This is a genomic window from Chitinophaga sp. CB10 (assembly GCA_001870995.2).
In the GTDB taxonomy this organism is placed as follows: Bacteria; Bacteroidota; Bacteroidia; order Chitinophagales; family Chitinophagaceae; genus Chitinophaga.
Map to the genome: position 1 here is coordinate 1 of MLAV02000021.1, position 57,671 is coordinate 57,671.

Annotated in this window: 50 protein-coding genes; 32 read left to right on the plus strand and 18 right to left on the minus strand. The window is 49.5% G+C overall.

The window, feature by feature from the left end:
• The 7 genes from BOC67_RS22690 to BOC67_RS22720 all read left to right on the plus strand — a co-directional run.
• The coding region (locus tag BOC67_RS22690) for a hypothetical protein (RefSeq protein ID WP_291913982.1) at window positions 1-294 on the plus strand (294 nt) is incomplete at its 5' end.
• Window positions 285-758 carry an SMI1/KNR4 family protein gene (locus BOC67_RS22695; protein ID WP_291913985.1) on the plus strand — a complete coding sequence of 158 codons (474 nt, stop codon included), beginning with the start codon at window positions 285-287 and terminating at the stop codon, window positions 756-758. The genes BOC67_RS22690 and BOC67_RS22695, both read left to right, overlap by 10 nt.
• A gap of 240 nt (window positions 759-998) precedes the next feature.
• Window positions 999-1,415, plus strand: coding sequence for a hypothetical protein (locus BOC67_RS22700; protein WP_291913988.1), 417 nt, complete (start codon window positions 999-1,001; stop codon window positions 1,413-1,415).
• A gap of 126 nt (window positions 1,416-1,541) precedes the next feature.
• On the plus strand, window positions 1,542-1,835 hold the full coding sequence (locus BOC67_RS22705) for a transposase (protein WP_291913991.1): 294 nt from the start codon (window positions 1,542-1,544) through the stop codon (window positions 1,833-1,835).
• Entirely contained in the window at window positions 1,829-2,737 is a 909-nt protein-coding gene (locus tag BOC67_RS22710; protein WP_291913994.1) for an IS256 family transposase, read from the plus strand. The genes BOC67_RS22705 and BOC67_RS22710 overlap by 7 nt, the downstream gene beginning before the upstream one ends.
• A gap of 575 nt (window positions 2,738-3,312) precedes the next feature.
• Complete coding sequence (locus BOC67_RS22715; protein ID WP_291913996.1) at window positions 3,313-3,633, plus strand: hypothetical protein; 321 nt, start codon at window positions 3,313-3,315, stop codon at window positions 3,631-3,633.
• 150 nt (window positions 3,634-3,783) lie between these two features.
• Entirely contained in the window at window positions 3,784-4,065 is a 282-nt protein-coding gene (locus tag BOC67_RS22720) for a hypothetical protein (RefSeq protein ID WP_291913999.1), read from the plus strand.
• Window positions 4,066-4,258: 193 nt separating this feature from the next.
• Here BOC67_RS22720 and BOC67_RS22725 read toward each other — a convergent pair whose 3' ends face one another.
• A complete protein-coding gene (locus tag BOC67_RS22725) occupies window positions 4,259-5,134 on the minus strand; it encodes a hypothetical protein (protein ID WP_291914002.1) in 876 nt (291 codons plus the stop codon).
• A gap of 100 nt (window positions 5,135-5,234) precedes the next feature.
• Between BOC67_RS22725 and BOC67_RS22730 the strand changes: the two genes are divergently transcribed.
• Window positions 5,235-5,729 carry an Rrf2 family transcriptional regulator gene (locus BOC67_RS22730; protein ID WP_291914006.1) on the plus strand — a complete coding sequence of 165 codons (495 nt, stop codon included), beginning with the start codon at window positions 5,235-5,237 and terminating at the stop codon, window positions 5,727-5,729.
• 61 nt (window positions 5,730-5,790) lie between these two features.
• Window positions 5,791-6,990 (plus strand): NO-inducible flavohemoprotein, encoded by a 1,200-nt coding sequence (gene hmpA, locus BOC67_RS22735; protein WP_291914008.1) that lies wholly within the window; start codon window positions 5,791-5,793, stop codon window positions 6,988-6,990.
• 99 nt (window positions 6,991-7,089) lie between these two features.
• Here hmpA and BOC67_RS22740 read toward each other — a convergent pair whose 3' ends face one another.
• Window positions 7,090-7,821, minus strand: coding sequence for an FKBP-type peptidyl-prolyl cis-trans isomerase (locus BOC67_RS22740; protein ID WP_367115585.1), 732 nt, complete (start codon window positions 7,819-7,821; stop codon window positions 7,090-7,092).
• 104 nt (window positions 7,822-7,925) lie between these two features.
• Here BOC67_RS22740 and BOC67_RS22745 point away from each other — a divergent pair, with 104 nt between their 5' ends.
• Window positions 7,926-9,119, plus strand: coding sequence for an acyloxyacyl hydrolase (locus tag BOC67_RS22745; RefSeq protein WP_291914011.1), 1,194 nt, complete (start codon window positions 7,926-7,928; stop codon window positions 9,117-9,119).
• Window positions 9,120-9,343: 224 nt separating this feature from the next.
• Here the strand turns inward: BOC67_RS22745 and BOC67_RS22750 are convergent, their stop codons facing one another.
• The 4 genes from BOC67_RS22750 to BOC67_RS22765 all read right to left on the minus strand — a co-directional run bounded on the left by BOC67_RS22750 (window position 9,344) and on the right by BOC67_RS22765 (window position 13,178).
• Window positions 9,344-11,230 carry a CocE/NonD family hydrolase gene (locus BOC67_RS22750; RefSeq protein ID WP_291914013.1) on the minus strand — a complete coding sequence of 629 codons (1,887 nt, stop codon included), beginning with the start codon at window positions 11,228-11,230 and terminating at the stop codon, window positions 9,344-9,346.
• Window positions 11,231-11,317: 87 nt separating this feature from the next.
• The gene (locus BOC67_RS22755) at window positions 11,318-11,665 is read right to left on the minus strand and encodes an MmcQ/YjbR family DNA-binding protein (RefSeq protein WP_291914015.1); all 348 of its coding nucleotides are present in this window, start codon (window positions 11,663-11,665) and stop codon (window positions 11,318-11,320) included.
• A gap of 66 nt (window positions 11,666-11,731) precedes the next feature.
• Window positions 11,732-12,622, minus strand: coding sequence for a hypothetical protein (locus BOC67_RS22760; protein ID WP_291914017.1), 891 nt, complete (start codon window positions 12,620-12,622; stop codon window positions 11,732-11,734).
• Window positions 12,623-12,665: 43 nt separating this feature from the next.
• A complete protein-coding gene (locus tag BOC67_RS22765) occupies window positions 12,666-13,178 on the minus strand; it encodes a hypothetical protein (protein ID WP_291914019.1) in 513 nt (170 codons plus the stop codon).
• Window positions 13,179-13,372: 194 nt separating this feature from the next.
• Between BOC67_RS22765 and BOC67_RS22770 the strand changes: the two genes are divergently transcribed.
• A complete protein-coding gene (locus tag BOC67_RS22770; RefSeq protein WP_291914020.1) occupies window positions 13,373-14,626 on the plus strand; it encodes an ectonucleotide pyrophosphatase/phosphodiesterase in 1,254 nt (417 codons plus the stop codon).
• A 211-nt stretch (window positions 14,627-14,837) separates the two neighbouring features.
• Window positions 14,838-17,543 carry a hypothetical protein gene (locus tag BOC67_RS22775; protein ID WP_291914022.1) on the plus strand — a complete coding sequence of 902 codons (2,706 nt, stop codon included), beginning with the start codon at window positions 14,838-14,840 and terminating at the stop codon, window positions 17,541-17,543.
• Between the two features lie 141 nt (window positions 17,544-17,684).
• Here the strand turns inward: BOC67_RS22775 and gcvP are convergent, their stop codons facing one another.
• On the minus strand, window positions 17,685-20,546 hold the full coding sequence (gene gcvP / locus BOC67_RS22780) for an aminomethyl-transferring glycine dehydrogenase (protein ID WP_291914023.1): 2,862 nt from the start codon (window positions 20,544-20,546) through the stop codon (window positions 17,685-17,687).
• Between the two features lie 164 nt (window positions 20,547-20,710).
• On the opposite strand from gcvP, the gene BOC67_RS22785 reads away from it, so the two are divergent.
• On the plus strand, window positions 20,711-21,205 hold the full coding sequence (locus BOC67_RS22785) for a YkgJ family cysteine cluster protein (protein ID WP_291914025.1): 495 nt from the start codon (window positions 20,711-20,713) through the stop codon (window positions 21,203-21,205).
• Between the two features lie 7 nt (window positions 21,206-21,212).
• Here the strand turns inward: BOC67_RS22785 and BOC67_RS22790 are convergent, their stop codons facing one another.
• On the minus strand, window positions 21,213-22,466 hold the full coding sequence (locus BOC67_RS22790) for an MFS transporter (protein ID WP_291914027.1): 1,254 nt from the start codon (window positions 22,464-22,466) through the stop codon (window positions 21,213-21,215).
• A gap of 120 nt (window positions 22,467-22,586) precedes the next feature.
• Here BOC67_RS22790 and BOC67_RS22795 point away from each other — a divergent pair, with 120 nt between their 5' ends.
• Together BOC67_RS22795 and BOC67_RS22800 are read left to right on the plus strand one after the other, a co-directional pair.
• Entirely contained in the window at window positions 22,587-23,807 is a 1,221-nt protein-coding gene (locus BOC67_RS22795; RefSeq protein ID WP_291914029.1) for a PQQ-dependent sugar dehydrogenase, read from the plus strand.
• A 173-nt stretch (window positions 23,808-23,980) separates the two neighbouring features.
• Window positions 23,981-26,098, plus strand: coding sequence for a carboxy terminal-processing peptidase (locus BOC67_RS22800; protein WP_291914031.1), 2,118 nt, complete (start codon window positions 23,981-23,983; stop codon window positions 26,096-26,098).
• Between the two features lie 227 nt (window positions 26,099-26,325).
• Here the strand turns inward: BOC67_RS22800 and BOC67_RS22805 are convergent, their stop codons facing one another.
• Entirely contained in the window at window positions 26,326-27,930 is a 1,605-nt protein-coding gene (locus tag BOC67_RS22805; protein ID WP_291914034.1) for a S41 family peptidase, read from the minus strand.
• Between the two features lie 158 nt (window positions 27,931-28,088).
• On the opposite strand from BOC67_RS22805, the gene BOC67_RS22810 reads away from it, so the two are divergent.
• From BOC67_RS22810 to BOC67_RS22845, 8 genes are all read left to right on the plus strand, one after another.
• Window positions 28,089-28,937, plus strand: coding sequence for an N-acetylglucosamine kinase (locus tag BOC67_RS22810; RefSeq protein WP_291914035.1), 849 nt, complete (start codon window positions 28,089-28,091; stop codon window positions 28,935-28,937).
• A 20-nt stretch (window positions 28,938-28,957) separates the two neighbouring features.
• On the plus strand, window positions 28,958-29,779 hold the full coding sequence (murQ, locus tag BOC67_RS22815) for an N-acetylmuramic acid 6-phosphate etherase (protein ID WP_291914038.1): 822 nt from the start codon (window positions 28,958-28,960) through the stop codon (window positions 29,777-29,779).
• Window positions 29,780-29,805: 26 nt separating this feature from the next.
• A complete protein-coding gene (locus BOC67_RS22820) occupies window positions 29,806-30,369 on the plus strand; it encodes a hypothetical protein (protein WP_291914043.1) in 564 nt (187 codons plus the stop codon).
• A gap of 100 nt (window positions 30,370-30,469) precedes the next feature.
• Window positions 30,470-31,156, plus strand: a complete 687-nt coding sequence (locus BOC67_RS22825) for a succinate dehydrogenase cytochrome b subunit (RefSeq protein ID WP_291914045.1) — start codon at window positions 30,470-30,472, stop codon at window positions 31,154-31,156.
• A 19-nt stretch (window positions 31,157-31,175) separates the two neighbouring features.
• Entirely contained in the window at window positions 31,176-33,149 is a 1,974-nt protein-coding gene (locus BOC67_RS22830) for a fumarate reductase/succinate dehydrogenase flavoprotein subunit (protein WP_291914047.1), read from the plus strand.
• A 50-nt stretch (window positions 33,150-33,199) separates the two neighbouring features.
• Window positions 33,200-33,964: a succinate dehydrogenase/fumarate reductase iron-sulfur subunit gene (locus tag BOC67_RS22835; protein WP_291914049.1), complete on the plus strand. Its 765-nt coding sequence runs from the start codon at window positions 33,200-33,202 to the stop codon at window positions 33,962-33,964.
• A gap of 387 nt (window positions 33,965-34,351) precedes the next feature.
• Complete coding sequence (locus tag BOC67_RS22840; protein WP_291914051.1) at window positions 34,352-35,737, plus strand: Gfo/Idh/MocA family oxidoreductase; 1,386 nt, start codon at window positions 34,352-34,354, stop codon at window positions 35,735-35,737.
• 41 nt (window positions 35,738-35,778) lie between these two features.
• Window positions 35,779-37,833: a S9 family peptidase gene (locus BOC67_RS22845; protein WP_291914053.1), complete on the plus strand. Its 2,055-nt coding sequence runs from the start codon at window positions 35,779-35,781 to the stop codon at window positions 37,831-37,833.
• Window positions 37,834-37,951: 118 nt separating this feature from the next.
• On the opposite strand, the gene murI is transcribed toward BOC67_RS22845, so the two are convergent.
• Complete coding sequence (gene murI / locus BOC67_RS22850) at window positions 37,952-38,779, minus strand: glutamate racemase (protein WP_291914055.1); 828 nt, start codon at window positions 38,777-38,779, stop codon at window positions 37,952-37,954.
• 17 nt (window positions 38,780-38,796) lie between these two features.
• On the minus strand, window positions 38,797-39,453 hold the full coding sequence (locus BOC67_RS22855) for a carbonic anhydrase (RefSeq protein WP_291914057.1): 657 nt from the start codon (window positions 39,451-39,453) through the stop codon (window positions 38,797-38,799).
• A 308-nt stretch (window positions 39,454-39,761) separates the two neighbouring features.
• Here BOC67_RS22855 and BOC67_RS22860 point away from each other — a divergent pair, with 308 nt between their 5' ends.
• Window positions 39,762-41,405 (plus strand): ABC-F family ATP-binding cassette domain-containing protein, encoded by a 1,644-nt coding sequence (locus BOC67_RS22860; RefSeq protein WP_291914059.1) that lies wholly within the window; start codon window positions 39,762-39,764, stop codon window positions 41,403-41,405.
• A 77-nt stretch (window positions 41,406-41,482) separates the two neighbouring features.
• Here the strand turns inward: BOC67_RS22860 and BOC67_RS22865 are convergent, their stop codons facing one another.
• On the minus strand, window positions 41,483-41,878 hold the full coding sequence (locus BOC67_RS22865) for a response regulator (protein WP_291914062.1): 396 nt from the start codon (window positions 41,876-41,878) through the stop codon (window positions 41,483-41,485).
• 451 nt (window positions 41,879-42,329) lie between these two features.
• Window positions 42,330-43,292 carry a hypothetical protein gene (locus BOC67_RS22870; protein WP_291914063.1) on the minus strand — a complete coding sequence of 321 codons (963 nt, stop codon included), beginning with the start codon at window positions 43,290-43,292 and terminating at the stop codon, window positions 42,330-42,332.
• 102 nt (window positions 43,293-43,394) lie between these two features.
• Between BOC67_RS22870 and BOC67_RS22875 the strand changes: the two genes are divergently transcribed.
• Together BOC67_RS22875 and holA are read left to right on the plus strand one after the other, a co-directional pair.
• Window positions 43,395-44,120: a ribonuclease H-like domain-containing protein gene (locus BOC67_RS22875; protein ID WP_291914064.1), complete on the plus strand. Its 726-nt coding sequence runs from the start codon at window positions 43,395-43,397 to the stop codon at window positions 44,118-44,120.
• A 6-nt stretch (window positions 44,121-44,126) separates the two neighbouring features.
• Window positions 44,127-45,122 carry a DNA polymerase III subunit delta gene (gene holA, locus BOC67_RS22880; protein ID WP_291914065.1) on the plus strand — a complete coding sequence of 332 codons (996 nt, stop codon included), beginning with the start codon at window positions 44,127-44,129 and terminating at the stop codon, window positions 45,120-45,122.
• Between the two features lie 80 nt (window positions 45,123-45,202).
• On the opposite strand, the gene BOC67_RS22885 is transcribed toward holA, so the two are convergent.
• Complete coding sequence (locus BOC67_RS22885) at window positions 45,203-46,801, minus strand: hypothetical protein (protein ID WP_291914066.1); 1,599 nt, start codon at window positions 46,799-46,801, stop codon at window positions 45,203-45,205.
• A gap of 286 nt (window positions 46,802-47,087) precedes the next feature.
• Window positions 47,088-48,023 carry a bifunctional riboflavin kinase/FAD synthetase gene (locus BOC67_RS22890; protein ID WP_291914069.1) on the minus strand — a complete coding sequence of 312 codons (936 nt, stop codon included), beginning with the start codon at window positions 48,021-48,023 and terminating at the stop codon, window positions 47,088-47,090.
• 142 nt (window positions 48,024-48,165) lie between these two features.
• Between BOC67_RS22890 and BOC67_RS22895 the strand changes: the two genes are divergently transcribed.
• The gene (locus BOC67_RS22895) at window positions 48,166-49,344 is read left to right on the plus strand and encodes an AIR synthase related protein (protein WP_291914071.1); all 1,179 of its coding nucleotides are present in this window, start codon (window positions 48,166-48,168) and stop codon (window positions 49,342-49,344) included.
• Window positions 49,345-49,415: 71 nt separating this feature from the next.
• On the opposite strand, the gene BOC67_RS22900 is transcribed toward BOC67_RS22895, so the two are convergent.
• Together BOC67_RS22900 and BOC67_RS22905 are read right to left on the minus strand one after the other, a co-directional pair.
• Window positions 49,416-50,804, minus strand: a complete 1,389-nt coding sequence (locus BOC67_RS22900; RefSeq protein WP_291914073.1) for a M56 family metallopeptidase — start codon at window positions 50,802-50,804, stop codon at window positions 49,416-49,418.
• Window positions 50,801-51,172 carry a BlaI/MecI/CopY family transcriptional regulator gene (locus BOC67_RS22905; protein ID WP_291914074.1) on the minus strand — a complete coding sequence of 124 codons (372 nt, stop codon included), beginning with the start codon at window positions 51,170-51,172 and terminating at the stop codon, window positions 50,801-50,803. The genes BOC67_RS22900 and BOC67_RS22905 overlap by 4 nt, the downstream gene beginning before the upstream one ends.
• A gap of 255 nt (window positions 51,173-51,427) precedes the next feature.
• Between BOC67_RS22905 and BOC67_RS22910 the strand changes: the two genes are divergently transcribed.
• The 3 genes from BOC67_RS22910 (at window position 51,428) to BOC67_RS22920 (ending at window position 55,095) form a co-directional block, all read left to right on the plus strand.
• Entirely contained in the window at window positions 51,428-52,123 is a 696-nt protein-coding gene (locus BOC67_RS22910) for a cell division ATP-binding protein FtsE (RefSeq protein WP_291914075.1), read from the plus strand.
• A gap of 203 nt (window positions 52,124-52,326) precedes the next feature.
• Entirely contained in the window at window positions 52,327-52,599 is a 273-nt protein-coding gene (rpsO, locus tag BOC67_RS22915; protein WP_291914076.1) for a 30S ribosomal protein S15, read from the plus strand.
• 129 nt (window positions 52,600-52,728) lie between these two features.
• Window positions 52,729-55,095 carry a polyribonucleotide nucleotidyltransferase gene (locus BOC67_RS22920; RefSeq protein WP_291914079.1) on the plus strand — a complete coding sequence of 789 codons (2,367 nt, stop codon included), beginning with the start codon at window positions 52,729-52,731 and terminating at the stop codon, window positions 55,093-55,095.
• A 207-nt stretch (window positions 55,096-55,302) separates the two neighbouring features.
• Here BOC67_RS22920 and BOC67_RS22925 read toward each other — a convergent pair whose 3' ends face one another.
• A complete protein-coding gene (locus BOC67_RS22925) occupies window positions 55,303-55,902 on the minus strand; it encodes a hypothetical protein (RefSeq protein ID WP_291914081.1) in 600 nt (199 codons plus the stop codon).
• A 111-nt stretch (window positions 55,903-56,013) separates the two neighbouring features.
• Between BOC67_RS22925 and prmA the strand changes: the two genes are divergently transcribed.
• Complete coding sequence (gene prmA, locus BOC67_RS22930; protein ID WP_291914082.1) at window positions 56,014-56,832, plus strand: 50S ribosomal protein L11 methyltransferase; 819 nt, start codon at window positions 56,014-56,016, stop codon at window positions 56,830-56,832.
• Between the two features lie 130 nt (window positions 56,833-56,962).
• Window positions 56,963-57,604, plus strand: coding sequence for a glycerol-3-phosphate 1-O-acyltransferase PlsY (plsY, locus tag BOC67_RS22935; protein ID WP_083550901.1), 642 nt, complete (start codon window positions 56,963-56,965; stop codon window positions 57,602-57,604).
• The last annotated feature ends 67 nt before the right edge of the window (window positions 57,605-57,671 follow it).

A 57,671-nucleotide genomic window follows, 5' to 3' on the forward strand; every position in this document is an offset into this window, starting at 1 on the left:
TTTTCATGGTCAAGATTAAAGTTAATGAATCAATTCATAACTCTAATTCTTATGGCCGAAGTTCGGGGAAGTCTACAAGGACAACAGGCGGTACAGCAAACAATCAACGTTACAAAAAACCTTACAAAATCGCAGGTTAGAAGAATGGCCCGACAGGGATTGCTTAAGGAATGGGTAGAGGATCAGCTGGTGAAATATAGTCAATCAATAGCAAAAGGTGGAGATAAGCTTAAGAATACTCAACTTATGCATCGGAAAGAGCTAATGGAAAAAATACTTAGTTTATGGGATTAGAAACATTGAAATCAAATATTAACAGATTAATAGATTATTGGACAGAGCAAGGACTTGTGATCAACTCCAATTCGTTATATGATATTGATGCGTTTGAGTCTAGAAAACATATCCACTTACCTGATGACTTTAAAGAGTATTTTTCTAGGGTGAATGGGATGCCTTCTTACTATCCGAATAATATAGATAACGAGGGATTTTTATTTTATCCTTTGGAGAAGCTAGTGACTTTACAGGAAGAATTTGCTATGGAGAATGCGATTGAGTGTAATAGTTGTATTTTAATATTTGCTGAATATATGCATAAAAGTTGGTGGTATGGAGTGCAGTTGAATGATATAAGTGGAAATTATGAGATTGGTATTATTCCCGATAAAGAAAGGTTTAAGTCAATTACAGCATCATTGTCCACTTTTATTGATCTATATCTGCAGAATGCTTCCGTACTTTATCAGTATGAATAATCAATGAGGGTATATAATTAGAAAAGCCGCAGGTAGAATGCTTGCGGCTTTTTCGATTACCGTGAATATGCTTTTTTAGTGGGCTGGTTACGGGAAAGAGTCACCAATTTTAAAATCAGCTTATGGTGTCAGATCCAACTTCAAATATGGTGTCTTTTATAATTCCTTATTATAATTTAGGTGGAGTAAATGTAACCGCGCCAGACATTAAGTAAAAGGATTAAAAGTAAAAGGTATAATATGCGGAATATACTTGTAAGTGCAATTCTTCTTATTGTTTTGAATATTTTTTTCACTAAATCGGGCTATAGTCAATTTCAAAAGCCAGTTGTTGGTGCATTAATAGAGTATGAGGATTTTGCAACTAGTACTGTTGAGAATGTACCTTGTGATTTTTTCAAGGAAGCATTCGCAGGAACAATCAGGCGCGTGGATATAAAAGATAGGGTTGATCTTAAACGGTTAGCTGGTTATGCTAATGAATTTAAGATGGTTAAACCCAAGCCTATAGATGTTCGGGTATTATTAACCATTTGTTATAGCGAAACAAAAGAAGAATATTGTATGGATCGTTGGGGCCTTTTTGTGAACAAGTGGACTGCGAAGTATTACAGTAATAAGCGACTGGCAGATTATATTTTGAAAAGATGTCGATAGAGAAAGGTTGAACTAGAATATGCTTTTTTATTTTTGTTGTAGACACTATAACAAAAACTGTGTAAACATAGAAAATCGGGGCTCGTAAGAGCTCCGATTTTTTTACTTTTAAACTTTATACAGGCTATGAAAACCGAGGATTTTTTATCAGACGACCTTTTGAAGCAGTTTAAGACTGGGCAGCAACTCAACGATTTTCTGGGTCAGATTCAGAAACGAGCCATTGAGAAGATGCTGGAAGGCGAACTGGATGGGCATTTAGGCTATGAGAAGAATGAGCAAAGAGGCAGCAAAAATGCCCGCAAAGGGTATGGCAAGAAGAAGATCAAAACCCAATATGGGGAATCAGAAATCAAGGTCCCACGTGACCGGGATGCCAGCTTTAATCCCATGATCGTTCCAAGCGGGAAAGCATGGTAGAAGGTATTGAACAAGTGATAGTGTCCCTCTACGCTAAAGGCATGAGTGTAAGTGATATCGAGGAACAGATCAAGGATGTTTACAAATTTGAAGTATCTGCGACAACAATCAGCCGGATCACTTCGCGGGTAGCTGAGGACATTGTTGCGTGGCAGAACCGGCCTCTGGAACGAGTTTATCTAACCGTGTGGATGGATGGCATTGTGTTCAAGGTTAGGGAGAATAGCAAAGTGGTCAATAAAACGGTTTACATTGCCGTGGGCCTGCGTCAGGATGGTTTTAATGAGGTGTTGGGCATGTGGCTGGGCAAGAGTGAATCTGCAGCCTACTGGATGGCCGTGCTGACCGATATGAAGGCCCGGGGCATGGAAGACATCCTAATCACTGCTACTGATAACCTAAACGGCTTTACCCAAACCATCCGCACTGTGTTCCCGCAATCGGCTTCCCAGGTCTGTGTCGTCCACCAGATCCGCAATAGCTGCCGCTACGTAGTTTGGAAAGACAAACGTGAGTTCAGCCATGACATGAAGGATATCTACGCGGCGCCCACACGACAGGCTGCTCAGGCCGGTCTGCAAGACTTGGAAGCCAAATGGGGTAGGAAATATGGGTATGCTATCAAAAGCTGGAAGGACAACTGGGAAGAGCTGACCGTCTTTTTTGACTTTCCCATTGAAATCCGGCAGATCATCTACACCACCAACCTGATTGAAAACCTGAATGGCAAGATCAGGAAGTACACCAAGAACAAACTATCCTTCCCTACTGATGATGCAGTGCTCAAATCTGTGTACCTGTCCTTGAGAGAGGTAACAAAAAAATGGACAATGCCAATAAGAAACTGGGGCATTGTCCTAGATCAATTTTTGACTATTTTTGAAAATAGGATCAGAATATAAATCCTGCCACGAACCTCGTTTTTTAAAACTTACACAGTTAATGATATAGTCTCTTGTTATTAAAAATGGCTAAAGTAAATTTTTTTCATATTGTATTGTCTATTTTTTTAAAATACATTCTATACTACGTCATATTTATTGTAATGAATTACGATATAAGGAATGTTTCAACAACTGTTAACCTTGAAGGCATACTATATACTGTTTTAATATTATTACCCTTACCGCTAATAAACACTTTGCTCTTTTCCATCCCTTTGTATTATGCCTTTCGAATAAAGCTGGGTTATGCAGCCATTATTTGGTTAAGCGTTTTGGTAGCAGAGTACTATATATTTACGAGGTTGACTTCTCAGCGCTTAGTTGACAAGTATGGATTGTTGAATGCACTTATCTCCCTCGCGGTGCTTTTAATTGCTATTAATAAAGTTTTGCAAAGTCAGAGAGAGGAACTGTAGATATGCAGTCCGCCGTAGCCCGGTCCTTATAAGATGTTGGTAATGCAATGGAGGTCAACAGAAATTATTGTCAATGACAGGAAATTAATAACTTAGCATGTGATAAATTGGAGGTCTATGGGGGCATTTAACGTGTTGATCGCAGAGGTCTTATGTCCGGACTGCACCAAGAAACATGATGGCCGTATCCAATTTAAATTTGGTAATACCTGGCAGTTAATATATCAGGTTGGCGATATAATTAAATGGGGTGGTAACGATATAGGTAACTCCGATTTGAAAAAAGTTAAAGTGTATGGAATCATTGAATCTGGACTATGTCCTTATTGTAATAATTGTAATATTGTTGATGAGTATGACATTTTAATTAAGGATACCGCGGGTGCTAGGTGTAGCCCCCATCCGGAATATTCAAGATTATGTGGATGGGAATGGTAATTTTATAGTGATTGAATAGCTGTAACCTCTTTCCGTCTGTGATTCGTAGATCCACAGTTGTTGGGAATATTGCTTACACTTTATGCTTTATCCTTTTGAATCCTCAATTTTGCAACTCGTTAACCTTTCATGTAAAACCAATTAATCATCATGGAATTCATTTGGCTCTTTAATGGAGAAATGGGCCGCTTTGCATCAGGGGCCTTCAGAGAGAGAAAACTTGCAGAAGACTGGATAAGGACCCACCAGCTAACTGGCATACTTACGAAGTACCCAATTAATGTTGGTGTTTATGACTGGGCTGTTAAAGAGGGTATCTTTAATGTAAAGAAGGAAGAACACAGAACTTCATCTTTTATTGGTAGGTTCACATCAGCCGCACAGGAACATTATCATTATGTGAACGGTGAAATAGACGGATCTGACCAATAAAGTTGGACTATTTCCTACCTGGATTTTTCTGTGATACTTGGAGAGCTCTAAGACTTAATTATTGCCTAAGTTAAGCTATGATATGTAAGTAGAATGAGATCATGGGTTGAACACCAAATAAAACCTCCTTACATCCCACTTACCCTTACCCCATGACCATGGATAAAGATAAGTGAGATGCCGCCATTCTATCCTAATTCGCCTTCACCCACTTATACCCAATCACCATCTCGCTCGTTCCATCATTCACCTTCTGCTCCTTCAGCGTCCCATCCGCATTAAAAGTAGTAGTAAAGTTGTAAGTAACAGGGGTGGTGGCGCCATTCGCATTAAGCGTACCTTCAATTTTGCTGATGTTGTTGGTGCCACAGCTATGAATCAGGTCAGCGCCTTCATAGAAGTAATAATACATTACGGGATTAATGGTAAATAAAGGCTTTAAGGGATTTGGCTTCGCGTCATATGTATAATTCAGCGTGGTGGTATATACGGAATTGCGCGTGCTGCCATCAGGGCCTTTGTAAAAACTGCCATCCTTGTTGATGAACGTAGCCCAGTTGCCGTTGTTATAGATGAACTCCAGGTAGTTCAGGTAGCGGTATTCAGGGGATTTATCCTGCAGGGTGTCTTTGGAGCCTACCAGGGTTACCTGTTTGTTGGCATTTAGCTGGATGTACAGGGAGTCCGGTGCGGAGGGGATGCTGCCGTTGAAAGTGCGGACCCGCAGGATCTTATTATCCTGGTAAATCAGCGTGTCCGTTTCGCTGCCTTTGGTGACATCCGTAACTTTTACCTTACGGCAAACTTTGTTGTTATCATAAAAGAACTCAAAATTGTAGGTGTAAGTTTTGAGGTCTTCATCAGCGGTGAAGAATTTGCTAATCGTATAATCATCATTGTACACAAAGCTATCCATAGGTATGCCATTGTGAGTGATGACAGTTGGCATGAACACAATCTCAACCGGGTCGATTGGCGTTACAGGTTCATCATCGTTCTTTTTACAAGAGGTGACTACAGTAGCTAAACACAGCGCGACTACTGCCAGGCGGGTAAACATAGTTTTCATAGATTTGGTTATTTATGTAAAGATGCTATTTTTTTCTCATTTAAATAATGGTGTAAATTATAGGGCTAGACAAGTTTATCTGTATTAATAAAAGATATTTTTGTCTTTTATTGATTCCGTATATACCTTTGCTCCGGAAACTTTTGCGGACGATTATATGGCTATCTTTTCCAAAACATGCGAGTACGCAATGCGGGCAGTATTTTATGTGGCGCAAAAGTCACATGAAGGGCAAAAGGTAGGCATTAAAGAAATCGCGGAACAGATTAATTCCCCCGAGCCTTTCCTCGCAAAGATCCTGCAGAAGCTAAGCCGGGAGCGACTCATACAATCCGTAAAAGGGCCGAACGGCGGCTTCTATTTCGATGCGGTATCTCTTAACCGGCCGCTCGCCGATATCGTTTCCGCCATTGATGGCAATGATATCTTTACCGGGTGCGGCCTCGGGCTGACCTATTGCTCAGAGAGCAATCCCTGCCCGCTGCACGATGAATTTAAAAAAGTTAGAAACCAAATCACCCACATGCTGAACAATACCACCATCGGGAAATTCAACATGGGATTGATAAAAGGAAAATTTACCCTCAATAAATAGTTCCTTTTTTTTATAATAATAAAGGACAAAAAAGTCTTTTAATTTTTTAAAGAGAAATCAGATGACACCAGATCAGCAACAACTCGTAAAAGCAACAGTGACCGTACTCAAAGCGCACGGGGTAGCCCTTACCACTCATTTTTATAACCGTATGTTTACCCACAACCCGGAACTGAAGCACATTTTCAACATGGGTAACCAGGTAAACGGTAAACAGCAAACTGCCCTGGCCATGGCCGTGCTGGCCTATGCGGAACATATCGACAACCCGGCAGTACTCATGCCCGTGATAGACAGCATCGGGCATAAGCACACCAGCCTCAGCATCCGTGCGGAACATTATGCCATCGTGGGGCAACACCTCCTTGCGTCTATCGCGGAAGTATTAGGAGAGGCGGCAACGCCCCAGCTGCTGGACGCCTGGGCCACCGCCTACCGGCAGCTCGCAGGTATTATGAGCGGCCATGAACAATCTCTCTATCACCAACAACTGGAAAAGAAGGGAGGGTGGACAGGCTGGAAACCTTTTACCGTAAAACAGAAGACCAAAGAATCAGCGGAAATCACCTCCTTCTACCTCTACCCCGCAGATAACGGACCTGTGGCCGACTTCCAGCCAGGCCAGTACATCAGCCTGCGCCTCTTCCTGCCGGAACTGCAGCTGATGCAGCCTCGCCAGTACAGCATTTCCTGCGCGCCAAACAGGCAATACTACCGCATCTCCGTTAAAAGGGAAGCCGGCGCCGTTCATCCGGACGGTATGATCAGCAACCGCCTCCATGATCATGTACACGAAGGCGATATCGTGGAATTATCCGCGCCGGCAGGCACTTTCACGCTCGATCCTTCCAACGGCCGGCCAAAAGTATTTATCAGCGGCGGGGTGGGGCAAACGCCGCTCCTGTCCATGCTGGAAACGCTCACCGCCCAACAGCCGGAAACGCCGGTCACCTGGGTGCATGGCTGCCGGAATGAATCCGTACATGCTTTTAAAGATCAGCTGGCCACCCTGGCAGATCGCCATAACCACTTCAACTATCATATTTTCTATGATCAACCGGAAGTAAAAGCGCAATACACCGGTTGGGTGGATTTATCTGCAATCAAAGAAAATGTACTGCAGCCGGATGCGGATTACTACATCTGCGGCCCGGCGCCGTTCATTGCCAAACACTATAGCTTCCTGGTGGAAAATGGTGTGGGTACTGATTCCATCCACTTCGAAGAGTTTGGCCCGGCTTCATTACAGCTGCATAACTGATCCTATAACGGCCACGTATAAACGAAAAACTCCCGCTACAAGCGGGAGTTTTCCTTCGTATAAATAAATTACTTTTAGCCTTTAACGGCCATCTATCCCTTATTTCACAATTTCCAACAACTCTACTTCAAACACCAGCGCACTGCCCGGACCAATTTTCGGACCCGCCTGACGATCGCCGTACGCCAGGTCCGCAGGAATGAACAGTTTCCATTTGGAACCTACCGGCATCAGCTGCAGGGCTTCTGTCCAGCCTTTGATTACCCCGCTCACCGGGAAGGAAATCGGCTCGCCTCTTTCCACGGAGCTGTCGAACACGGTACCGTCGATCAGCGTACCATGGTAATGCGTTTTTACTTTATCGCTCAGGGTTGGCTTAGCGCCGTCGCCTTCCTTGATAATCTGGTATTGCAGGCCGCTTGGCAGCGTTACCACACCTGGTTTGGTTTTATTTTCTGCCAGGAATTTTTCGCCAGCTTCCTTGTTCTTAGCGAATTTCTCCGCCTTCAGTTGCTGTAAATAATTACTGATACTCATATCTGCTTGATCTTTTGTTAATAATGGAGGATTCTTTTTGAGCACGTCGCTGATAGCCCTGCTGAGCATCGCTACATTGACGTTGCTCATGTCCTGCGCTTTGATGTTTTCCGCGATGCTTAACCCGATGCCGTAACTAACGCTGTCGATACGGGTTTTTAACACGGTCGACTTAGCGGCGGCTGGCCTGGCAGCCGGTTTTGCGGCAATTGGCTTAGCAGCAGGTTTGGTTTGGCTGAAACCTTTTACAGATAATAATCCCAGTGCTCCAAGGAGGATGTATTTCTTTACCATAAATTGTATTGATAGCCTTTGTTATATAAGGGTTCCGGCCGCAAGTTAAGTAAATCCAACAAAAACAATCTGCCATTTGTTGTGGATGGAAGACCAATGGCCTTATGAAGCAATTTACCATATTTTGTTACCTGCTGTTCCTGCCGGCTTTTCTCTTTGCACAGGAGGGTGACCTGTGGCAGAAAGCCAAATTGGATCCCAACCTGGGCAGTCATCAGTTCCTGGAGTTAAAGTACCATTCGGGTGTGCATATATACGAAGGCAATGAGCTGAAGTCGGCACTGGACGGAGGCTACCACTCCTTTGAACTCCGCCTCGGCTGGCAGTCCGCCGGGAAGCAGAACTGGCAGCGGGTGTTTAACTGCCCCAGCTACGGGGTTGGCTTGTACACCGGCAACATTGGCGATCCCCGGGAGTTGGGCAATCCTTCCGGCCTCTACGGCTTCTTTTATGCGCCCATCCGCCGCCGGCCCAAACATCATTTTGAAGCCGGTTTATCCCTTGGCGTTACATACGACCTGGCGCCCTACGATTCCATTAAAAACCCCAGCAACGATGCCATCGGCTCAAAGATAGACGTGTACTTCAACCTGGACGTTGGCGGCGTCTGGAAAATCTCCAACACGTTCGATATCGTCTACGGTTTGGATATCACGCACTTTTCCAATGGCCGCACCCATACGCCGAATATGGGCCTCAACATGGTGGGCGGCAACGTAGGGCTGCGTTACAACTTCAATGCTGTTTCCAAAGTATTCCGCACGCAGATCGACAGCCACTACATTGCGCCGCGGCGGCCTACCTACATCCTGCAGCCCATTTACCCCGTGAAGCACTATCACCAGTTAGCGCTCTATGGCGCGGTGGGCTTTGTGCAGCTCAGCAGCGATTTCGGCATTAAAGCCACCTATACCACCGCCTCCCTGGTGCTGGATTACAGTTACCGCTACAGCAATTTCGGCAGCTTTGGCGCAGGGCTGGACGGCTTTTACGACGGTAGCCTGGGCTACGTATATACGGACCGTTACGGCGCGGCGACTACCTTAGATAAAATGCTCCTTGCCGTTCACGGTAGCCATATGCTGCATATCAGCCGCTTCGAGATCGTTACCCAGCTGGGCGCTTATCTCGCGCAGCGGGACGATCAGAAAGGGAAGTGGTTTCTTCGTGTAGGCCTCCGGTATAATATCAATAAACGGGGATTCCTGCAGGTAGGACTTAAAACCCTGGACGGCGGTGCTGCGGACTGGATTGAGTGGGGAGGTGGCGCGAAGCTGCGTTTTGGAGAACAGCGATAGTAGCGAATACTTAATCCGGCAGCGGGCCTTCGTACCGGGGAACCGCGCCCGTACAAAATACCAGTTACGGCATAGCAAAATGCGTTTCGGAGAACGGCGCCCTTGCAAACCCTCGCCGCCACGGCATACCGCTCAGCTACTCACTCCATGAAAACGGGGAGAGCCTGAGTTGCGTACTCAAATCTCTCCCCTAAAAAATATAAAAACGCCGAAGGCGTAACCAACTATTTCACCACCGGCAACAGCACGTTGCTCGGATGCGCGGCATCATGGTAAATGCGGATGTCCGCCTTCTTAAAGTCCTTCGCATCCGCCTTGTAGATGTCCATAAACTGTTGCGGATTGCGGTCTACCAGCGGGAACCAGCTGCTCTGCACCTGGATCATAATGCGGTGGCCTTTCTTGAAGGTATGCGCCACATCAGGCATGGTGAACTTCACTGCGGACGGCTGGTTAGGCACAAAAGCTTCCGGCTTTTCAAAGCTGTTGCGGAACTTGCCGCGCATAATTTCCCCGCGTACCAGCATCTGGTAACCGCCCATCGGGTAAGTGGCGGAAGGCACCCGGCGATGCTCGGATGGCGCATCTTCCTCATATTTGAAATCATCCGGGAACACGTCGATGAGTTTCACGACAAAATCCGCGTCGGTGCCGCTGGTGCTGGCCACCAGGTCGGCAATCACCGGGCCGGCCAGGGTTACGTCCTGGTCGAGGATGGCGGATTGGAATACGGCTACATCCGGGCGGCGGCTCGCAAAGCGCTGATCGTCCGTCATGTAATTGATCGTGCGGGAAAAATGCACATCTTCCGTATAGGGCACGGGCTTGTTCGGGTCGCTCACATACTCGGTGAAACTATTGGCGGCAGTCGGTTTAGTGAACGAGAGGCCGCCATCGGGCTGCAGGTAGGCCGGTTGCTCCTGCATATCGGCCGGAGGCCATGCCGGCAGGCGTTTCCAGGTGTTTTCGCCGGTGAAGAAGATGGTAGCTTCCGCAATATCAGGCGCCTGGCCTTTGCCTTTCAGGTAGTAGTTGAAGAAAGGAATTTCAATATTGTTCGCGTAATATTCGGAGGTATTGCTGTCAAAACGAACATTGCCGAGGTGGGTGCCATCGTTGGAAGCCCATTGCCCGTGGTACCATGGCCCCATCACAATGCGGTTATTGGCGCCTTTGCTCTGCGTTTCGATGGCTTTGTAGGTATTCCATGCGCCAAAGCAGTCTTCCGCGTCAAACACGCCGCCTACTTCCAGCATGGCCGGCTTGAGGTTGGTCAGGTAAGGACGCACGTTGCGGGCTTTCCAATAGTCGTCATAGTTAGGATGCTCGTACATTTCATGCCAGAAGGCCACGCTGTCGCCGATGATTTTCGCGAAGTTCTTTAGCGGGCCTGTTTCCAGGTAAAATTTATAGTTATCGCGGTTAGGCCAGTCAAAGCCTTTGGGGCCCTGCGTGGTAGGCTTCGGATGCGGATGATCGAACACGGTGTAGAAGGAGAAGGCGTCTGAAATAAAGAAGGCCCCGTTGTGATGGAAGTCGTCGCCCATGAACCAGTCGGTAACAGGAGCCTGCGGACTAACGGCCTTCAGTGCGGGGTGCCCGCTAAGCGCAGCCATGGTGCTGTAAAAGCCGGGGTAGGAGATACCGAACACGCCTACGTTGCCGTTGTTGCCGGCAACGTTTTTGGTAAGCCAGTCGATGGTATCGTAGGTATCGCTCGCTTCGTCAATATCTTTCTTGCCTTTCTTCGGGTTGTACGGGCGCACGTTTACAAACTTGCCTTCGCTCATCCAGGTACCGCGCACATCCTGTATTACCATGATGTAGCCTTCCCTCAGGTATTGTTTGTAGTGGTTGCGGTAAAACGGACGGAATTCAGTAGCTCCGTATGGCGCGCAGCTGTAGGGCGTGCGGGTCATCAGGATCGGATGCTTTTCCGATTGGTCTTTGGGAATGTAGATGGAAGTAAAAAGTTTAACCCCGTCGCGCATGGGAATATACACTTCCTTTTTGGTGTAGTGCTCATACATCCAGAGTGAATCCTGGTTGATGGCTTTTGTTACAAATGGGAATAACAGCGTGGCGCAGGCCAGCAGCAGCCATGTTCTCATAAACAGTTATTTTTTAGAATGGCGTAAAATAACAAAAAGCCGGATTATTCCGTAGCTGAAAAGGATGTGCGGTAAAAATGGCGAGGGTTATCCCAGGGATTCCCGGTCTTTTTTGGGTAGCCCTTTCACCACCAGGTCATAGGAGTTTTTGGTCCATTCCAGTATTAGTTTATTGGGGAGATGGGAATGCATATCCACTGTATTCCAGTGTTTTTTGTTCATGTGGTACCCCGGGGTAACGCCATCGTAACGTTCCCGCAATTCGATCGCCTCCTCCGGATCACACTTCAGGTTAATGGACTCAAACAGTTCAATGTCAGTCAGGGCAAACATTTTGCCTTTTACTTTAAACACCAGCGTTTGTTCCCCGAACGGGAATTCTTCCGTAACGCCGGGGAGGGAAAGGCAGTATTCTCTGAATTGTTCTATGTTCATAAACTACATTGCTGAAATTCCGTTACAATGTAACGAAATTTCAGCAATGAAATGAGTCTTCAGCGACTAGTGTTGCTGGTAGTAAAAGTGGATATTGTATTTTTTCCGTACCGGCTGATCGCGTTCATCCAGCTCGTATTTCACGTACGATTGTTCCACGGGCAATTGCGTGGCGGGATCGTACTGATAGCTGCAGTAAACGGTTTGCTGGTCCGTCGTATTTTTCAGCCCGCTGTATTTATGCAGCGTGGTTTGTTTGACGAGGTTATTGGATGCGTCCGCAAAAAGCACGTTACGGTCGAATGTTTCGAGGGCAATGGCCGGGTAGTCGCGGCAGAGCGGCGTAAAAGGATTCGGATTGGCATCATATTCCTGGTCGGTGATCACTTCGTGCTGCAGATATTGCTTCCGCGCGGTGTCCTGCTGGAAGTAGTTGAATGCGATGAGTCGCCCCGGGTTGCTGCCGTAATACTGTATATCATTGTAGTACACGTAGGGCAGGTTATCCGCGAGGATGGTATCGTCGTCGCCTATACGAACGGGCTGGCCGGCGCTGTTGGTCCTTACCTGCAGCGTATCCGCCATGATGTTGGAGGAACGTACGGAAATGCTGTACCTGGTAAAGCCGGTGGCGCGGTAATCGACGGAGTCGATCTCCATCAGTTCACTGCCCCAGTATTCCAGTACTTTCATGACTTTACCTTCCGGGCCGTAGATGTACTGGTTATGGGCATCCCAGCGGCCGGTGATATCGTCATAGAACCAGATTTCGGAGAGGCGGCCTTCCGGGCTATAGATAATACTATCCGTTGGCTGCCCGTTGACAGCTATTTTTTGCAGCAGCACTAATGGCTTTTTTACTATTTGTTTTTCCTCACGAATCAATCTGGCTGAGAGCAGCAACATGCACAGCACAGCGGCGGAAAGCAGCAGGAGCCTGGAAGGGATCGTTTTCATAGGAATAAGGTGCAATAGGGAAGTAGAATTTTTTTGCCGGGAATTATTTTTTATTGATAGAAATAATTACCCTCGAATAACGCGCGTACGAAATTTCCACTTCCTGGCCCGCCTTGAATCCTTCGAGCGTGCCCCGCATCCAATAGAACAGGCGTTTGCGGTTGGAATCCACTTTCACGGAAAAGTTTGTTTGCGTGTCGTTGTTCTCCTGGTACACCGCTTCCAGCGGCGCCTGGATATGCCCTTTCTGAAGGGTGGAAAGGTCACGCTTGATGGCCCAGTAACGGATGTCGGTTACCTTGATCAGGGCAAATATCAGCGCAATCACAAAGCAGATCAGCCATACCCAGAACCAGATGTTGGTATAGGAAAATAATGACTGGTCAGCATCCCCCAACGTATTGTGCGTGTAGAGATAAATCTGAGGAATGACAGCTGCGATCACTAATAAACTGACGCCGATCAGGAAAAACTTGGTTAGCTGGCGCTTGTTCTGCTTGAGGGCTTCCTGTAATAAGAAGTTCTCCTCCGTTGTCATAAAGGTGTAGTCGGACATAAAGATAGGTTTTTCAGCTCGCTAATATATATAAAATTAATCAATTAAAGAAATTTACATATGTTTATTTAAATCAATTAATTAGGTGTTAACATGACGGTCCGGGCAGGGTAGCCATTAATTGCCTAACTTGCAGCACCATTAACCCATTCATGTTGTTAGCTCCCTCTTAGATCATCATTAAAACAGTCATTTTGAAACGGTTACTATTAGTTTTTGCAGCGGTATTGCTTTCCGGCCTGGAATTATTAGCACAGGATACGACTCAGCAAATGGTAGCGGGTCGTGTAAACAGCGCCTCGAATCAAACAAGGCCATATGTCATACTGGTATCCATCGATGGGTTCCGGTACGACTATGCGGAGAAGTACCAGGCGCAGAACCTCCTGCGCCTCTCCCAGCAGGGCGTGCGCGCGACGGCTATGCAGCCATCTTTTCCATCGCTTACTTTTCCGAATCACTATTCCATTATCACGGGGCTGTATCCGGCGCATCACGGCCTTGTGGATAACCTCTTCTGGGACAGGAAGCGGCAGGAGAGATATCGTGTAGGCGACACCGTTAGCGTTGGCGATGGTACCTGGTATGGCGGTACTCCGCTATGGGTACTGGCTGAAAAGCAGAAGATGCTCAGCGCCAGTTATTTCTGGGTAGGCTCCGAGGCGGCCATACAGGGCATACGGCCTACCTATTACTTTAAATACCAGGAAAAGACCGGTATTGATACCCGCATTGCGCAGGTGGTAAACTGGCTGAAACTGCCGGAAGAGCAGCGCCCGCACCTGATCACTTTTTACTTCCCGGAAGTGGACCATATGGGGCATGGCTTCGGCCCTGATTCCGACAGCGTGCGCGCCGCCGTACACTTTGTGGATGAAGCCATCGGCCGCATGACGGCGGAAGTTGCCAAACTCAACCTGCCGGTGAATTTCATCATCGTTTCCGATCATGGGATGTTAGCCGTGGATACGGTGAATACCATTGTTATCCCGGAGGATAGCGCGCTGGCTAAACTGAAAGTGATGCCGGGTGGTGAAAAGGTGATGTACTATGGCAACAGCGAAGAGGAAATTGCCAACGCCTATCACTTCCTCAAACGCCACGAAAATCATTATACCGCTTACCGCAAGCAGGAAACGCCGCTGCGCTGGCATTACGGGCAGGAAGATATTTACGGCCGCATAGGGGATATCATCCTCCTGGCAGAACCGGGCTATGCGTTTAAAGGCGGTTCAAGAAGAATGCATCCGGGCCACCATGGCTTCGATAATAACCTTACGAATATGAACGCGGTATTTATGGCGTGGGGGCCGGCATTCAAAACCAACTACCGCATTGCTACTTTCGAGAATGTGAATATTTATCCGTTGGTGGCATACCTGCTGGGATTGAATATTACACAGCCGATTGATGGTAAGCTGGAAGTGCTGGAAAATATACTTCATTAATATATTGATCCGGGTTATTGCGCAGTGATGTTGCGTGAATTTTTTAAGAAGGGATGGCAAAAGTGCCGTCCCTTTTGCATTGTAATGCCTTTTGCGTTTCAGGATGGAAGCAGCCGGCGCCGCCACCCGGGAAATTCCCCCGGCATCTCTCCCTAAATTTTCGTAACTTAACAGTGACCCCAAATATTGTTTCCCCCAAAAAGTCAAAATCATGTTGACTAAAGCTCTCGACGTCGTTAAAGACCTGCTCGTATTGCTATTCCTCCATTTCCGGGCAGTCTTCAAAAAGCTGAATCGCGCCAAGGATGGCATTCCCCTGCGTTATCTCGCATCGGACTTTATCAGCGTGCTGCATAGTTGCGCCATGTTTACCGTTCTCACTATGCTGGCATTTTTCATTTTCAACGTACTGCCGCAAGGCAGGGATGTACTGCTTATCATCGTGGAAGAAATTGCCGTACAGCACCGGGTAGGTAGCCTGTTCTGGCTGCTGGGCGGCGTTACGGCATGGAGCGTGGTGTCCGAATTTGGAACCCGCTACAGTATTTATGTGACGGACAACTCCGGCAGAAGCCTGCCGGAAGAACGGGTGGAGTGGCGCAAGGTGGTACAGGAAACCGTTGCGCAGCTATTCCTGCTGCTGCCGTTCTTCATCGTCTTCCTCGGTTTCCTGCGCAATTACCTGCAGGATACCACCCTCACCACCAGCCAGAAGAACTGGGGCTTCGGTATTCCCGTAGGCTGCCTCTACCTGGTGATGAACCTGGTGGTCCGCTCTTACTTCTGCGATACGGAAGTGGAGCAAAAGATCGACCGGCACAAGGCTACCAACAAGCGCCTGAGCAGAGTGCCCGATAAAGTCGCCGATGCCAAGCTGGCTAAAACCATCGCGCGGCCGCAAAAGCCGGATGGCATCTTCTCCTTCTTCCAGCTCAATGAACAGGAGCAAGCCTGGTGCAGTAAGCTGATAGGGATTTACAACACCTTTGTATTCGCCATCCGCAAGCCCTCTAACTTTCAGCCTGCGATCAATGAACCGCTGGAAAAATTTACGGACCAGTTTTCCAAACTAAACAGCACTACGGAACAACTGCACTTCCTGCAACGGGAGGACCATATGCCGGATAATACCCGCATCCCCGCGGATTTTATCCCAATCAAATTCACGCAGGACCCTGACAAGCCGGATGGCCAGTTCCGCTGGGTGTTTAAAATACCGCTGGATTTCTATGCAGACCTGCACCGGCAAATCAAATGGGTATCGCTTACCTGCCTCGGGGTGTTTATCGTGGTGTGCTTCCTGCCGCTGAATATCTATCCGCTGATTGGTTCGCCGGGCCTGGTAATCATCGCTATCACCTGCTGGCTGGGCATGTACCTGGGGCTGTTGTATCTCGACTATGCGCAGCTGCGGGACAAACAGTTTTCCCTGCGCTTCCTCATCTTTGTATTACTGGTTGTCAGCTCCTTCATCAATAACGATCACCAGGTGCGTTATAATGATACCGGCCGGAACGACAACCGGCCTTCCCTCGCTACGCACTTCGACCGCTGGTTCGAGGATTATAAAAAGGATTCCCTGCATACCCGTTATTACTTCCGGTGGATACAGGATACGCCGGTGGCCAGGTTCAGGTACCCGGTGATTTTCGTGTGCGCGGAAGGGGGAGCCTTGCGCACCGCAGCTTTTGCCGCTCAAACCCTCAGTTTCCTCCAGGATAATTTTGTACGGGAAAAAGATTCCTTCATTTACCGTAAAGCGCTGGAGATGGACGATTCCGCCCGCAAAAACGGCCTTCCTGCGGATAACCTTGCCCGTTACTTCCAGCGAAAAGTAGAGCGGGAAGAAGTAGGCAAGGATTTCAAGAAAGCGGTATATGCCTATTCCGGCGTATCAGGCGGCGCGCTGGGCCTCGCGTTCTTTAACGCGATCGCCTATATGACGCCGGGCTTCAAGCGGAGGGAAGATTCCCTCAGCATCCTTACCCGCACCTTCTTCACGCAGGATTACCTCTCGCCGGTGATCGGGAAAATGTTTTACGGGGATTTCGTGAACCTGTTTTTACCATTTCATATCGAGTACTTCGACCGCGCCATAGCCCTGGAAGAAAGCTGGGAACACGGTTTTATGGAAACGGTGACCAGCAGCTCCACCGACATTTTCTCGGAAGATTTCCTATCCCTTTATCCGCAAAATCACAAATACCCTGCGCTGTTTATCAACACGACGGAAGTGGAGTCAGGGTTGCCCTGCTGGCTCACGAATGTGCGGCCGGATAGCAGTATGGCGCTGTGGCAGCGGCGCGACCTCCTGCAGCGGAAGGTCAAAGGCGGCATCAACTACAGTACCATGGTCAATTTCAGCTCCCGCTTCCCGCTGTTTTCCCCTGCTGCCAACCTGCGGCAGAACTCCAATATGAAGCTGCACTATGTAGATGGCGGATATGCGGAAAACACCGGCGCCGGCACCATGCTGGAAGTCTTGCAGGCGCTGAAAAGGAAGTCCGCCTACTTCAAAAAAGACGAAGTGGTGCCATTTGTGATCGTCCTAAAATTCAGTGATGAAAAATCGGATGATTTCGAAAACATCAACCTGGGCAACGAGGTCATGGAAGTTTTGCTGGGTATCAACAACGCCCGCAGCGGCCGGTCGACCATGGCTCTGACGCAGCTGGCGCGCTATACAGAGCGGGACCTCCACGGAAGGTTCATTGCTTTATCGCTCGATAAAACGGGCAGCCAGGTACCGCTCAACTGGGTGCTCTCCGGCACGAGCATACAGAACCTGCAAAGCGATATAGAGGAGAAGTGGAAGAACCGCATGGTCAATGACCTGAATCAATTCTTCCTGCTGAATAACGAATGTGTGCTGATGGCGGATACGGCGCGCGCGGCGGCCTGCCGGATACCAAGGTGAATAGGGGGATGACATAGTAAATAGCCGTGTCCCTTCTAAATAGCCGCATCCCTGGTAATTCGCTGTATTCTCTGGCTTATAAATAAAAAAAAAGTCCGCCGGTTCCGGCGGACTTTTACTATGTGCTTTTCCTGGTAAAACTTATGCGTTCACCTCCTCATAAGCACTAACGGGTTCGCAGGTGCAGATGAGGTTCCTGTCGCCATGCGTATTATTCACGCGGCTGACAGATGGCCAGAATTTATTCAGCTTCACATATTCCAGCGGGTAAGCGGCCTGCTGACGGCTGTAAGGATGGTTCCATTCATCAGCGGTGATTACAAACTGTGTATGTGGCGCGTTTTTAAGTACGTTGTCCTGTTTGTCGGCCCTGCCTTCTTCAATAGCGCGGATTTCTTCGCGGATAGACAGCATGGCGTCGCAGAAGCGATCCAGTTCGCCTTTGTCTTCACTTTCAGTAGGCTCAATCATGATAGTGCCGGCAACCGGGAAGCTCATGGTAGGAGCGTGGAAGCCATAATCCATCAGGCGTTTGGCCACATCTTCCGCTTCAATACCGGCAGTAGCTTTGAACGGACGCAGGTCCACGATGAACTCGTGTGCGCAGGTACCGTTGCTGCCGCTGTAGAGGATGTCGTACGCTTTTTCCAGTCTTGCCTTCATGTAGTTGGCATTCAGGATTGCGTACATAGAAGCCGCTTTTACGCCGGTATAACCGAGCATGCGGATATAAGCGTAGGAGATGAGCAGGATGCTGGCGGAACCATAAGGAGCTGCGGAAACTGCGTTGCTGGCAGCGCTGTTGTTCAGTTCCACATGGCCCGGGAGGAATGGCGTGAGGTGTTTGGCCACGCAGATCGGACCCATGCCGGGGCCGCCGCCACCGTGAGGGATCGCGAAGGTTTTGTGCAGGTTCAGGTGGCAAACGTCCGCACCGATGAGGCCCGGAGCGGTGAGTCCTACCTGGGCGTTCATGTTGGCGCCGTCCATATATACTTGTCCGCCGTACTGGTGTACGGTATCGCAGATTTCTTTCACGCTCTCCTCGTAAATACCGTAGGTAGAAGGATAGGTGATCATGATACCGGCGAGGTCTTTTGCGTGTGCTTCCGCTTTCGCTTTCAGGTCAGCCACGTCGATATAACCGTTTTCCAGCGCTTTTACTACTACCACCTTGAAACCAGCCATTACAGCGGATGCAGGGTTGGTGCCGTGAGCGGAGATAGGGATCAGCATCACGTTACGGTGACCTTCACCACGGCTCTCATGGTAATCGCGGATAACGAGCAGGCCGGCGTATTCGCCCTGGGCGCCGCTGTTTGGCTGCAGGCTGCAGGAGTCGAAACCGGTGATAGTGCTCAGGTATTGACCCAGTTCGGTGATCATCTGCTGATAACCGCCGGTCTGGTCTTTTGGTGCAAAAGGGTGGATCTTGCTCCAGTGTGCCCAACTCAATGGAATCATTTCGGTAGCTGCATTCAGTTTCATGGTGCAGGAGCCGAGGGAGATCATGGAGGTGTTCAGGGAGAGGTCCTTGTTTTCCAGCAGTTTCAGGTAGCGCATCATCAGCGATTCGCTGTGGTAGCTGTTGAAGTGCGGGTGGGTAAGGTAAGGGGAAGTACGTACCAGCGCTGAAGGGATAGCGGTTTCGGTAGCGTTGACTTCATTCGCGTCAGTATTACCTGCGCCAAATATGCCGAGGATATCGTTGATATCACCGATAGTGGTTGTCTCGTCGAGAGAGATACCAACGCTGCCGTTAGCGAAGTAACGGAAGTTGATACCTGCACCAGTGGCTTTTGCCTTCACATCGGCGCCGCTAACCACGATCGTGTCGAAGTAGTGGCTGGCTGCCAGTTGGAGGCCTTTCGCGGCGAGTTTGCCGGCGAGGGTGCTGGTCAGTTTCGCTACGCGGGTAGCGATGTTTTTGAGGCCCTGTGGACCGTGGTACACGGCGTACATAGCCGCCATATTCGCCAGCAGCGCCTGGGCGGTACAGATGTTGGAAGTAGCTTTTTCACGTTTGATGTGCTGCTCGCGGGTCTGTAAAGCCATGCGCAGTGCGCGGTTGCCCTGCGCGTCGATGCTCACACCGATGATACGGCCGGGGATAGTACGTTTGAACTCATCTTTCACGGCGAAGAATGCAGCGTGCGGACCACCGAAGCCCAAAGGCACGCCGAAGCGCTGTGCGGAGCCCAGTGCGGCGTCAGCGCCCAGCTCGCCCGGAGAGGTCAGCAGGGTCAGTGCCAGCAGGTCCGTAGCCATGGCTACATAAGCGCCGGCAGCGTGTACTTTCGCGATGAAATCCTGGTAGTTTTCAACCCCGCCAATATTGTTGGGATATTGCACCAGCGCGCCGAAGAATGTTTCGTCGATGCTGGCAGTTTTATAGTCGCCCGTTACCACCTCGATGTTCAGCGGGGTAGCGCGGGTATGGATTACGTCCAGTGTCTGCGGATAGATATGTTCATCCACAAAGAACTTAGGCCTGCTCAGGTTGGCGTGGTCCCTGTTGAGGGAGTTAAAGAACATGGTCATTGCTTCTGCGGCGGCAGTGGCTTCGTCCAGCAGGGAAGCGTTGGCAATAGGCAGTCCGGTCAGGTCGCTTACCATGGTCTGGTAGTTCAGCAGGCTTTCCAGGCGGCCCTGGGAAATCTCTGCCTGGTACGGCGTGTATTGCGTGTACCATCCCGGGTTTTCGAACACGTTACGCAGGATCACGCTGGGCGTGATGGTGTCGAAATAACCCTGACCGATATAGCTGCGGTAAACCTGGTTCTTCAATGAAACTTCTTTGAGATGGCGCAGGTAGTCGCTCTCACTCATAGCGGCAGGAATTGCCAGAGGCGTCTGCATACGGATGGCGCCAGGTACAGTTTTGTTGATCAGCTCATCCAGGCTGCCGGTACCGATGGTCTCCAGCATCTGGCTCTTTTCAGCTTCATTCGGCCCAATGTGACGGTGCACGAATTCATTTTGTTGAATATCAAAAAGATTCATGATGTAAGCAGGTAGTTTGAATAGAATGCGCAAAGCTATGACGATTTTTAGCAACCGCCAAACCTCCGCCACCAGGCTGGTTAAAACAGTGATAAAAGGACTATTTCCGGTATAAAGGAATGTCATAGTATTGTCCATTGCCGAAATACCTATCTTTGCAGCAAATGAGCAATATTTTAGAAAACTGGGAACAAAAAGCCAGGGATAAACAAAAAGCCAACAAACAGTTCCTGCAAAAATTGAATTCCCGCCGTGGTAAAGGCGTTGAGAAGCTGCTCCCGGAGCTGCATGACGAGGCATTCAGCAAGATCGACTGCCTGCAGTGCGCCGGATGTTGCAAAACTATCAGTCCGCGTTTCAAAGCCCCAGATATCAAAAGGATCTCCAAACACCTGGGCATGAAGGAAGCCGCCTTCATTGATACCTACCTGAAAATTGACAGCGATGAGGATTATGTGGTGAAGTTCAGTCCCTGCCCGTTCCTCGGCGAGGATAACTATTGCAGTATATACGATGTACGGCCGGGCGATTGCCACAACTATCCCTATACGGACAGTTACGACTTCTTCAAACGGCCCAATATTACCTATATGAACAGTACTACCTGCCCGGCAGTGTATTACGTACTGGAAAGATTAAAAGAAGAAATGAAGCTCTGACGGCAGGTCAGGGCTTCAGGTCCAGCTTGCGCATGGCAGGCGAAATAACATAGGTGGTGATCACAACGCCCAGGGTTACACAGCCGCCGAATACCACAGAGGGCACCAGCCCGATGGCCCTTGCCATAAACCCGCTTTCAAACGCTCCCAGCTCATTGGAGCTACCTACGAACATAGAACTCACAGAGGCTACACGGCCACGCATATCGTCCGGCGTTTTCAGCTGCAGGATGGTTTGGCGGATTACCACGCTCACCCCGTCAAACACGCCGCTGAACAGCAGGGCGGCCAGCGATAAAATGAAGCTGGTGGATAATCCGAATACAATGATGGTAAGGCCGAAGCAGAACACGGCTGCCAGGAGTTTAATACCGGGTTTTTTATTAAGCGGCTTATGCGCCAGGATAAACATGGTGATAAGGGAACCCACTGCCGGCGCTGATCTGAGGATACCGTATTCCAGCGAGCCTACGTGCAGTACGTCCGTCGCAAATACCGGCAGCATGGCTATGGCGCCGCCAAACAGCACGGCAAACATATCCAGCGCCATGGCATTAAGCACCACCTTGGTATTCCAAACGAACTTCATGCCTTTTGTCAGGCCTTCCAGGAAGCTTTCGCCCTGGTTTTTATAGTAGATGGGTTTGGGTTGTATTTTGAGAAGACTGTAAAGCGGCGCCAGGAGAATGAATACGACCAATAACATAGACCAGTGGACGCCAAAGAGGTAAATCAAAAATCCCCCTAAAGCCGGTCCCAGTACCCCGCCAATCTGCCAGGCGGAACTGCTCCACGTAGAGGCGTTGGCGTACAGCTGTTTGGGCACGAGGAGGGACAGTAGGGTAAAGGTGGACGGGCTGGTAAAGGCCCTGACTACGCCGCCGAGGAATACCAGCGTGTAGATCATCATCAGCACGTGATGGGTGGAGATGCCTTGCACGGCTCTATCCCAGGTGAGTAAGAACAGGCCGGTGGAAATGAACAGGTAGGCGATGATACATTTCAGCAGCAAACCCCGCTTTTCCCGCTTATCCACAATATGCCCGGCAAAGGGCGCCAGCAGTACCGCCGGTATTACCTCTGCCAATCCTATCAGGCCCAGCGCAAACGGATCTCTCGCCAGTTCATTCACTTTCCACTCAATGATGGCAAATTGCATCGCCAGTGCAAATACAATAGCAAAGCGTATTACAAGGTAATAGTTGAATTCCGGGTAACGTAGTGAAGCATATGCGTCCGCCCTGTTAGGTGTCGTGTCCAATCTGTTGAATTTTAAAACGAAGTTAAAATAAAAGCAAAAAATGCGTCATTCCGCTTATCAAATGTTTATACATTTTTCGGGGAGATGATTACTTTTATCCTGCTAAATTCCTGCACTTATATGAAAAATCATCGATTTGTAAGCCTGATCTTATTATCTGTACTAAATGCTGTAATTGTCCAGGCAGGACCCGGCACGCCGGAAGCCGAACCACCCGCGCGCAAAGTCAAGCTGCAACTGGTTACCGACAGGTTTATCTCTCCTGTAAATATGGCCGTACCCCATGATGGCAGCGGGCGGCTCTTCTTCTGCCAGAAGGAAGGAAAGGTATGGATCGTGCAAAACGGCAAGCTGCTGCCCACTCCTTTTGCGGACGTGGCGGATAAGATGGTGAAAATAAACGCCGCCTATGATGAGCGTGGCCTGCTGGGAATGGCATTTCACCCGAAATTCAAACAAAACCGCAAGGTGTACCTCTATTATAGCGCTCCCGTGGCCAACCCCGTAAAAGGACTCAATCACAAAAGCAAACTGGTGGAATATACGGTATCCGCTTCCAACCCCAACGTGGTAGACCCCGGGTCGGAAAGGGTGCTGCTGGAGCTGAACCAGCCGGAATCCAACCACAACGGCGGGCAGCTGGCCTTCGGGCCGGATGGCTACCTGTATGTAGGCCTCGGTGATGGCGGCGGTGGCGGCGACAAGCACGGCACTATCGGCAATGGCCAGGACCTCGGCACCATCCTGGGGAAAATAATCCGCATCGACGTGAATGGCATCCCTTATAAAGTGCCTGCTGACAATCCTTTCGTGAAAACCGCCGGCGCCCGCGGGGAAATCTGGGCCTATGGCCTGCGTAACCCATGGCGCTTCTCCTTTGACCGGGCAAACGGCCGCCTCTTTGCCGGCGACGTTGGGCAGAATCTTTATGAAGAGGTGGATATCATCCGGAAAGGCGGTAACTACGGCTGGCGTATTATGGAAGGGTATCACGACTTCAACGTACCTGCCGGCACGGACAAATCCAAGCTGATACCACCGATCCATGAGTACAACCATGACCTCGGCATCAGTATTACAGGCGGTTATGTATATCGCGGTTCTGCCATACCATCACTGAAAGGGCTATACGTTTTCGGGGATTATAATGGCAAGGCTTTTGTCCTGATACAGAACGGTAGTAAATGGGAACGGGCTGATTTACAATTTACCAACCGCCCCGCGGACAACCTGCAGATCCTCAGCTGGGGCGAAGATGAACAAGGGGAACTGTACATGCTCACCAGCGCCTCCACCAGCAATGGTTTCAAAGGAGCTGTCTACAAACTGGTAAAAGACTAAATAATCCTGCTGCAACCGCCAAACATAACTACTGCCTTAACCGTTATCAGCTTAGGGAGGACGGGCATTTCAGCCCGGCCAAATTTTTGTTAAAAAGGTAGATATTCCGGCTGGCAACGGATGAATTTACTTTATATTTGATTTGACAATATTTTTGTTCAATAGTGTTACATATGAGACTGAAAGTGATAATTCCGGTAGTGTTGATCAGCCTTTCCGCTGGCGTACTTGCCTTTACCAAAATGGGTCTGACAGACGATCCTCCGGGTCGGTATGAAGTGATCATGAACCTGGTAGGGCAAATGCTCAAGGAAGGTCACTACCAACCCAAACCGATAGACGATGCTTTCTCTAAAGAAGCTTTCAATAAATACCTCCGCAGCCTGGACGTAGAAAAGAAGTTTTTCCTGAAAAGCGATATTGACAGGCTGGCCCCATTGTCCACCCACATTGATGACGAACTGAAAGGCGCGCAGCTGGATTGCTTCCGCAACATCAACACCATCATCAAGCAAAGAGTGGCAGAGGCCTCCGCCATTTACCCGGCTATCCTCGCGCAGCCATTTGACTTTACCAAAGAGGAGAGCGTAGTGCTGGATGCGGATAAGATCGACTTCCCCGTTGATTCCGCCGCCCGCTATGAAGCCTGGAGGAAAATGCTGAAATACCGCACCCTCGAAAAGCTGACGGACCTGCAGGAAACCCGCGAGAAATCCAAGGAAGACAGCATTAAGAACAAAACGGATCAGCAGCTGGAAGCGGAAGCCCGCCAGAAAGTTAAGCAGATCTATGACCGTTACTTCGACCGGATTAAAAACCGCCAGGATGATAACGACCGTTTCAGCCTGTATGTAAATTCCATCACTACCACCATGGACCCGCATACGGACTACTTCCCGCCTGACGAGAAACGCCAGTTCGAGGAGCAGATGGCCGGTAAGTTCTTCGGTATCGGCGCAGGACTGCGGGAAGAAGACGGTAAGATCAAGGTGCTGAGCATCATCACCGGTTCCCCCAGCTGGAAGGAAGGCCACCTCAAGGTGAACGACGTGATCCAGAAAGTAGGCCAGGGTGATAAAGAGCCGGTAGACATCACCGGTTACCCGGTAGAAGACGCCGTGAAGCTGATCCGCGGTAACAAGGGTACTACCGTTAAACTCACGGTGAAGAGTGTAGACGGCACCGTTAAGGTCATCTCCATCGTGCGGGATGAGATCATCCAGGAGGAAACTTTCGCAAAATCAGCCGTGATCAACGGTACGCATAAAATCGGTTACATCTACCTGCCGGAGTTCTATTCCGACTTCAACGACCGCAACGGCGCCCGTTGCGCAGCGGATGTAGCTAAGGAAGTGGCCAAACTGAAGGCAGAAAAAGTAGAGGGTATTATCCTCGACCTCCGCTTCAACGGCGGCGGTTCCCTGCCGGAAGTAGTGGAAATGGCCGGACTCTTCATACCGGAAGGCCCGGTGGTACAGGTACGTAGCAGAGGCGGGGACGCCATTGTACTGCGCGACCGCGACAAGAGCGTTCAGTACGACGGTCCGCTGGCCATTATGGTCAATGAATACAGTGCTTCCGCTTCTGAAATCCTTGCTGCCGCGATGCAGGACTACAAACGCGCCGTGATCATCGGTAGCCAGCAGACGTTCGGTAAAGGTACCGTGCAGCGCCTCTTCTCCCTGGATGACTTTTATCCAGTGAAGGACGGCCAGAGCCTCGGCGCCCTGAAACTCACCCAGCAGAAGTTCTACCGCGCAAACGGTGGTTCCACCCAGCTGAAAGGCGTTTCCTCCGACATCGTGCTGCCGGACCCCTACTACGAAGTATCCGAGCGTAAAGACAGCGATGCGCTGGCCTGGGATGAGATTCCTAAATCCAATTACGAAATCTGGTCTAACCCGGTTAACGCCGAAAGCCTGAGGAAGAATAGCGAAAAGAGGATGGCCAACAGCGCCGCATTCAAACTGCTGAATGAAAACCTCGCTACGCTGAAGAAAATGGAAAAACAGGAAAGCTATTCCCTGAACCTCGCTACCTATAAAGCAGAGCAGAAGGTGAACACCGCTGCCCTGAAAAGATATGACGCGGTCAACGATAAGGTAAAAGAGCTGAACATCACTTCCATGAAAGTGGACCTGGATAAGATCGGTTCCGACACTACCAAGCTGGCCCGCAATAAAGACTGGCTGAAGGCAAGAACCAAGGATATTTACCTGGATGAAGCCGTAAACGTAATGAATGACCTGATTGCACAATCGTTACCGAAGATGCAACGTAAGCAACAGTAAAACATAAGTTCTGATTTAAAAAAGGCCGCACCGCTGCATGGTGCGGCCTTTTTTATTTGGGTTATACCGGGAAATGACGGAATAGAAAATGTAGGGAGCGTTGGCAGTGGGTGCAGGGCGGTTTTTCGTGTACGCGTACACGTGCCCTGCGGCATTAATTTCTCCCCCAAAAAAATAACCCCCGGAAGCATAGCCCCGGGGGTATTATTGCGTTATAGCTGCGTGTTTTATTGCTCTTTTTCCAGCGTTTCCAGCGCTTTTTTCACTACCGGATCGGTGGCGTTGATGGTTTCATAGAAGCCCTCCGTCCTGTAGAGTTGACGCGCCATGAGCGCTTTGATCCTCGACCTGATCTCCGCTTCGTCCCTGGCGCTGATCCTGTCCAGCCCCGGAATGCTGTCCGTTTTGGCGAAGGCTTTGAACTCGTTGTAGATGGCCGGCGTGGTCTGGAATTTATTGGTGAAATCCTGTGCGTCCTTGTATTGTTTAAACTCCTCCTTGTGGGTGGTGAAATACTGGTAAGCGAAGTTGCTGAAGGTATTCCGGGTGTAGATGGCCATCAGCGTGGTGGAGAAACGGGAGGTATCGAACGGTACGAAGATATCCGGCGTGATGCCGCCGCCGCCGTACACACGCCGGCCGCTGGCCGTCTTGTAAGGTACGGTGTCGGTAATGCGGATACTGTCTTTATTTACCAGTTCGCCGTGGTTAAAGCGTTCGTTGATATCGTCCTCATAGGCGGCCAGTCCGTTTCCGTAAGGCTTTTGGATGCTGCGGTTGGACGGGATGTAGTACCGGGCAACGGTGAGGCGTAAAGCGCCGCCGTTGTCGAGGTCGTACTGTTCCTGCACGAGGCCTTTGCCGAAGGTGCGGCGGCCGATGATGGCGCCGCGGTCCCAGTCCTGGATGGCGCCGGCTACGATTTCGCTGGCGGAGGCAGAGCCTTCGTCCGTCAGGATGGCCAGCGGTCCTTTTTCGAACACGCCTGGGCGTTTGGTTTTGAATTCCGCTTTAGGGAAGTCCTTTCCTTTGGTGTAGACGAGGAGTTTTGGCTCGTCCAGGAGTTCATCGAGGATGCGGGTGGCAGCGTCCATGAATCCGCCCGGGTTCTGGCGCACGTCTATGATGAGCTTCTGCATGCCGGCGCGTTGCAATTTGCGCATGGCGTTCATGAATTCATCGTAGGTGGTGGCGGAGAACTTGCTGATTTTGATATAGCCTACTGCCGGCGCTATCATATAGCTGGCGTCCACGCTGTATATGGGAATGATGCCGCGTTTGATTTTGGCGGTGATCTGTTTGCCGTTACGCAGCAGGGTGGTGGTTACCTCTGAATCTTTAGGGCCGCGGAGGAGTTTGCGGATCTTTTCGGTGGTAATGCCGTTGCCGGCTACGGTGCTGTCGCCCACTTTCAGGATTTTATCCCCGGTTTGCAGGCCGGCCGCTTCTGAAGGGCCGCCGCTGATGACGGATACGACGTTTACGGTATCGGCGGTGATGTTGAATTCCACGCCGATGCCTTCAAAATTACCTTCCAGGTCTTCGTTTACCTGTTGGAGTTGGGAAGGGGGGATGTAAACCGAGTGGGGGTCGAGGTGCATCAGCATGCCTTCTATGGCTTCCTGCTGCAGATCGTCTGTATTAATGGTATCTACATACTTCATTTTAATGAGGTCCAGCACTTCCTGGAGGGGGCCTCTGCTGGCTTTGGCAAAGAATATCGTATTACTACCGGTATTGGAGCCTGGCATTTTGTGGCCCAGGAACATTCCCAGCGCCAGCACCACTGCCATCAGTATGGGTAAAAAAACATTCAGCTTCCTGTTAGACATATTTTACTTATTATCCCGCTAAATTTTTGACCAATCTTACAACCTAAACTTCCAGCGCCGTATTTGTTTTTATGAAACGCTTTTGTTTAAATTGTGACAAAAATAGCATAATTCGGGTGCAAACTTTTACGATTCTTTAAATTGATAAATAAACGGACATGCCTGGAAAAATAAAGCTGATCGCAGACAGCGGATCTACAAAGGCTGAGTGGGGCCTTCTTGGCGCTGCCGCCCCCGGCCCATACAAGACGCAGGGCATCAGTCCTTACTTTCAAACAGTTGAACAGATTGTGCAGATCTTCCGGCAGGAGCTGATCCCCCAGTTGCCGGCCGGTTTACATATAGATGAAATTTATTTCTACGGGACGGGGTTATCGCAGCCTAAGAATATTGCCGGCGTAACGGACGCGTTGAAAATTGTATGGCCGGATAGCCACATCGAGGTGGATCATGACCTGATGGGCGCCGCCAGGGCCTTATGCGGCCGCGGGCCGGGCATTGCCAGCATACTGGGCACGGGTTCCAACAGTTGTTATTATGACGGAAACGGGATTGTAAAGAACAATCCGGGCCTGGGATATGTACTTGGAGATGAGGGGAGTGGTGCTTATCTTGGCAGGAAGGTGCTGCAGTATTACCTGTACAATACTTTTGATGAGGAGTTGCGGCAGCGGTTCGATGAAAAATACAACACCAATAAGGACGAGATCCTGGAAAACGTGTACCGGAAGCCGCTGGCCAACCGTTACCTGGCCGGGTTTGCCTCCTTCCTGTCGGAGAACCGCCAGCATTATATGATAGAAAATATCCTGGAAGATGGGCTGAACGACTTCTTCTTTAATCATATATATAAGTACCGCGAGAGCTGGACCACGTCCCTGCATTTTGTGGGAGGGGTAGCCTGGAACTTCCGGGACATACTCCGGGAGTTATGCGAACTGTACGAACTGCCTATGGGCAGGGTTATGCGTACCCCTATGGAAGGGCTGATAGAATATCATCATTAATTATATCTCAAACATCATATATGGCATTCGAAAAAGTTACTGAACAGGAATCTCACTACCATCACCTGGAAAAAATGAGCATACAGGAGTTGCTGATTAATATTAATAAAGAGGATCAGACAGTTCCCCTGGCAGTGGCAAAGGCCATCCCGCAGATTGAAAAGCTGGTGGCTGTAATTGCAGACAGGATGCTGGCCGGCGGCCGCCTGTTTTATATGGGCGCCGGTACCAGCGGGCGACTTGGTATTGTGGATGCCTCCGAATGCCCGCCTACTTTTGGCGTGCCTCATGGCCTGGTAATTGGTATCATTGCCGGTGGCGATGCGGCCATCCGCAAGGCGGTGGAGTTTGCCGAAGACAATAAGGAACAGGGCTGGAAGGACCTGCAGGAGTTTGGCGTGACGGACAAGGATGTGGTGATTGGCATTGCGGCCAGCGGCACCACCCCTTATGTAATCGGCGCGCTGGAGCAGTGCCGCAGGCACGGCATCACCACGGGCAGCATCAGCTGTAACCCGGAAACACCGATCTCCGCTGCGGCGGACTTCCCGGTGGAAGTGGTGGTAGGGCCGGAGTTTGTGACGGGCAGCACCCGTATGAAGAGCGGTACTGCGCAGAAACTGGTATTGAATATGATCTCTACTTCCGTGATGATACAGCTCGGGAGGGTAGAGGATAATAAAATGGTGAATATGCAGCTCAGCAACGAAAAGCTGGTAGACCGCGGGGTGAAAATGCTCATGCAGCAGCTGTCCCTCACCGATTACGAAGAGGCCCAACGGTTACTGCTCAAGGCCGGCAGTGTGAAAAAAGCCGTGGAAGCCTACGAAAAGGCCCGATAATGCTCAATTTGATAGAATAACCTGCTATGCACGACATCGAACCATATTATAACTGGCGCCACCTGTATGCGGCGGAAGAGGACGAGCTTTCGCCCTTCTATGGCCGGGAATACAGCGAGTTCGAGTACTCCAACACCGTATATAACTATTACGTACACCCGCAATGGGATGAGTTTGGGTCCAGGAACCTGTATATGAAGGTGCTGTATGCTGATTACCAGTTCGGTATTGCCATTATCGAACTGTTGGGAGAGTGGAATGATACCCTGGATAATGATATTATGACCCTCAAGCGGGAGGTGATCGATGTCATGATAGCCGAAGGGATCCGGAAATTTATACTGATCTCTGAAAATGTAATGAACTTTCACAGCTCCGACGACTGCTATTACGAGGAGTGGTGGGATGATATAAAAGACGAAGGGGGCTGGATCGTAGCCCTCAACATGCCTGTACAAACCCGGCAGGAATTCGAGAAAGCGCGCCTATACAATTATGTGCATTTATTGGAGGACGAAAAGTGGCGAACCTACCAGCCTATTCACTTGTTTAATATGATAGATAATATCATGCTGAGGCGTCTGGAATAACGTTTACTGATAAATATCATTTGGTTTTAATTTTTCCTGCGTTAAATTTGCCCGACATTTCAACAACTTATTTTATACTAGGAAGCTTAGATTTTTACTTATGAAGTGGTCACAGTTCTTTAATACCTCTATCGGTAAAAAGTTATTGGTAGGCGCTACCGGCTTTTTTCTTTGCAGTTTCGTACTCGTGCATCTTGCCGGAAACCTGCAGCTGTTGTACAAAGACGGGGGTAAGGCTTTTAACACTTACGCTCAGTTCATGGGTCACAACGGCCTGATTCAGTTCCTCGCCTGGGGCTTGAAAATTGTGATCGTGTTGCATGCATTTATTGCACTCCAACTCACTATCAGGAACCGCGCCGCCCGCCCGGTTAAATACCAGGTAAATCCCGGAAACCAGACATCCTCCTGGTTCAGCCGCCAGATGGCCATTATGGGAAGTATTCTCCTGATCTTCATCGTGGTGCACCTCGCACAGTTATGGGCTCCATTCCACTATGCCGAAATGCCTACCCAATCCTACGAGGGCGTTTCCGAGCCGATCAAAGATCTGTACAGCGTTACATACGCACTTTTCCAAAATCCGTTATGGGTGATCCTCTACGTGGTAGGTATGATTGCATTGTCCTTCCACCTGATCCATGGTTTTAAAAGTGCCTTCCAGACTTTCGGCTTAAACCATTCCAAATACAACGGACTTATCAACTTCATCGGTTTGTGGCTGTTCGGTATCGCTATACCTGTAGCATTCGCTGCTATTCCCGTTGTAATTTATTTAAACAAATAATTCTGAAAAGTTAGGATATATGTTGAACGCAAAAATTCCTGCAGGCCCATTAAATACTAAATGGGAAAATTATAAAGGACATTGTAAACTGGTAAACCCTGCCAATAAACGTAATCTGGAAATTATTGTTATTGGTACCGGTTTGGCTGGTGCTTCAGCAGCGGCTTCATTAGGTGAATTAGGATACAAGGTTAAAGCATTCTGCTTTCAGGATAGTCCACGCCGTGCGCACTCTATTGCTGCACAGGGTGGTATCAATGCTGCTAAAAACTACCAAAACGACGGTGACTCTGTTTACCGTCTGTTCTACGATACTGTTAAAGGTGGCGACTACCGCGCCCGCGAAGCCAACGTACACCGTCTGGCAGAGGTGAGCGGTAACATCATCGACCAATGCGTGGCGCAGGGTGTTCCTTTCGCGCGCGAATACGGCGGCCTGCTGTCCAACCGTTCCTTCGGTGGTACGCAGGTACAACGTACCTTCTACGCTGCCGGTCAGACCGGCCAGCAGCTGCTCCTCGGCGCTTATTCCGCACTGGAACGCCAGGTAGCACTGGGTAATGTGACCATGTACTCCCGCCACGAGATGCTGGACATCGTGAAAATCGATGGTAAAGCGCGTGGTATCATTGCCCGCGACCTGATCAGCGGTAAGCTGGAGCGTCACTTCGGTCATGCGGTACTGATCTGCTCCGGTGGTTATGGTAACGTGTTCTACCTCTCCACCAACGCAATGGGTTCCAACGTAACCGCTGCCTGGAAAGCCACCCAGAATGGCGCTTTCTTTGCCAACCCTTGCTTCACGCAGATTCACCCGACCTGTATCCCGGTTTCCGGCGATCACCAGTCCAAACTGACGCTGATGTCTGAGTCGCTGCGTAACGACGGCCGCATCTGGGTACCAAAGAAAAAAGACGATAACCGCAAAGCAAGCGATATTCCTGAAGACGAAAGAGATTACTACCTGGAGCGCCGTTACCCAGCCTTCGGTAACCTCGTACCCCGTGACGTGGCTTCCCGCGCTGCGAAGGAAAGATGCGATGCCGGTTATGGCGTAGGTACTTCCAAACAGGCGGTATATCTCGACTTCGCCGCGGCGATCGAGCGTTATGGCACCATCGAAGCCAGCAAACGCCAGATGCACGGCGTATCCAAAGAAGAAATCATTAAACTGGGTAAAGAAGTAGTTGCTGAAAAATATGGTAACCTCTTCGATATGTACGCAAAAATCACCGGCGAAAATCCTTATGAAACGCCGATGCGTATTTACCCTGCCGTTCACTATACCATGGGTGGCCTCTGGGTGGACTACGAGCTGCAGACAACCGTTCCGGGTCTGTACTCCCTGGGTGAAGCCAACTTCTCCGACCACGGCGCTAACCGCCTCGGCGCCTCTGCGCTCATGCAGGGCCTCGCTGATGGTTACTTCGTAATTCCTTACACCATTGGTAACTACCTGGCAGATGAGATCCGTACCAAAGCAATTCCTACCGATCACCCGGCCTTCGCGGAAGCGGAAAGCAAGGTGCGCGACAGGATCGCTAAACTGATGAGCATCAAAGGAACCAAGTCTGTTGACTACTTCCACAAAAAGCTCGGTAAGATCATGTGGGATAAATGCGGTATGGCGCGTAACGAACAGGGCCTGAAAGAAGCCATTGAAGAGATCAAAGCGCTCCGTGCGGATTTCTATAAAGATGTGCGCATCCCTGGCGACGCCAACGAATTCAACCCTGAACTGGAAAAAGCTGGTCGTGTGGCCGACTTCCTGGAACTGGGTGAACTCATGTGTATCGACGCCCTGAACCGTCGCGAATCCTGCGGTGGCCACTTCCGTGAAGAATCACAAACCGAAGAAGGTGAAGCTAAACGTGACGACGAAAACTTCAGCTATGTAGCGGCATGGGAATACAAAGGCCCAAGCGATTATGTACTGCATAAGGAAGAACTGGTGTTCGAAGAAGTGAAACCGACTCAACGTAGCTATAAATAAGGATATTGGCCCCGTGGCCAGGTTTAATAATCAAATAATTGTCCAAGCATATGGAACATTATAACATGAACCTCACACTTAAAGTGTGGAGGCAGAAAAACAAAAACGATCAGGGTAGATTTGAAACACTGCAGGCTAAAAACATTTCTTCTGAAATGTCGTTCCTGGAAATGTTCGACGTGGTGAACGAGGAGCTGATCAACGAAGGAAAAGAACCTATTGCTTTCGATCACGATTGCCGCGAAGGTATCTGCGGTATGTGTTCCATGCATATCAACGGCCGCGCTCACGGCCCATGGGAAGGTACTACTACCTGCCAGCTGCACATGCGCGCATTCAAAGACGGTGATACCATCGTTGTTGAACCGTGGAGAGCGGGCGCATTCCCGGTGCTGAAGGACCTGACAGTGGACCGCAGCGCATTTGACCGCATCATCGAAGCGGGTGGTTATGTATCCGTAAACACCGGTAACGCACAGGATGCCAACAACATCCCGGTAGAAAAGCATAAAGCGGACCTGGCTTTCGCTGCGGCAGCCTGTATCGGTTGCGGCGCCTGCGTAGCAGCCTGCAAAAACTCTTCTGCGATGCTGTTTGTATCTGCGAAAGTATCCCAGCTGGCGTTGCTGCCACAGGGTCATCCTGAAAGAAGGACCCGTGCCCTGAACATGGTGGCGCAGATGGATAAGGAAGGTTTCGGTAGCTGTACCAATACCGGCGCCTGCGAAGCAGAATGTCCGAAAGAGATTTCTCTGACTAATATCGCCCGTTTGAACCGTGAGTTCATTAATGCCGGCTTTACTTCTGAGAAGTAGTTTTTAACTTGACTGATGCAATATATGGTCCTCTTCACGTGGTGGAGAGGACTTTTTTTATGGTAAGGGGGTGGGGGGATTTATGGGCCCTGGTTACATGTTTTTTGCTGGTTTGGCAGGCTGATAACCTGTTACACGGCTTTGGCGTTCTGATGGCTCTGTTGTTCTGATGCCTCTCTTATTCCCTGCCTCTGTCATTCCCCTGATTCTCTCGTTCCTCTGGCTCTCTCATTCCTCTGCCTCTGTCCTTCCCCCGTCTCTCTCATTCCCCGCCTCTCTCATTCCCCCGCCTCCCTCATTCCCCCGCCACCCGATCTACCGCTCATACACCAAATTCCATTTATCCCCCAAATTTTTATTATCATGTGTTCCACGAAATGAAACCTTATGTCAGATCAATCTCGCAGAAAATTTATCAAACGCCTGGGAAGTACCGCAGCGCTCCTTGGTGTAGCTCCATTGGCAGCCCTCGCCGGTGAACAGGAAGAAGTAACCTTATTGCAGCCGGAAAAACCGGTATCCTCCAATGATAAGATCCGCCTGGCATGCATTGGAATGGGAATTATGGGTTTTGGAGATGTGAAGTGCGCCCTGAAAGTGCCGGGCGTAGAGTTTGTAGCCGCCGCCGATTTGTATGACGGACATCTCACCCGCGTCAAAGAGGTTTTCGGAAACCAGGTATTTACCACCCGCGATTACCGGGAAGTCCTGCAACGCAAGGATGTGGATGCCGTGATCGTTGCCACGCCCGACTTCTGGCACGATACCATCTCCATTGACGCTATGCAGGCCAAAAAAGCCGTGTATTGCGAAAAGCCCATGGTGCAGCACATCGATGAAGGCCACCAGGTAATAGCCGCGCAAAAGCGCACCAACGCCGTATTCCAGGTGGGTAGCCAGCGCGTGAGCAGCGTAGCCCTGAAAGAGGCGAAGAAACGCTATGAAGCAGGGGAAATCGGACAGCTGAACATCGTGGAAGCGGTAATGGACCGCCATAGCGCGCTCGGCGCCTGGCAGTATTCCATCCCGCCGGATGCTTCCCCTAAAACCGTCGACTGGGACCGCTATTTGAAAGATACCGCCAAAATGCCTTACGATGCCAACCGCTTCTGGCGCTGGCGTAACTACCAGGCCTATGGCACCGGCATTCCGGGGGATTTGTTTGTACACCTGATCTCCGGCCTGCACTACATCACCGGTTCACTCGGCCCTGAAAGAGTGTATGCCACCGGCAACCTCGTACAATGGAAAGATGGAAGGGACGTGCCGGACGTAGTGGTAGCGATTTTCGATTACCCTGCAACAGCCACCACGCCTGCATTCCAGATGACGCTGCGCGTAAACTTCGCGGATGGCGGCGGCGGTGGGGAATACACCCGCCTCATTGGTACGGACGGCGTAATGGAGGTGGAAGGCAGCTCCTTCAGAATTAAGAAACATAAACTGCCGGAAGCGCCGGGCTATGGCGGATGGGATACATTCAACACCTTCTCCGAAGCGACGCAAAAAGCATTTATCCAGGAGTACCAGAAGAAGTACGGCGCCAATGCGGCGCAGGCGCAGCGCAGCACCAGCTCGTATGCAGCGCCGGCAGGTTATGACGACCGCCTGGATCATTTTATCAATTTCTTCGACAGTGTACGCACCGGTAAACCCGTGGTGGAAGATGCCTCCTTCGGGCTCCGTGCCGCAGGCCCGGCGCTGCTTTCCAACGAAAGCTACTTCGGCAAAAAACTAATTCACTGGGACCCCGTAGCGATGAAAATTGTATAGGAGTATTTCCTTAATTTTAGCTGCATCGAAAAAATTGCAGCATGTTACAGGATAAACTTACCCCGCCGTCGGTAGAAAAGATCGCCAAAGAACTTACTATCCACGGTCATACCCGTACAGATCATTATTACTGGCTCAATAACCGCGAGGATCAGAAAGTAATAGACTACCTCAACGCGGAAAATAACTACCTCGAAGCTGTTCTCGCGCCTGAAAAGGAATTGCGGGAGCGGCTTTTTGCTGAAATGAAAGGCCGTATCAAGGAAACCGATATGGGCGTGCCCTATCGTAAAAATGGCTACTACTATTACGTCCGTTACGAACAGGGTAAGGAGTACCCGATCTACTGCCGTAAGAAAGATAGCCTGGAGAACCCGGAAGAGATCATCCTGGATGTGAATATCCTTGCTGCCGGTCATAGCTACTGCCAGGTGGCAGGCCTCTCCGTTAGTCCGGATGGGCGGCTGCTGGCCTATGGGATTGATACGGTTAGTCGCCGCAAGTACACCCTCCGCATCAAAGACCTCGCTACCGGCGAACTGCTGCCGGATGAAATCAGGGATACCGACCCTTCCTATACCTGGGCGGCGGACAACCTAACGCTATTCTATACACGAAAAGACCCGGATACGCTGCGGTCTGATAAAGTCATGCGCCATACCCTCGGTGCATCAGCGGATGTAATGGTTTTTTTTGAGGGAGATGAAACCTTCAATGTTGGCGTCAGTAAAACGAAATCGGGCAAGTTCATTATCATAGAAAGCGACAGCACACAGACCTCCGAATGCCGGGTACTGGCTGCGGACGACCCTAACGGCGAATTCCGGGTATTTCATCCCCGCACGAAGGATATGCTCTATAGCCTCGATCACCGGGAGGATAAATTCTATGTAATAACCAACTGGGAAGCGTTGAACTTCCGTTTGATGACCGCCCCGCTGGACAGCGCTTCCCGGGAGCAATGGGAAGAGCTGATTCCGCACCGCGCCGATGTACTGCTGGAGGATTTGGAGCTGTTTAATGATTTCCTGGTATTGAATGAGCGCTCCAATGGATTAAACCGTATCCGTATTATCCATCGCCAAAGCGGCAGGGATGAATACCTGCAGTTTAGCGAACCGGCATACAGCGTGTACACCAGCGCCAACCCGGAAATGGATAGTCATGTGCTGCGTTACGGCTACGTGTCCATGGTGACGCCATCTTCTATATATGACTATGATATGCTGACCGGGGAGCAGCAGCTGATGCGCCAGCAGGAAGTGCTGGGTGGATATAACTCCAACGACTATACGTCCGAGCGACTGATGGTACCTGTTACCGATGGTACGCTCGTGCCGGTATCGCTCGTCTACAGGAAAGATTTTGTAAAGGATGGTACGCAGCCTTTGCTGCTGTATGCATATGGTTCATACGGGCATAGTATGGATGTGTATTTCAGCTCTACCATGCTAAGCTTGCTGAATCGCGGTTTTGCGTACGCCATTGCGCATGTGCGTGGCGGAGAGGATATGGGCCGGCAGTGGTACGAAGATGGGAAGATGTTCAAAAAGAAGAACACCTTCACTGATTTTATTGATTGCGGGGAGTTTTTGGTTAGGGAGAAGTACACCTGCGCTAAGCAGTTATGTGCTATGGGAGGCAGCGCCGGAGGCCTGTTGATGGGAGCTGTGATCAATATGCGTCCGGACCTGTGGAATGGCGTAGTAGCGCAAGTGCCGTTTGTGGACGTGGTCACCACTATGCTGGATGAGACCATTCCGTTGACAACCGGCGAGTTTGACGAGTGGGGGAATCCGAAGAACAAAGATTCCTATGAGTATATGTTGTCTTATTCCCCTTATGATAACGTGGAGGCGAAGGCATATCCTAATCTGCTTGTCACAACAGGTTTACATGATTCGCAGGTGCAGTATTGGGAGCCGGCAAAGTGGGTGGCTAAGTTGCGTGAGTTAAAAACGGACGACAATTTGTTGTTGTTGCATACGAATATGGAAACGGGGCACGGTGGTGCGAGCGGCAGGTTTGAAGCGTTGAAGGAGAAGGCGCTGGAATATGCGTTTTTGTTGAAGATAAGTGGGAAGGCGGTTTATTAAAGATATGTGAAAAGAGATAAATGGCCTAACCCAAAACGGCCTGCGTTCACCCTGAACGCAGGCCGCCAACAAAAACCACCGGAAACATTCTCATCCCCGGGTCATAATATTCTCGCTCTCACCCCAATTTCTCCGCATCTATCTTCGCCGACTTCACCGTCTTTCCAAAAAATATCTCCGCCATCTGATCAAAAATTCCCGGATCATCCGTCGTATAGAACGACTGCTGCCCGGTTTTGCTCAGGCGTTGTTCCATTTCCGGATGCCGGTGCAAATAATCTTTCAGGCTCCGTGCTACCAGTTTGCCCTGCCCGAGTATGGTCACTCCTCCCGGCACATGCTGCCTGATTTTACGCAGCAGCAGCGGGTAGTGCGTGCAGGCCAGCACCAGTGTATCGATATTGGAAGATTGGGAGAGGATTTTGTCGAGGTATTCTTTCACAAAATAATCGGCGCCATCCGCTTCGTGTTCGTTGTTTTCAACCAGCGGCACCCACATCGGGCAGGCTTGTTGAAACACTTTTACGGCCGGAAAGAACTTCGCTATTTCTATCGGGTACGACTGCGATGATACGGTACCGTTAGTCGCCAATATGCCCACTTCCCCGGATTGCGTGATTGAGCCTACCATTTCGGTAGTCGGTCGTATAACGCCCAGTACCCGGTTGTCCGGCGCGATGCGCGGCAGGTCCTTTTGCTGGATAGTGCGCAGCGCTTTTGCGGAGGCCGTGTTACAAGCGAGAACTACCAGCGGGCAGCCCATGTCGAACAGGCGTTGTACGCATTGCAGCGTATAGGTGTGTATGGTATCAAAGCCGCGGTTGCCGTAAGGCGCGCGTGCATTGTCGCCAAGATAGATATAGTCGTATTGCGGCAGTTCCGTTACTATTTCTTTCAGTACGGTGAGTCCGCCATAGCCGGAATCGAAAACCCCGATAGGCCCCATGATATTCAATTTTAAAATTAGTCTTTCTGCATCAGGCCGGATCCTGTAAGGTCGTATATACGCTGGATTTCATGGAGTACGCCTTCAAAGTCGATTTGCAGGTCTTTCAGCAATCCGTTTCTCAGGTCATACACCCAACCGTGTACGGTAGGGTATCCTTTTGCGGTGTACATTTTCTGTACGGCAGCGGTTTTGATGATGTTGATACATTGTTCCTGTACATTCAGCTCTACGAGGCGGTTGTAGCGGTCGTGTTCGTCAGAGATGGCGTTGAGTTCATCCATATGCAGGCGATACACGTCACGGATATTACGCAGCCATGGGTTCAGGATGCCCAGGTCTTTTGCCTGCATCGCAGCCTTTACGCCGCCGCAGTTGTAGTGCCCGCAAACAACGATGTGCTTCACTTCCAGGTGTACAACCGCATAGTTGATCACTGCCATAACGTTGAGGTCGGTATTAGGTACGAGGTTGGCAATGTTACGGTGTACAAACACTTCGCCAGCTTCCAGACCCATAATCTCATTAGTAGGCACCCGGCTGTCGCTACAACCGATATAGAGGTACTTCGGAGATTGGGAGTCGGCCATTTTCTCAAAGAAATCGCTTTCAGTAGCTGTTTTGGAAGCTACCCATTTTCTGTTGTTCTCAAAAACCTGATTGTAATCAGTCATAGCGCTAGTATTTTATGCGCTAAAGATACGGCAGGAATGCATTTCAATGAATACCAACCAGGATAGGGAATTGAATTTCTTATGCGGGAGAACGATTGCCCGGCAGCAGATTAATCCCAATGCCCAATGATCCCGATCATGCCATCCGGCAGAAATATGGCCATTGTATGCCAATTTAATACATGTGTAAATATATAATCGACAGTAATATTCCTTTCAGCTAACGCTATATTTTGCTAATACGCTGTTAACTTGGAATCCCCGGTATATATTCGTAACTTTGCGGCTTCAAAATTTACTTAGCTAGCATGATCAGTGTTAAAAACGTAACGCTCTCTTTCGGTAAGAGAGTATTGTTTGACGAAGTAAACCTCAATTTCACGAAAGGGAACTGCTATGGTGTTATTGGGGCTAACGGAGCAGGAAAGTCTACTTTCCTGAAAATCCTGTCCGGAGAGATCGAGCCCAACAAAGGTACCGTGGAAATCACTCCCGGTGAGCGCATGAGCGTACTGAAGCAGAACCACTTTGAATTTGATGAAGTTACGGTACTGAATGCAGTATTAATGGGCAACAAGAAGCTCTGGGAAATTGCCAAAGAGCGTGATGAAATATATGCTAAAGAAGATTTCACCGAAGAGGATGGTATCCGCGCTGGTGAACTCGAAGCAGAATATGGTGAAATGGGCGGTTATACCGCTGAGAGCGACGCCGGCGTGCTGCTGGGCGACCTCGGCGTGAAAGAAGACCTCCATAACGTCCTGATGAAAGACGTGGCAGGTAACATCAAAGTACGCGTCCTCATCGCACAGGCGCTGTTCGGCAACCCGGACATCCTCCTGCTCGATGAGCCTACGAACGACCTCGACGTGGAAACCATCGGATGGCTGGAAAACTTCCTGGCCGACTACGAAAACATCGTGATCGTAGTATCCCACGACCGTCACTTCCTCGATGCCGTTTGTACACACGTAGCCGATGTGGACCGCGCGAAAATCCAGATCTTCAGCGGTAACTACTCCTTCTGGTACGAGTCTTCCCAGCTGATGGCCCGCCAGATCGCGGATAAGAACAAGAAAATGGAAGACAAGCGTAAAGACCTCATGGACTTCATCGCCCGATTCTCCGCGAACGCTTCCAAATCCAAACAGGCAACCTCCCGTAAAAAAGCCCTGGAAAAACTGGTTATTGAAGATATCCAGCCTTCCAACCGTAAATACCCTGGTATCATCTTCAAACAACAGCGCGAAGTTGGTAACCAGATCCTCAATATCGAAAAGCTCGAGAAGTCAGTAGACGGCCGTAAGCTGTTCAGCGATGTGACCTTCTCTGTAAATAAAGGAGATAAGATCGCCTTCATGTCTAAAGACCACCTGGCGCTCACTACCTTCTTCCAGATCATCAACAACGAAGTACCGGCGGACAGCGGCAAGGTTGAGTGGGGTACCACCGTTACCAGCGCTTACCTGCCAAACGATAACGCGGAATACTTTACCAATAAGGACCTCAACCTGATGGACTGGCTGCGTCAGTTCGTGCCCCCGCACGTAACCGATGTGGATGAACCATTCCTCCGCGGCTTCCTCGGTAAAATGCTCTTCAGCGGCGATGAGATCATGAAGAAAACTTCTGTACTCAGCGGTGGTGAAAAAGTACGTTGCATGATCAGCCGTATGATGCTCCAGGACCCTAACGTAGTCATCCTCGATGAACCTACCAACCACCTGGACCTGGAATCCATCCAGTCTTTCAACGAAAGCATGATCAACTACAAAGGCATCGTGCTGTTTACCACGCATGACCACGCCTTCATGCAGTCCGTTGCAAACCGCATCATCGAACTGACGCCTAAAGGCATTATCGACAGGATGATGACCTTCGACGAATACCTGGCAGACGAACGCGTGAAAGCCCTCCGCGCCGAAATGTACGGTACCGAAGTATTAGCATAGGTAAATACAGGAATAAAAATATAAAACGCCCTCTCCGAGCTTCGGAGAGGGCGTTTTAGTTGATAACTATAAGGAGATTATAAATACTCTTCTATCACTTTCATCTTATTCTTATCCAGCGGCTTGGTGATATAAGCCATAAGCTCCGGCGTCTTCTCCACCTTCTGCAGGTCCCGTACATCCACCGAGGAGGAACACATAATGATCGGTATGTTATTGTTGAGGGAAGGCTGCAAATTCCGGTAAGCCTCAATGAAATCCCAGCCATTCATTCGGTCCATATTCATGTCGAGTATAATCAAAGAAGGTAAGGAGGGCCGGGGAACGGCTGATAACTGCTCCAATGCTTCTTCCGCGCATAGAAATGAAGTTACAATCAGATTATCATCCTGCTGTCCCAACATTTTTTTAATGATGAAATGGAATATCTCATCATCATCTACGACGTACACTATTTTATTGATGTCTTCCATGCTTATGTATTGATCGGGCTTCTGAACTTTTCCGTTTAATAACACGTAATGGCTGGCAAAAGCGGCAATCCCCCGAATAACTCACAGGATGAATTATACTAACAACAACAATAGATTTCACGACTTCAGGGTTATACATCCACCTTTGAAATCCTGTAATCGGTTATACTATTAATCGGGTTATCCTGACACGAAAAACGTCCTGGTCACTTGCTGCTTTAATGCATTGGTTTCTTCATTCCAGTGCTGACTGGCCTCCGGTTATGTCTTTCTGATTATGCTACAAAGAACGTTAATTTAATTTTATTTTTATATATAACTTTTCTCCAATAACTAATCATTAACAAACAATTCAACCGGGAAAAGTTGCATAATTTATTGCAGGTATAAACGAAAAAGGCGGAACAAGTGTTCCGCCTTTAACAAAAAACATATAATTATTAACAAGCCGTTAAAATAATCCGCCTTTTTTCAGTGTCACTTTACCCTGTCCGATCTTGTAACCGTTGTGGTAAATCTCAACACCGTAGTCGCCCGGTTTGAAATCAGAGTTCTGTTTCCAATCCATGGTTACAGACTGCTTCTGGCCCTGTACATAAGCTACCGTTTTCTTGGCAGTATATAATTTCTCAGTGCCATCTTCCAGGGTGAACCTGCCGGAACCCAGGGCTTCCACTGCCAGCGGTGAACCATCCGGCGCGGAAATAGCTACGAAGATCTCTTTGTCGCCGGTTGGCGCAATCCGGTTGTCGTCCAGGTCAAATTCCACACGCATCATATCCGCCCTCTTGGCTTTGGTAGTGGCAATCTCCTTACCGTTACCCTTTACGCGGATAGGTTCCAGCCTGATGTTGGAAGCATGCAGTACAGAGCCCAGTTCAACTTTCTTACCCAGACTGTCTTTTACAGTGGTTACAGAATCTCTTTCTTTGCGGGCATAGTCTCTTTCGCCGGCCAGTACAATTTTTTCACCCTCCAGACGCTCAATGGTCTGCTGATAACCTTCGATATTGGATTTCAGTTGTTCGATCAGTCGACGGGCTTCAGCCAGTTCAGCTGCAGTAGCATTTTTCTTGGTAAGGATACTTGAAATGCGGGCCTTCATATCCTGGATTTCCTTGTCTTTGGTCTTAACCAGACTATCCATGCGGGTGTTCTGGCTGATCAGGTCATCCAGGCGCGCATTGGCGGCATTGAAGTCCTGCTCTAAGGCGTCACGGGAAGAAGAAATGGAATCAATCTGGATTTTCTGTGACGTTACGATTTCACTAGATTTGCTTTTATCGTAAAACATATATATCCAGGTGCCTGCAAGGGCCGCAATCAGAATACCATAAATTAATAAATTGCGACTGCGGGGTTTTTCTGGCCCGGGAGATCCCGGAGCAGGCGTGTTAAAAGTGTTCTCCGTCATAGTTGTTTGTTTTATGTTTATGTGTTATATGGTTAAAAATCGTTATTCAAAAGTAGGCATTAAATTCTAAATTCTCTCAGTTTAAAAAACAGTTTTCGGCACGTGTTACCAAACATTGGATTAGATCAGTTATTGCTCCTGGACATAGAGACAACGCCTGCTACAGCGGCGTTAGACCATTTACCTGCGCACTTGCAGGAGCTCTGGCGGGAGAAAAACACAAAAATTGCGCCAGTTTCTGAAGTGGAGGATGATGGTTACGCAAACAGGGCGGGCATTTACGCCGAGTTCGGCCGAATCGTCTGTATTTCAGTAGGTTTTTTTCACCTGGAAAATAACAGGTACCAGCTGCGGCTCAAATCTTTTGCTAATGAAGATGAAGTCACACTGCTGCAAAACTTCTTTGAACTGCTCACCAAGTTCCAGGAAAAGATTCCTAAATTCCAGTTCGCCGGCCATAACATCAGGGAATTCGATATCCCTTTTATTTGCCGCCGTTCTGTTATACATCAGTTATCTTTGCCGCAATCGCTGCAACTGCACGGGCTGAAACCCTGGGAAGTACCCGTGGTGGATACCCTCCACCTCTGGCGCTTCGGCGATTTTAAACATTATACCTCCCTCAAACTGCTCACCGCCGTTATGGGCATCGATACCCCGAAAGACGATATCGATGGCAGCATGGTCGGTAAAGTGTACTGGGAAACAAAAGACCTGCAGCGCATCGCTACCTACTGCCAGAAAGATGTGCTGGCCGTAGCGCAACTGCTGCTGCGCTTCAAAAGATTGCCACTGCTGCCCGCGGAAGATGTGGTCATCACCAAATAAAGGATCATGGAATATCAGGATATAATTAAAGACTGGAAGCAAAACAAATTCAAAGCCTTCTACTGGTTGGAAGGGGAGGAAGACTTCTTTATCGACCAGGTGGTCAGCTATGCGGAACACGAGCTGCTCACAGAAGCGGAAAAAGGATTCAATCTCACCGTGCTATACGGAAAGGATACCGATTGGAGTACTGTGGTCAACGCCTGCCGGCGCTACCCCATGTTCGCCGAAAGGCAGGTAGTGGTACTCAAGGAAGCCCAGGCCATGCGGGACCTCCTCAAGCTGGAAGCCTACCTGGATAATCCCCTGCAGTCCACCGTCTTTGTAGTAGCCCATAAACAGGGCAAGATCGACGGCCGCAGCAAAATGGCCAAGATGATCAAGGAAAAAGGCGTGCTGCTGTCTACCAAAAAATTGTACGATAACCAGCTGCCCGCCTGGGCGGAAGCCTATGTGAGCAGCCGCGGACTGGCCATCACCCAGAAAGCCGCCATCCTCCTCGTCGATCATATCGGCAACGACCTTTCCCGCATCGCCAACGAAATCGATAAGCTGCTGGTAAACCTGCCGGACAAAAAGAAGATCGATGAAGGCGACATAGAAAAGTACGTAGGCATCAGCAAGGAATACAACGTATTTGAATTACAAAATGCCCTCGGCGCCAAAAACGCCGCCAAAGTGTACAAGATCATCGGCTACTTCGCCGCTAATCCCAAAGCGGCCCCGCTGCCCATGATGCTGCCGGCATTATATAACTACTTCGCCAAAATGAGTTTGGTGTTTACTATTAAGGGGGGGGAGAAGGAAATTGCCTCCGCACTCGGCGTACATCCGTTCTTTGTAAAGGACTACATCGCAGCAGCCCGTAACTACGGTCCTGACGCTACTGATCGCGCCATCCTTTTATTGCAGCAGTATAACCTGCGCAGTATCGGGATCAATGATAGCGGGGTGGAAGACGGAGAGCTTATGAAGGAACTCATGTATAAAATAATGGCGTAATAATTTTTACCTAAAATGTATTTATTGGCCGCAGGGAGTCCAACAGTTAAATCGCTGATGCAACATCAGCGATTTAACCTTTATTTACCTTTCACAATAGAAATTCTCCAATACATGCCCAATTGAAATAATGCCTGTTTTTTGGATGGATCAAAATTGTCGGGATAAGTTATTTCACCGGCTACCGGGTAATTGGGTGCATACCTGGCATGAAAACCGAGCCAGGCGTATTCCATGGCCAAATTAAAAGCATAGACAGGTTCGTTGTATTCACCCATCGATACCATTTCGCGTAATCCGGAGAGTTCCACAAATTTGTATCTTAAGCCTATCCCGTATTTGTAGAGGCTATAGTTATAGTTGCTGTAAGTATAGCCGTTAATACCTATTTCTGCAGCATCGTAATTTTCTTTTCCCGTCCGTATTTCATATCCCCCTTTAAGTACCACCTGGAACGCATTTCCAAGTTTTACATTCGCGTTGGCGCCGTAGTTCATCAGGTTACCGGTGGAAGAACTAAATGCCAGCAGCCCATAGGTAAAAAATGGCTGGATATTGAAGCCGATAAACCGATCGTGGAAAAATTTGGCATCCAGTCCGGTTAACAGGCAAAACGGACCCGTGGCGTCGTTTTCGCTTTTAGGTTTGAAACCGCTTCCCCCATAGTTCGTCACAACGGGAATTTGCTGATAACCAAGGCCGAGGATGCCCCTCAGCACAAAAGAATATTCTTCATCCTCATAATCGCTAGCGCCGGAAGCAATAGCAGCCATACCAATGCCGGCAACAGCGCCTGCAGCGGTGGCAGCTACGGTGTTTTCCATTTCGTTGGTGCGTTGCTGTTGGGCTGCTCTTTCTCTCAGGGCGCGACTTTCAGCCGATTCCACATAAGTAGAGGTCACAGCTGTAGTGCGTGTAGTGTCCTTTGCAGCCGGTTTGCTCTTTTGGGCCGTATTGGTGGACCCGGATCCGCGATAACGAATATTGGTATAGCTGACATCCATATTGGTTAACGCGGTTTCCATATCTTCCAGGTGATTAGCCATTTCTTCACGCTTCTCCCGGGACATTACATTTCCGTAAGTACTGCTATTCAGTATGCGCTGAACGCTGTTGTAATGCAGCAGAAAGGTTGATTTCTCTTCATTGAATTTTTGCTTATCGGCGCCCGGATACCTGGAAGCACTGTCAATAAGTGCCTTATACTGGACGTACATTTCTTCTGACCGCTCCCTGAAGTGAGCCCTTGTAGCTTTATCTTCGGCTTCCTGCTGCTGCTTTATTTTGAGATTAGCGCCAATACATGCATCTACAAGCTTTTCATAATCGCGGTAAGCGGAGGACCATTCTTTTTGGTAATCCTGGTACAATTTGGCAAACATCTCTTCAGTGGCTGCTTCCGCTTTTCGCCCCTGTTGCCTTCCATCTTCAATATGCTGATCAAAAGGGATGTGCAGTTCGCGCTCTACCTGGCTGGCTGATCGTTTGCAGGTGCTGCAAAAGCGCCCTTTTTTATACTCGTCCAGGTCTTGCAGATACTGGTCCGTGAGCTTTTCCGCCTTTTGACGAGCCGGCTCCACCGCCTTACAGTAATCATTGGTAAATTCAATATTACCTGTTGACGAAGGAGGAATACGTTTCACTTCCTGCGCATGCACGCAGGTTACAATAGTCATCAAAAATGTGACTGCTAAGATTGCTGATTTCATGGCAATAGAGGAATTATAGTTGCTGGAAAGAAGGAGGTCGTTTTTTACGTTTATAAATCTTTTGCTATCATATTAGAAACGTATAACATACATATGCTTTTGGGATAGTTAATATTAGGATATAGATCTGTTTGTCTGTTAGGCAAAGCTAGGGCAGGCGGGGTTAACGGGCAATAACCCGATGTAGGTATTTTATACAAGTGCAGGACAGTGGAATGCGGCTGTTATGTTTGTAATAACAGCCGTAGCAACCAGGTTAGCGGGAAAGAATCTCCTTCGCCTTCACCGCATCCAGCGTAATCTGTTTCACCAAATCCTCAATGTTATTAAACTTAAGATTCGGACGAATATATTCCTCAAAATATACAGTCAGCGTCTGACCATAAATTTCCCGGTTGAAATCAAAAATATGCACCTCCAGCCGCAAATCCGTACCATTAAAAGTAGGGCGGGTACCAATGCTCATCACCGCCGGAATCGTGGTCCAATGCCGGTTCAGCGCTACCTGCACGGCGTAGATGCCTTCCGATGGAATCAGCTTGCGCTCGTCCGTCAGCTTCAGGTTAGCCGTCGGGAAGCCCAGCTGCCGGCCCATTTTATCCCCATGCACTACGGCGCCCGTCATAAAATAACGGTACCCCAGCAGCTCATTGGCCAGCCGGATGTCGCCATCATTGAGGCTGTTGCGGATTTTGGTTGAACTCACCGTCAGGTCGTGTACCACCTGCTGCGGGATTTCTATCAGCTCAAAGCCATATTTGCTTTTTTCTTCTTCCAGCAATTCCAGCCCCCCTTCCCGGTTATGCCCGAAACGGTGATCATATCCAATAATAATCGTATGTGGATGGAACCTGGCAATGAGGAAATCCTCCAGGTAAGCCTGTGCGGACAACTCGGAAAAAGCCCTGGTAAAAGGCACCACCACCAGGTGGTCTATCCCCTGTTTTTCCAGCAGGGCAATTTTTTCCGGCAGGTTGGTCAACAGCTTCACGGCCCCCGGGTTGGCCCCTAAAACCTCCCGCGGGTGGGGATCGAAGGTGACTATGACCGTCTCTCCGTTACAGCCGGCAGCCGCCTGCTCCAATTGTTGCAGTATATATCGGTGGCCTGAGTGCACGCCATCAAAAGTACCAATGGTAACAACCGCATTCCTGAATTCCGGTAAGTGTTCTAAGTCCCTGTGAACCTGCATAAATTTCTATAACAATCAAAAAACGCCACGCAAATCTAACACATTCGCCGTGCATTCTGCGCGGAATCTGTTACTTTTGCAGCCGGAAGGAAATACAAACCTATTTCCCCGATCTCTAAAATTACTAAATCTCTAATTCCAGGTGGATCAGAATATTTACGCCAAACGTGGTGTTTCCGCAGGCAAGGAAGATGTGCACAACGCCATTAAAAACATTGATAAGGGTCTTTTCCCGAAAGCATTCTGTAAAATAGTACCCGATATCCTCGGGGGCGACGAAGCATGGTGCAATATCATGCATGCAGACGGCGCAGGCACCAAATCCAGCCTCGCTTACGTTTACTGGAAAGAAACCGGCGATATCAGCGTGTGGAAAGGCATTGCCCAGGATGCGATCATTATGAACATGGACGACCTCCTCTGCGTTGGCGCAACCGATAATATCCTCCTTTCCTCCACCATCGGCCGCAACAAACAGCTGCTGCCGGGCGAAGTAATCGCTGCCATTATCAACGGTACGGAAGAAATCCTCGCGGAGCTGCGCAGCCACGGCATCTCTATCTACAGCACCGGCGGCGAAACCGCGGATGTGGGCGACCTCGTTCGTACCATCATCGTGGATTCCACCGTTACCTGCCGCATGAAACGCGCGGACGTGATCTCCAACGATCGCATCCAGGCAGGGGATGTAGTGGTAGGACTGGCCTCCTACGGGCAGGCTACCTACGAAAGCGGCTACAATGGCGGCATGGGCAGCAACGGCCTTACCAGCGCCCGTCACGACGTATTCCATAAAGCCATCGCGGAAAAATACGCGGAGAGCTATGATCCGGGTATCCCGTATGAACTGATCTTCAGCGGCAACAAAGCGCTGACCGATAAAATAGATATCCCGGGCTTCGGACAGGTAGATGCCGGCAAACTGGTGTTATCACCCACACGCACCTACGCTCCTGTCATCAAAAAAGTCCTGGAGCAGTTCCGCCCGCAGGTACACGGTATGGTACATTGCAGCGGCGGCGCGCAAACCAAAGTGCTGCACTTCATCGAAAAACTGCATGTTATCAAGGATAACCTCTTCCCGGTACCGCCGCTGTTCACCCTGATCCAGGAGCAATCCGGCACATCCTGGAAAGAGATGTACCAGGTATTTAACATGGGCCACCGGATGGAACTCTACGTGCCGGAAGCCATTGCGGCAGATATCATCGCCATCAGCAAAAGCTTCAACATCGACGCCCAGATCATCGGCCGCGTGGAAGCCGCGGAACAAAAACAGGTAACCGTCAAAGCGCCGTCAGGCACTTATGTTTATAATTAGTTGTGTTGTTTAGAAGTAATGCGAAGGCCGGCCTCTTAGGAGGACCGGCCTTTTGCTTTGTTACAAACTTGCTAACAGTTTTTGTCGCTGTTGAAACCCGGCTGCTGCATGGTTTTGAAAGGGTTCAGGAAAGGAGCCTGCAGGCGGCTGGTATTGTCGCCGCCCAGGCTGCCCGGTAATATTATACCCAACGGCTTTTCCTTTTTGGCCGGGTCTTCCTTCAGGGAAAACTGGATCGGCAGCTGGAACTCCACGTTCACCGGGCGGCCATTCTGTTTGCCAGGCTTCCACAGGGGCATGCTGCGCACTACCCTCATGGCTTCCTCTTCCAGGCCGGCCCCATGTTTGGGCTGCTTGTCCGAAGTAGTAACCCGGGTGATTTTCCCGGTAGGGTCTATCACAAATTTCACGATAACCAGGCCGCTGATATTGGTTTCATAAGCTTCCCTGGGGTACCGGATATTCTTTGCCAGGTACTGGTTGAGGGCTGCTTCCCCTCCGGGGAATTCCGGGGCCATTTCCACCTGGGTGAAAATGGGCTCGGTGGTGTCGCCCGCCGGCGCCATGGCTGCTTCGGCAACCGGAATGGCGGTCGTATTGCCGGAAGCAACAAAGGCAAAGGAGCAGAAGATCAGGCCGGATACGGGCAGTACCATGATTTTGCGCAGGTACGCAAAGCGGTCGTTGTGGAAATTGGTAAGCATAAGAATACGTCTTTTGATTGGCGGATAAAAAAAGTCGTTTGCTATGGTAAACTGCCGGCTATGAAAAGCGGATTGCAGGATGGTAGTGGCATACCCGGCAATTTCGTTTCCGGCGGCGTGCTTGTCGGCAATAAATTCATGCACCAGCGATAACTCCCTTGCGCAGAGGTGGAAAAAGGGGTTGATCCAGCCCAGGCTGCATACCACCTTCAGGTAGAGTTTATCGAGCGTATGTTTCTGTTTGACGTGTACAATCTCGTGGCGCAGCATCTGGTTACCCTGGGCATCGTCCATGGGCGTGCCTTTGCTCCAGAAGATGTAGGACAGGAAGGAGAAGGGGCTGCCGGGTTTTTCCAGCGCCACCAGCGTATAGTCCTCCACCGTTTCGCTGGGGTGGGTGCGCGTCAGGCGGATAATACGGAAGCAGGCCAGCAGCAACTTCGCCAGGAGGAGGAGGGCCACCGCCGCGTAAGTTACTCTCATGAACGCCGGCAGCGTTAGCGTGTACTGGTTGCCTTCGACCTGCCGCCTTATTTCCAGTGCCCTAAACGTGTAGGCGTACACGATAGACTTATTTTCTCCCGTCAGGGATAAAGGAATATTAAGTAATGGGATCAGGAGGGATATTACCGGCAACAGCAGCAGGTAATAGCGGTTCCACTGATGAAAACGCTTGTTGCGTAAGGCTGCCAGGTAATAGCCGTACAGGATTCCCGAGCAGATCACTACTTTGGCGAGGTAGGTAAGCAGTATCATTTGGACTGATTTTGGGCGTCTTTAATTTTTTGTACCAGGCTTTCCAGTTCATTTACGCTGATCTCTTTTTCCTTTACGAAAAAGGAAACCAGGTTGCTGAAAGAACCCTCGAAATAGCCTTTTACCAGGTTGCTGACGGTTTTGTGGCTGTACTCCTCCCGGGAAATGGCCGGGTAGTACTGGTGCGACTTCCCGAATACGTTGAAGTCCACAAATCCTTTTTCCACCAGGATTTTGATGAGAGTCGATACCGTATTATAATGCGGCTTCGGCTCCGGCATGGCTTCTATCAGGTCCTTCACAAAGGCCGGCCCCGTCTGCCAGAGCGCCTGCATAATTTGTTCTTCCGCTTTGGTAAGTGCTTTCATAACTTTCGTTTTCGATGCTGTATTAAAGATATAACTAAGTTTTTAGTTTAACAACTAAATATTTAGTTTTTGAACTAATTTTTTAGTTTTTGTGGTGAAATTGCCTGAAATGCCAAGTTTTAATAAGGAAAACAGAAAAACCGGCAGGGCAATAATTTTCTCATTCGGAGCTAATTATTCTTTTATATAACAAGAAGTTATCTTCTAATTGGTTATTTTTGTTCGTAACTAGCTAGAACTAAACGAACATCTTACATGACGCCCGAACAGCCGATTATACAACTGACGAATGCCAGCATATACCAGGGCAATACCCTGATATTATCTGATGTGAATATTACCGTAAACAAGGGGGAGTTTGTGTATCTGATTGGAAAAACGGGTACGGGAAAGTCCAGTTTACTCAAAACCCTTTACGGGGACCTGCCGCTGAAAGACGGCACAGGCCAGGTAGTGGGTTTTGACCTGAAGAAGATGGACTGGAAGAAGGTGCCTTACCTGCGCCGTAACCTGGGCGTGGTTTTCCAGGACTTCCAGCTGCTGACGGACAGAAATGTGCATGACAACCTGAAATTTGCCCTGAGGGCCACCGGCTGGCAGGACAATAAGCAGATAGAGGATAAAATTGCCGACGTGCTGGATAAAGTGGGACTGGGCACCAAGGGCTTTAAAATGCCGTATGAACTCAGCGGCGGAGAGCAGCAGCGCGTGGATATTGCCCGTGCCATGCTCAACTCGCCCCGGCTCATCCTGGCGGACGAGCCTACCGGTAACCTCGACCCAGAGACCTCCGACGGTATTATGCAGCTGCTGTTCCGCATCTGCCGGGAAGGCACCGCCATCGTAATGGCTACGCACGATTATATCGTATTGCAGAAATTCCCTTCCAGGGTCCTGCGCACGGAGAACGGTCATGTGACGGACAACGCCGCCGTAAATTTCTCCTCCTGATCCGCATTGCCGCTTTCGTTTTATTTTACTATTTTTGTGCGGCATTGCTATATCGAATGATTTGAATCAGAACTGTTTATGCATTTAAATAGGTCTGAAACAATTATATATTCCCTGTAAATTGGTAATTCATATTTTTCTAATTACCTTTGCACCGGAAAAATAGCGACAAAAAAAATTATTATTACTTATTATTATTCAAGATGTCTTACTTAACTGTTGAAAAGAAAGCCAATATTTTTAAGGAATTTGGTGGAAGCGAGAAAAATACAGGCTCTGTAGAAGCGCAAATTGCACTCCTGACTGAGCGTATCAACAGCATTTCCGGTCACCTGAAACAAAACAAAAAAGATTTCTCAACCCATCGTGGTCTGATGAAAATGGTAGGTCAGAGAAAGCGTTTACTTTCTTACCTGTCTAAAACTGACCTCAGCGGCTACCGTGCCCTGATCGAGAAGTTAGGTATCAGGAAATAACCATGACTTAATTATAGCGCTATTCCCAACTCTCTGGTTGGGAATAGTTTTTTTGTATGTGTACGTTTTGTTGTTCCGCTAACTGATTGTCTATAAAGGAACAACGTTATTCTTAATCCTCACTAATTTATGAATCTGACACCTATTTCAGTGAAATTCGATATAGGAGACGGTCGTATAGTGACCATCGAAACCGGCAAGTTGGCCCGCCAGGCTGACGGTGCGGTTACGGTGCGTCTGGGTGATTGTATCCTGCTGGCTACCGTGGTAGCAAATAAGGAGCCTAAACCAGGCCAATCGTTTTTCCCTTTGACTGTTGACTACCAGGAGAAATTTGCTTCTGCAGGCCGTATTCCAGGTTCCTTCTTCAAACGTGAAGGCCGTCTCTCCGATTACGAGGTGCTGATTTCCCGCTTGATCGACCGCGCCCTGCGCCCCCTGTTCCCCGATGATTATTTCTGCGAAGTACAGGTACTCGTAACGCTCATCTCTTCCGATCCTGAAGTTATGCCTGATGCGCTGGCCTGCCTGGCTGCATCCGCTGCACTGGCCGTTTCTGACGTGCCTATCCAGGAAATCATCTCCGAAGTACGCGTTGCCCGTATCGATGGTAAATACGTAATCAACCCTAACCGCTCTGCCCTGGCTAATGCAGATATGGACTTCATCATTGGTGCTACTGAAAAGAACATCATGATGGTGGAAGGTGAAAGTAAAGAATGCCAGGAAGAAGACCTGATCAGCGCGATCGAGGCAGCTCACGCCGCTATCAGGGTACAGGTAAAAGCACAGCAGGAGCTGGCCCAGCTGAAAGGCGTAACCGGCAAACGCGAGTACACCAAACCTCACCAGAACGAAGAACTGAAAGCGAAAGTAATCGCCTTCGCTAAAGATAAAATCTACCAGGTAGCTAAATCCGCTTCCGCAAAACACGACCGTTCCGACGCTTTCAAAAAGATCGCCGAAGAACTGGTAGAACACCTCGGCGAACTGCCGGAAGAAGATGCGCCACTCGTTGGGCAATACTTCCACGACCTGGAGAAAGAAGTGATCCGTAACATGATCCTGGATGAAAAAATCCGCCTCGACGGCCGTTCCCTCGAACAGGTTCGTCCGCTGGCCATGGAAACAGACATCCTGCCTTCTCCGCACGGTTCCGCACTGTTTACCCGCGGCGAAACCCAGTCCCTGACAACCGTTACCCTGGGCACGCCGGAAGATGAGCTGCTGATCGAAAGCGCAGCCAATTCCAACTACGTTAAATTCATTCTGCACTATAACTTCCCTCCGTTCTCTACCGGTGAAGTGAAACCTATGCGCGGCCCCGGCCGCCGCGAGGTGGGTCACGGTAACCTGGCCATGCGCTCCCTGAAGCAAATGATGCCGGGTAACGAGTACCCTTACACCGTGAGGGTGGTATCCGATATCCTCGAGTCCAACGGTTCCTCTTCCATGGCTACCGTATGCGCCGGCTCCCTGGCGCTGATGGACGCTGGCGTGCCTTTACCTAAACACGTTTCCGGTGTGGCCATGGGTCTGATCTCCCGCGCTGCCGACGGCGCCTGGGCAGTACTGACGGACATCCTCGGTGATGAAGATCACCTGGGTGATATGGACTTCAAAGTAACCGGTACACGCGATGGTATCTGCGGTATCCAGATGGATATCAAAGTAGACGGCCTCAGCATGGATGTTATGCGCTCTGCGCTGGAACAGGCCAAGAAAGGACGCCTGCATATCATTGACGCAATGTATGCCGCCGTTCCTGCCGCCCGTCCTGAACCTAAGCCGCACGCGCCACGCATGGAAAAGATCATCATCGACCGTGAATTCATCGGCGCGGTGATCGGACCAGGCGGTAAGATCATCCAGGAAATCCAGCGCGAAACCGGTACTACCATCAACATCGAAGAGGTAGGCGAAACCGGCGAAGTGAGCATCTTCTCCGCACAGAAAGAAGGCCTGGAAAAAGCCCTGAAATGGATCAAAGGCATCGTTGCCGTTCCGGAAGTAGGCGAAACCTACGAATCAGTGGTGAAATCCATCATGCCTTACGGTGCGTTCGTAGAGTTCATGCCTGGTAAACAAGGCCTGCTGCACATCTCCGAAGTTTCCTGGAAACGCCTGGAAACCATGGAAGGCGTGCTGTCAGAAGGCGAAGTAGTGAAAGTGAAACTCACCGGTACCGATCCTAAAACCGGTAAGTTTAAACTGAGCCGCAAAGCCCTGATGCCTAAGCCGGAAGGATATGTGGAAAGGCCTGAACGCGAAGAGCGTGGCGACAGAGGCGATCGTGGCGACCGTGGTGATCGCGGTTTCCGTGACCGTGGCCCCAGGGATGACCGTCGCGGTGGCGGTGGCGACAGGCGCGATGACCGTCGTGGTCCGCGTGAAGATCGCGGCCCGCGCGAAGACCGTGGCCCTCGCAATGGTGGCGGATTCGATCGTAACAACGAGCCGGAGAAACCACAGGAGCCATACTTCGACGAACAATAATTATTCGCGAAAGCTGAAAATAGAAAAGGTCCGCTGTCTGGCGGACCTTTTTTCGTTTATAACAGTTTTTTTTGTGGGCCTTCGGCAGATATCAGCGCCGCAGGGGAAGCGGTCCCGTTTACACCGCCGGGTGCAGGGGGCTGTATGCCATGGCTGCCCCGCTGCGGGAGGGTACGGTCCGACTTTAAACGCTTGTCAACCGCGCCCTTACCTCGGGTAAAACGTAGCCAGCTGCTGCTCCGCCGCAAACGTGCTTTCCCGGAAAATCTGCTTGCCGTTGTTGAGGCGGAATACCCTGAAATCATTGCCGTTTACCGGCTCAAATATCATCTTGTAGGAAGTAACCGGCAACTGCGGCTTCACAAATTTCTCTATCACTTTGAGTCGCGCCTGCTGCAACAGGTCCGCCATGATCGTTTCAATATACGGCAGGAGTATGCCCCCGTCTTCCGCCCATTGCATATACATTTTGGTGGTACTGTAAGTCAGGTCCTTATTGGTCGTATCCTGCAGGTAACAATAAGCTTTTTGGAAGTGCGCCGCCATATCCGCTTTGGAAAAGTTCTTGAAGGAGATATGGTTGACCGCCAGGCCGCTGTACTGCTGCCGCGGCAGGCTGGTGTCCAGCATGTTCATAAAATCCAGCAGGTACTGCCTGTTCATGATGATCACCGAGGTTTCTCCTTCGTAGATGATGGAGTCCGTCATGATTTCTTCCGGGTTGGGAGGCGGTACTTTGATCACGGTTTGTGCCATCGCCGTGCAGGAGAGTACCACGGCTGATAACAGCAGGAGTAATGTTTTCATAGGTGTATCAATATTGATATTTATAAAATTCAAATATAATATCTTTTTAATTTTTTACAAGCAGTTAGTTACCAGGCTGTAATCGCAGGGATTCAGTTATATTTGCGGCCTATGTCACACATTGCTATAACCATACAGGCTACGGGCGATCAGGCGGAACTGCTGATCGCGGAGCTGGCGGAAGCCGGCTACGAGGGATTTGAAGAACAGGAAACCGCGCTGGTAGCCTTTATTCCGGAAGCTGATTTCAACGAAGCCGTTTTACAGGAATTATTGACCGCTAACGGCATCGCCTATACGCAGGAACGCGTGGAGCAGCAAAACTGGAATGCGTTGTGGGAAAGCAACTTTCAGCCGGTATTGGTGGATGACTTCTGCGGTATCCGGGCTAACTTTCACCCCCGGTTTGATCCGGCGCCCCAATTTGAAATTGAGATCACCCCTAAAATGTCCTTCGGCACCGGCCACCATGCTACTACTTCTTCCATGATCCGCCTCATGCGGGATATTGATTTCAAAGGCAAGCGGGTGTTCGACTTCGGTACCGGCACAGGTATCCTCGCCATCCTGGCTGAAATGATGGGCGCCGCCGTGGTAGACGCCATTGATTACGACGAGTGGGCGGTCAACAATACCATAGAAAATACCGGCGCCAACCATACCCAAAAGGTAAAAGTCTGGCAGGCGGATAATCTTGGTGGTATTTCCGAAAAATATGATATATTGCTGGCGAATATTAATTGTAATGTACTGTTGCACTATATGGCAGATATGCGCCGGCTACTGTCCCCTGGCGGTATTCTCCTGTTGAGCGGCATCATGCCATCTGATGAGCAGCAAATAATAGCCTCGGCTACACCGCAAGGATTTGAATTACAGCGTAAAACTGAGAAAGACAACTGGCTGGCACTACAGTTCGGGGTGCAATAAATCAAGAGAGTTTACTAATAAAACACATATGAAAGTTATTGAATTTCCAACTTTTGTGTTATAAACTTTCCTAATATTCGCTTAATTTTAACACATTATTTGTTATCTTAGCAATTCCTAACTTTTAGTGATGACAGAATTTTTATTGCTTTTTTGCGCTTATCTGATAGGATCTGTACCTACAGCTGTTTGGGTAAGTAAAGGCGTTTTTGGGATGGATATCCGGGAGTATGGCAGCGGCAATGCCGGCGCCACCAATACCTTCCGCGTGCTGGGTCCCAAAGCCGGAACTTTTGTTATGCTGGTAGATATGCTCAAAGGAGTGCTGGCTGTAAGGCTGGCTTATCTTGCGCCCTATTACCAGGATCACGAACACCTCACCCAGCTGGTAAACTTTCAGATCGGATTGGGCCTGGCGGCAGTATTAGGTCATATCTTCCCTATCTGGGCAGGTTTCCGCGGAGGTAAGGGTATCGCAACGCTGTTCGGGCTGGTACTGGCCATTCAACCGGTTGTTGCACTGTGCTGCGTAGGCGTATTCCTCATGATTTTGTTTTTAACGAGATATGTTTCTTTAAGCTCCATCATAGCAAGTATCGCATTCCCTGTACTGATACTGTATATTTTTAACGAGCCGGAAATATTCTACAGGATTTTCGCCATCGCCGTAGCGCTGATGGTGGTACTGACGCACCAGAAGAACATTAGCAGGCTCCTGAAAGGCAACGAAAGCAAAGTGCCCCTGTTCAGGAACCGCCGGGAAAAACACTGAGTTTTACCATAAACGATATTTTAAGAGCTTATTGGAACGGATGTTGCATCCAATTCAATAAGCTCTT

Coding starts and splice junctions, on each gene's coding strand:
- BOC67_RS22695 (WP_291913985.1), top strand. CDS start 285: ATGGGATTAGAAACATTGAAATCAAATATTAACAGATTAATAGATTAT.
- BOC67_RS22700 (WP_291913988.1), top strand. CDS start 999: ATGCGGAATATACTTGTAAGTGCAATTCTTCTTATTGTTTTGAATATT.
- BOC67_RS22705 (WP_291913991.1), top strand. CDS start 1,542: ATGAAAACCGAGGATTTTTTATCAGACGACCTTTTGAAGCAGTTTAAG.
- BOC67_RS22710 (WP_291913994.1), top strand. CDS start 1,829: ATGGTAGAAGGTATTGAACAAGTGATAGTGTCCCTCTACGCTAAAGGC.
- BOC67_RS22715 (WP_291913996.1), top strand. CDS start 3,313: ATGGGGGCATTTAACGTGTTGATCGCAGAGGTCTTATGTCCGGACTGC.
- BOC67_RS22720 (WP_291913999.1), top strand. CDS start 3,784: ATGGAATTCATTTGGCTCTTTAATGGAGAAATGGGCCGCTTTGCATCA.
- BOC67_RS22725 (WP_291914002.1), bottom strand. CDS start 5,134: ATGAAAACTATGTTTACCCGCCTGGCAGTAGTCGCGCTGTGTTTAGCT.
- hmpA (WP_291914008.1), top strand. CDS start 5,791: ATGACACCAGATCAGCAACAACTCGTAAAAGCAACAGTGACCGTACTC.
- BOC67_RS22740 (WP_367115585.1), bottom strand. CDS start 7,821: ATGGTAAAGAAATACATCCTCCTTGGAGCACTGGGATTATTATCTGTA.
- BOC67_RS22745 (WP_291914011.1), top strand. CDS start 7,926: ATGAAGCAATTTACCATATTTTGTTACCTGCTGTTCCTGCCGGCTTTT.
- BOC67_RS22750 (WP_291914013.1), bottom strand. CDS start 11,230: ATGAGAACATGGCTGCTGCTGGCCTGCGCCACGCTGTTATTCCCATTT.
- BOC67_RS22755 (WP_291914015.1), bottom strand. CDS start 11,665: ATGAACATAGAACAATTCAGAGAATACTGCCTTTCCCTCCCCGGCGTT.
- BOC67_RS22760 (WP_291914017.1), bottom strand. CDS start 12,622: ATGAAAACGATCCCTTCCAGGCTCCTGCTGCTTTCCGCCGCTGTGCTG.
- BOC67_RS22765 (WP_291914019.1), bottom strand. CDS start 13,178: ATGTCCGACTACACCTTTATGACAACGGAGGAGAACTTCTTATTACAG.
- BOC67_RS22775 (WP_291914022.1), top strand. CDS start 14,838: ATGTTGACTAAAGCTCTCGACGTCGTTAAAGACCTGCTCGTATTGCTA.
- gcvP (WP_291914023.1), bottom strand. CDS start 20,546: ATGAATCTTTTTGATATTCAACAAAATGAATTCGTGCACCGTCACATT.
- BOC67_RS22785 (WP_291914025.1), top strand. CDS start 20,711: ATGAGCAATATTTTAGAAAACTGGGAACAAAAAGCCAGGGATAAACAA.
- BOC67_RS22795 (WP_291914029.1), top strand. CDS start 22,587: ATGAAAAATCATCGATTTGTAAGCCTGATCTTATTATCTGTACTAAAT.
- BOC67_RS22800 (WP_291914031.1), top strand. CDS start 23,981: ATGAGACTGAAAGTGATAATTCCGGTAGTGTTGATCAGCCTTTCCGCT.
- BOC67_RS22805 (WP_291914034.1), bottom strand. CDS start 27,930: ATGTCTAACAGGAAGCTGAATGTTTTTTTACCCATACTGATGGCAGTG.
- BOC67_RS22810 (WP_291914035.1), top strand. CDS start 28,089: ATGCCTGGAAAAATAAAGCTGATCGCAGACAGCGGATCTACAAAGGCT.
- murQ (WP_291914038.1), top strand. CDS start 28,958: ATGGCATTCGAAAAAGTTACTGAACAGGAATCTCACTACCATCACCTG.
- BOC67_RS22820 (WP_291914043.1), top strand. CDS start 29,806: ATGCACGACATCGAACCATATTATAACTGGCGCCACCTGTATGCGGCG.
- BOC67_RS22825 (WP_291914045.1), top strand. CDS start 30,470: ATGAAGTGGTCACAGTTCTTTAATACCTCTATCGGTAAAAAGTTATTG.
- BOC67_RS22830 (WP_291914047.1), top strand. CDS start 31,176: ATGTTGAACGCAAAAATTCCTGCAGGCCCATTAAATACTAAATGGGAA.
- BOC67_RS22835 (WP_291914049.1), top strand. CDS start 33,200: ATGGAACATTATAACATGAACCTCACACTTAAAGTGTGGAGGCAGAAA.
- BOC67_RS22840 (WP_291914051.1), top strand. CDS start 34,352: ATGTCAGATCAATCTCGCAGAAAATTTATCAAACGCCTGGGAAGTACC.
- BOC67_RS22845 (WP_291914053.1), top strand. CDS start 35,779: ATGTTACAGGATAAACTTACCCCGCCGTCGGTAGAAAAGATCGCCAAA.
- murI (WP_291914055.1), bottom strand. CDS start 38,779: ATGGGGCCTATCGGGGTTTTCGATTCCGGCTATGGCGGACTCACCGTA.
- BOC67_RS22855 (WP_291914057.1), bottom strand. CDS start 39,453: ATGACTGATTACAATCAGGTTTTTGAGAACAACAGAAAATGGGTAGCT.
- BOC67_RS22860 (WP_291914059.1), top strand. CDS start 39,762: ATGATCAGTGTTAAAAACGTAACGCTCTCTTTCGGTAAGAGAGTATTG.
- BOC67_RS22865 (WP_291914062.1), bottom strand. CDS start 41,878: ATGGAAGACATCAATAAAATAGTGTACGTCGTAGATGATGATGAGATA.
- BOC67_RS22870 (WP_291914063.1), bottom strand. CDS start 43,292: ATGACGGAGAACACTTTTAACACGCCTGCTCCGGGATCTCCCGGGCCA.
- holA (WP_291914065.1), top strand. CDS start 44,127: ATGGAATATCAGGATATAATTAAAGACTGGAAGCAAAACAAATTCAAA.
- BOC67_RS22890 (WP_291914069.1), bottom strand. CDS start 48,023: ATGCAGGTTCACAGGGACTTAGAACACTTACCGGAATTCAGGAATGCG.
- BOC67_RS22900 (WP_291914073.1), bottom strand. CDS start 50,804: ATGATACTGCTTACCTACCTCGCCAAAGTAGTGATCTGCTCGGGAATC.
- BOC67_RS22905 (WP_291914074.1), bottom strand. CDS start 51,172: ATGAAAGCACTTACCAAAGCGGAAGAACAAATTATGCAGGCGCTCTGG.
- BOC67_RS22910 (WP_291914075.1), top strand. CDS start 51,428: ATGACGCCCGAACAGCCGATTATACAACTGACGAATGCCAGCATATAC.
- rpsO (WP_291914076.1), top strand. CDS start 52,327: ATGTCTTACTTAACTGTTGAAAAGAAAGCCAATATTTTTAAGGAATTT.
- BOC67_RS22920 (WP_291914079.1), top strand. CDS start 52,729: ATGAATCTGACACCTATTTCAGTGAAATTCGATATAGGAGACGGTCGT.
- BOC67_RS22925 (WP_291914081.1), bottom strand. CDS start 55,902: ATGAAAACATTACTCCTGCTGTTATCAGCCGTGGTACTCTCCTGCACG.
- prmA (WP_291914082.1), top strand. CDS start 56,014: ATGTCACACATTGCTATAACCATACAGGCTACGGGCGATCAGGCGGAA.
- plsY (WP_083550901.1), top strand. CDS start 56,963: ATGACAGAATTTTTATTGCTTTTTTGCGCTTATCTGATAGGATCTGTA.